The organism is Cytobacillus sp. Hm23 (assembly GCF_051842895.1).
Taxonomy (GTDB): Bacteria; Bacillota; Bacilli; order Bacillales; family SM2101; genus Nanhaiella.
In genome coordinates this window covers 57,672-109,645 of record NZ_JBPXRQ010000017.1, presented here as the reverse complement: position 1 = coordinate 109,645, position 51,974 = coordinate 57,672, and the positions used below count along the sequence as shown (strand labels likewise).

Genomic DNA, 51,974 nt, shown 5'->3' with positions numbered 1-51,974 from the left:
TGCACGTATCCCCATTTCATACTTGTTTCTCGACAACTCAAGTATAAAAGAATGGGTGATATCGTGCTCTTTTTTATGCACTCAAATTGTGTATAAACCCCAACATTTATTATAGAACCAAAAAAAAAGAATGGGCCTAAACAAAAAAAGTCCAGCATAACCTGGACTTTTAAGAAGAAAGCTTGATATTGTTAATAACATTGTCGTCTTCAATTACTTTAACGAATTGACCTTCATTATAAGGATAACCCGCTTTAGTAATTTTCACTTTGACTATTTTGCCAATCATTTCATCATTTGCAGGCAAAATTACTTTTAGATAATTATCTGTATAGCCAACATATAATTCACCACTAGGATCATCCTTTAACCGCTCTTCAGGAATTACCTCAAGTACTTCTCCTTCAAAATCAGAAGCATACTCTTTTGCCAATTGATCTGATAATGCTATTAATTGATGAACTCTTTCATTTTTTACTTGTTCGTTCACTTGGTCATCCATACGAGCTGCTGGTGTTCCTGTTCGCTTGGAATATGGAAACACGTGAAGTTCTGAGAAACGATGTTCTTTTACAAAATTATATGTCTCCATAAATTCTTCAGATGTTTCTCCTGGGAATCCTACAATCACATCTGATGTAATTGCAAGACCTGGAAGGGCTTCTTTAAGTTTTGTTAACCTTTCCGCAAAATGCTCCATCGTATATTTTCTACGCATACGTTTTAAGACAGTATCAGAACCTGATTGTAATGGAACGTGCAGGTGACGAACTATTTTATCTGATTTATTTAAAACATCTATCACTTCATCCGTAATTTGGCTTGCTTCAATCGAGGAGATTCGAATACGCTTTAAGCCTATTACTTGTTCATCAAGCTCACGCAAAAGCATTGCTAAATTATAATCTTTCATATCTTCGCCGTATCCACCCGTATGAATACCTGTTAATACAATCTCTTTATATCCAGCATCAACAAGCTGCTGTGCCTGTTTAATTACTTCCTGTGGATTTCGTGAACGCATGAGTCCACGTGCCCAAGGAATGATACAAAATGTACAAAAATTATTACAACCTTCTTGTATTTTTAAAGATGCTCTAGTCCGATCTGTAAATGTTGGAACTTCTAGCTCTTCGTAAGTACGGGCTTTCATAATGTTTCCAACACCATTAATCGGTTGACGTTCAGCCTGATATTGTTCAATATAATCCAGCATTTTTATACGATCCTGTGTCCCGACAACAATATCGACTCCAGGAATAGCCATAACTTCTGCTGGAGAGGTTTGCGCATAACAACCCGTTACACATATGACCGCATCTGGATTTCTTCTAACAGCACGACGAATCACCTGTCTGCTTTTTTTATCACCTGTATTTGTTACAGTACAAGTATTTATTACATAAACATCAGCAGTCTGTTCGTATTCAATACGCTCATAGCCTGCTTCTTTAAATAATTGCCAAATAGCTTCTGTTTCATAATGGTTAACTTTACAACCAAGAGTGTGAAACGCAACTGAAGGCATCTTCATCACCTCGATAGTTCAAAATGATAAGAAACAGCAGATAATAAATATATCGGGGCCGTTTCTGTACGTAAAATTCTTGGACCAAGGCCACAAGATTTAAAACCATGGGAACGTAATTCTTCTACTTCTTTTTCTGAAAGCCCACCTTCTGGACCCAATACTACTAACAGAGACTGATTAGCAACCATTTTACTCAAGGTAGCAGCAAGTACCGATTGTTCTCCTATTTTTGCTTCTTCCTCATATGCAATCAGCTTGTAATCAAAATTAGCACTATTTTCAAGTAACTTCTTTAAGGTCATTGGATGGTATATATCTGGAATTTTATTTCGATGAGACTGCTCCGCTGCTTCTTTAGCAATTTTCTGCCAGCGTTTAATTTTTTTAAAGCTTTTTTTTTCATCCCATTTCACGATTGAACGAGCAGCATTAAAAGGGATAAACGAATCGGCACCTAATTCAGTTCCCTTTTGAATCACTAATTCAAGCTTATCCCCTTTAGGCAACCCACTCGCTATTGTCACTTTAATAGGTAGTTCATTTGAGCTCTCTACCCATTCTACAATATTTGTTAATACTTCTTCATTGGTAATTTCCACTATTTCACAACGTGCAGTCCTTTGTCCAACAATTACGTATATACTATCTCCTACATTCATCCTCATCACACGGGTAATATGATGATGATCATCATTAGTTATTATTATTTGGTCATTTTGCTCGTACTTATTGTCATCTATGAAATAGCGCTGCATATTGAACACCTTCTATCTACAAAAGGGTAGTTAATTTACTATTACAGGGGCTTTTTAACTATCATAGCAACCCAGTCTTCCATCGTTATTGTTTCTTCAATAACAAATCCAGTATTTTGCAATGTCTCTTTCACCATAGCTTTTTTTGTATTAATAATACCTGACGTAATAAACATGCCACCTGGTTTTAAAAGGCGATAAGCATCATCAACAAACCTAAGTATAATTTCAGCTAATATGTTTGCTACAATGATGTCTACTTTGGTTTCAATTCCATCTAATAAGTTGTTTTGCTCTACTATGACATTATCACTTACTTTATTCAATTTCGTGTTGATTCTTGCACTTGCAACTGCTACTTCATCTAAATCATAAGCGAACACTTTATCAGCACCTAGTAAAGCTGCTGCTATACTTAGTACTCCAGAACCTGTACCAACATCCAGTATTTTGTCATCTTGCTTTACTGTTCGTTCAAGTGCTTGAATACACATGACAGTTGTAGGATGTGTCCCAGTCCCAAACGCCATGCCAGGGTCAAGCTCAATAATTAGCTCATCACTGCTCACTGGCGTATACGTTTCCCAAGTTGGTACAATCGTGAACTTCTCAGAAATTTTAACAGGATTATAATACTTTTTCCAAGCAGTTGCCCACTCTTCTTCATTTACTTCGCTAATTGTAATTCTGTTACTTCCTATATCAATATCATATATTAATAACGTATTAATAGCTTCTTTTATTTCTTCTACTGTTTCCCCTAAAAAGCTGTTAACAGGTAAATATGCCTTAATGACTACACCTTCTTCAGGATAATCATTAGGGTTGAGTTGGTAGATTTCACCGTATGCAGTTTCTCTTTCCTTTGTTAAATCGTGTAGATCTTCTATAACTACACCACCTGCACCTGCTTCATGTAAAATGTTAGAAATAGGTTCGACAGCTTCCTGTGTCGTATGAATAGAAATTTCAGACCATTTCATATCTACCAACTCCATTAATAATTATTTAGACTCTTCGTATTCTTCGATGCTATTTGTTACTTTTTAGTTGAGAACTTATTCCTAATAGGAAGTTTATTTAAGTAAGTGATATTATCATAACAAAAGATTCATTTACAATCATGAAATGAATCATAATTCCAGTGTTGAATACCTTTTGATGATATTTAATTCCCTGATATCTTAATCTTAATAGATAACATAACAGTTATAATTAAAGTCTAAGTCAAATTTTCAGCTTGTAAACATATTAATCAGGTGAGGTAAAAACCCACCTGATTAATATGTTTAATTTGAATGGTGGGTTAATCCCCCTTAAATGCTCTCTTAACTTTTGCAAAAAAGCTGTCATCATGTTCATCAGGAGCTTCCTGATTCCCAAGCTCATTAAACTCTCTTAACAATTGCTTTTGTTTTTCAGTAAGCTTTGTTGGTGTAATAACTCTTACTTGAATATGCTGATCACCTTGACCGTACCCACGAACATTTGGTACACCTTTACCACGAAGGCGGAACTTGGTTCCTGTTTGAGTACCTGCTGGTATTTTCAGCTTAACTTTTCCATGAAGAGTAGGAACTTCAATTTCGTCACCCAGAGTACTCTGAGCAAATGTAAGCGGCATTTCACAATAAATATCGTCACCTTCACGCTCAAAAAATTCATGTGGTTTCACATGAAAGACAATATAGAGATCGCCTGCTGGGCCACCATTTGTACCGGCTTCACCTTGACCTGTTACACGTAGTTGCTGACCATCGTCAATACCAGATGGAATTTTCACGTGTATTTTTTTTCTTTTCTTAACTTTTCCAGCTCCATTACAAGTTGAGCATTTTTGGGTTACTTTTTTGCCTGTACCATCACAATGATGACAAACACGTCTATTAACTATACGGCCAAACGGTGTATTTTGCTCAACACTTAGCTGACCACTACCATTACAATGTTTACACGTTTCAGGTTTCGTTCCTGGTTTTGCTCCCGAACCATGGCATGTTTTACATTCTTCTTCTCTTGGAATTTCAATGTCAGTTTCTTTACCAAAAACTGCTTCTTCGAATTTTAATGTCATTGTATATTGAAGGTCTGCCCCTTGTTGGGGAGCATTTGGATCACGACGGCGTCCTCCGCCACCAAAGAATGTACTAAAAATATCTTCAAAACCACCGAAACCACCAAAGTCGCCACCACCACCAAATCCTTGATTTGGATCTGTATGACCAAACTGATCATAATGGGCACGCTTTTGATCATCACTCAAAGTTTCATAAGCTTCTTTTACTTCTTTAAATTTATCTGCAGCGTCTGGTTCTTTATTAATGTCAGGGTGATATTTTTTGGAAAGTTTGCGGTAGGCTTTCTTAATTTCATCTTGTGAAGCACTTTTACTAATCCCTAGCACCTCATAGTAATCTCTTTTACTCATTTAAAAATCCACTCCCGGTTCATTCACATAAAGATAATTCTATCATCTATCATAAGAAAAGCGCAAGCGCTTGTTTATCACCGACAAGACTAATGTCATTTCAGTTGAAGGCGCTTTTTACCTTCTAGTGAAATGGCGAAGTGACCTCAAGGGGATAGGATGCATAAGCGCCTTACTCATCCCCGATAAGCACAAACGCCATTTTCCATTCAACTGATAATAATGGGAATTAAATATAGTTTCGGCTTCCTTATAAAAAAGTCAAAGTCATATTATGACTGACTTTGACTTTGTGAAGCTTATTTATCATCTTTTACTTCTTCAAATTCCGCATCTACTACATCGTCACCTTTAGGACCTTCATTGTTACCAGCTTCAGCACCTTGTTGAGCTTGAGCTTGTTGAGCTGCTTCCTCGTAAAGTTTCATTGATAGCTGTTGAACAATTTCTTGAAGAGCATCTTTCTTAGCACGGATTTCTTCTAGCTCATTACTTTCTATAGCTGCTTTCAGAGCATCCTTCGCTTCGTTTACATTGTTCACTTCAGCTTCATCAACTTTTCCTTCTAGGTCTTTCAAAGTCTTTTCAGCAGTAAATACTAGCTGATCCGCTTCATTACGAAGTTCAACTTCTTCTTTTCGTTGTTTATCTGATTCAGCATTGTCTTCCGCTTCTTTAACCATGCGTTCAATTTCATCATCAGATAGCCCTGTTGAAGATTTAATCGTAATCGTTTGTTCTTTATTAGTTCCTAAATCTTTTGCACGAACATTAACGATTCCATTTTTATCGATATCAAATGATACTTCAATTTGCGGTACACCACGTGGTGCTGGTGGAATATCTGTTAATTGGAAGCGACCTAATGTTTTGTTATCTGCTGCCATAGGCCTTTCTCCTTGTAGCACGTGAATATCAACTGCTGGTTGATTATCTGCTGCGGTTGAGAAAACTTGTGACTTACTAGTTGGAATTGTAGTATTACGATCGATTAATTTTGTAAATACTCCACCCATCGTTTCAATCCCTAAAGATAAAGGTGTAACATCTAATAAAACTACGTCTTTAACATCTCCTGTTAAAACACCGCCTTGAATAGCCGCACCAGCAGCAACTACTTCATCAGGGTTAACACCTTTATGAGGCTCTTGTCCTACAGCCTTTTTAAGTGCTTCTTGAACAGCAGGAATACGAGTAGATCCCCCAACTAGGATGACTTTATCTATTTCACTAGCAGATAGACCTGCATCAGACATCGCTTGACGAGTAGGTCCCATTGTACGTTCAACGAGATCTGCGGATAACTCATCAAATTTCGCACGAGTTAAGCTTACCTCTAAATGTAACGGCCCTGCTTCACCAGCAGTAATAAACGGTAATGAAATTTGAGTTTGTGTAACACCTGATAAATCTTTCTTAGCTTTTTCAGCTGCGTCTTTTAAGCGCTGTAAAGCCATGTTATCTTTTGAAAGGTCAATACCATTTTCTTTTTTAAATTCAGCAACTAAATGGTCAATAACTACTTGGTCAAAGTCATCTCCACCTAGACGATTATCACCTGCTGTAGATCTAACTTCAAATACACCATCACCCAACTCTAAAATAGATACGTCAAATGTACCCCCACCAAGGTCATAGACGAGGATAGTTTGGTCTTCCTCCATTTTATCTAATCCGTATGCAAGAGCTGCTGCTGTAGGCTCGTTAATAATACGTTCTACTTCTAAACCAGCAATTTTACCTGCATCTTTTGTTGCCTGACGTTCGGCATCGTTGAAATATGCGGGAACAGTAATAACAGCCTTAGTAACAGGCTCTCCTAAATATTCTTCTGCATATGATTTTAAATGCTGTAAAATTATAGACGATACTTCTTGTGGTGTATACTTTTTACCCTCTACTTCTACCGTGTAATCTGTTCCCATATGGCGTTTAATCGAGATGATTGTATTTGGGTTTGTAATAGCTTGACGCTTAGCAACTTCACCAACTTGTCTTTCACCATTTTTGAATGAAACAACTGACGGAGTCGTGCGATTACCCTCTGGATTAGGAATTACCTTTGCTTCTCCACCTTCCATCACAGCAACACATGAGTTAGTCGTCCCTAAATCAATTCCAATAATTTTACTCATTTTCTTCGTTACCTCCTAAAAATTATAAATATGTAATAAATCTTCATTTGCTACCCATTAACTTTTACCATCGATGGTCGAACAACTCGGTCTTTAAGTTTATAACCCTTTTGCAACTCTTCCACAACAGTATTTGAGTCATACTCAGCATCTTCTACTTGCATGACAGCTTGATGTAGATGCGGATCAAATGCCTTTCCAGCAGCTTCAATTACTTCTACACCTTCTTTTTGTAGTGCATCGAATAGTTGACGGTAAACCATTTCCACCCCTTGTAGTATAGACTTAGTTTTATCATCATCTGCTTCTACTTGAAGGGCTCTTTCAAAATTATCTAATACTGGTAAAATATCAGACACTAAATTAAAGGCTCTATGTTTTTCAGCTGCTTCACGATCAATACGTGTGCGGCGACGGAAATTATCAAAATCAGCTTGTATCCTAAACGTGCGATTTTCTGCTTCATCAAGCTTTTTCTCTAAATCATTAATTCTTGCGTTTACACTTGATTCCTCGCTCGTTTCTTCAGGATTTACATCTGATTGATTGTCATTATTTTGAAGATCAACTTTACTTTCTTCAACTTGGTCAACATTTTCACTTTCATTTATTCCTTTATCTTCAGTTACATTACTATCATTAACCAATGATTTCACCTCCCTTAAAATAAAACAAACCTCACCTAAAACTAATTAAAAGTTGGAATACAGGTCTTTATTTTCTATGAAGTGGTCATACGAAATGGATGGGATCATCCTCCCATCCTTATTCAATATTTCCACTGTTAATTATTTTGATACAGCTTAGTCAATACCTTTGATAAGTCGTTAGAAAGTAATGATAACAAGCTAATCACACGTGAATATTCCATCCTTGTTGGGCCTAAAATAGCTATAGATCCAAGCTGTTCGCTACCAATGGAATACGTTGCTGTTATCAAGCTACAATTTTCCATCGCTGACAGCTTATTCTCTTTGCCAATTTTTATGCTTAATCCAACATTGTTAGGCCTAATCAAGTCATAAAATTCTTTTTCTTTATCAATCATCGTAAGTAGCGTACGAACTTTATGAATATCGTGAAACTCTGGTTGACTTAGCATATTTGTCTTACCGCTAAAGTAAACCTCATTTTCTTTCTTTAAAGATAGTGAATTCAAGATTTCATTTAATAATCTGTCATAGCTATCCACTTCAGTACGTAATAAGTTCGATACTTCCATGACGATTCTATCATGTAACTCAATTAATGGTACACCAACTAATCTCTCGTTTAACAAATTAACCATTTTTTCAATATCACTAGGGTCGATAGAACTTGTAAATGATATCGTGCGATTTTCTACATGACCTGTGTCTGTAATGATAATAGCGACAGCAGTCTCACTATTAATCGGAACTATTTGAATACGTTTTAATTTATGTTCAAAGACCTTTGGCCCTAAAGCAATCGCTGTATAATTTGTCATTTCTGACAAAATTTGAGATGATTTTTTAACGATTTTTTCCAATTCATAAATATGGTCTGTAAAAATCGATTTCACATTCCCTACGTCTTCCTTTGTTAACAATTGAGGTGACAGTAAATTGTCTACATAATAACGGTAGCCCTTTTCAGATGGAACTCGTCCTGATGAACTGTGTGTTTTTTCAATAAAACCTAACTCTTCAAGATCAGCCATTTCATTTCTAATTGTCGCTGAACTATACATGATTTCGTCTTTTTTCGATAATGTTCTGGAGCCAACTGGTTGGGCAGATTGAATAAAATCATCAACGATAACTTGCAAAATTAATAACTGACGGTCTGTTAGCATCTGTACTCACCTCTGTTAGCAACTGTCATCACCTCTGTTAGCACTCTATCTATCCGAGTGCTAAATCTAATAATAAATTACCAAAACAAATGCGAGATGTCAATCATTTAGAATACTTATATAAATGATTGAAACACTTCATTACCTAAAAGCATGCCTCTATGAGTTAATCTAATATAATGTTTATCTTCTTCTAACAAGCCTTTTCGTTGTTGCTCAATAATTTGACTATGGAACCTATCATGAATATCTTCATTAAATTTATTGAAGAAGGCTACTTTTGACACCCCTTTTATTTTACGCAACCCGAGAAACATTTCTTCTTCCATTTTTTCCTGCAGTGTTACTTCATGACTCTCTATCGCACCTTGTCCATGTCTAGCCACTTCTGTGATATATTTATTTAATGGTCCTGCATTGGTTATTCTTTTCCCATCAATATAACTATGAGCACCAGCGCCAAACCCATAGTATTCTTCATTATTCCAATATGTTAAGTTATGCACGCTCTCCATACCAGGCTTAGCAAAATTACTAATTTCATATTGGTTATATCCATGTTTTTTCATTTGTTCTATGACATGCTCAAACATTGTAAGTTCGTCTTCTTGAGATGGAAGGTGTAATTTCCCTTTTTTTTGCAAGTTAAAAAAAACAGTTTTTGGTTCAACGATTAAAGAATATGCTGAAAAGTGATCTACATTTAGAGAGAATGCCTCTTGTAAAGTCTCGTCCACTTGAGAAATTGTTTGTCCTGGTAAACTATACATTAAGTCAAGGTTAACGTTGTTAAATCCTACCTCTTTAGCCCAATCTACTGACTTAAAAATATCTTCTTTGCGATGCACTCGCCCGATCTGTTGTAAAATCTTATTATCAAATGACTGCACTCCAAAGCTGATTCTATTTACACCAGCTTCGTATAACAATTTTATCTTTTCTTTTGTTAATGTTTCACCAGGGTTCGCTTCAAACGTAAATTCTAACTTATCATTCACTGGTTTAATATACCGCTTAATACTTTCAAGTAACCTTTCAAGTTGTTTAATATTTATGGCTGTCGGTGTCCCTCCGCCAACAAATATCGAACGAATATCATTTGAAGGATAGCGCTCAAAAGTTTGATGCATCTCTTCTTCTAACGAATTTATATATTCGTTTACTGGCTGCCCCTTTAAAAAAACTTTATTAAAATCGCAATAATGACATATATGTTCACAAAAGGGTATATGAATGTACACTCCAGATGCCACTTCATCACTACCTTTACCTTTATAAGTTCAGCTAAATAATACGTAAGCTGTCATACCAATCTGTTTGTTAAATTTATCTATTACTAACTTCAACTTGAGTATATAGAAAAGCCGCAGAATTTTCTGCGGCAAGTAACATTATAAAGTACATTTACCTATGTGTTCAAATTTGTAGTAGATTTGTTATTTTTCTTCATCCATCTTTAACACTGCCATAAATGCTTCTTGGGGAACTTCGACAGATCCAACTGACTTCATCCGTTTTTTTCCTTCTTTTTGCTTTTCAAGAAGCTTCCGCTTACGGGATATATCCCCACCATAACATTTTGCCAATACGTTCTTCCGCATAGCTTTAATAGTGGAACGAGCAACTACTTTAGTACCAATTGTAGCTTGAACAGGTACTTCGAACTGTTGTCTTGGTATTAAATCCTTCAGTTTTTCAACGATAAGCTTCCCACGTTCATATGCAGAATCACGGTGAACAATAAATGATAATGCGTCTACTTGCTCTCCGTTTAACAAAATGTCCATTTTTACAAGCTTTGAAGCTTTGTAACCGATGAGCTCATAATCAAACGAAGCATAGCCCTTCGTGTTAGATTTTAACTGATCGAAGAAATCGTACACAATTTCTGACAATGGAATTTCATAAATTATACTAACTCGATTTTCATCTAAATATTGCATATCGATGAAGATGCCGCGCTTATTTTGGCATAGATCCATAACAGCACCTACAAAATCATTAGGAACCATGATTGTTGCCTTAACATATGGTTCTTCCACTCGTTCAATACTTTGTGGGTCTGGCATATTGGATGGATTATCAACTCGCACCTCGGTATCATCTGTTAAATAAACTTGATAAATTACACTCGGTGCTGTTGTAATTAAATCAATCCCAAATTCTCGTTCAATTCTCTCTTGGATGATTTCCATATGCAATAGACCGAGAAATCCACAGCGGAATCCAAATCCAAGTGCTTGAGAAGTTTCTGGTTCAAATTGCAATGCCGAATCATTCAGCTCCAATTTCTCTAATGCCTCACGAAGGTCGTTATATTTCGCGGTATCTATTGGGTATAATCCACAAAACACCATTGGATTCAAGCGTCGATAACCTGGAAGCGGTTCTACTGCACTGTTTTTGGCATCAGTAATTGTATCACCTACACGGGTATCACCAACATTTTTAATAGATGCTGTTAAAAAGCCTACGTCACCAACACTCAGTTCGTCCTGTAAAACGGCTTTAGGTGAAAATACTCCTACTTCGTTAACTTCAAACTCTTTTCCAGTTGCCATCATTCTTATTTTTTGACCAGGCTTTACTGTTCCATCAACGACTCGAATATATGCAATAACTCCTCGATAGGAATCGTATAAAGAATCAAAAATGAGAGCCTTAAGCGGTGCTTCTGGATCTCCAGTTGGTGCAGGGACAGTTTGAACAACTTGTTCAAGTATATCTTCAATTCCAATACCAGCTTTAGCAGAAGCTAAGACTGCATCAGAAGCATCCAGCCCGATAACATCTTCTATTTCTTGTCTTACCTTTTCAGGGTCAGCACTCGGTAGATCTATTTTATTTATGACTGGTAGTATCTCTAAGTCATTATCCAGTGCTAAATATACATTTGCTAATGTTTGAGCTTCAATACCTTGAGCTGCATCAACTACTAATACTGCACCTTCACATGCAGCTAAGCTTCTTGAGACTTCATAAGTAAAATCAACATGCCCTGGTGTATCAATCAAATGAAAAATATATTCTTCCCCGTCTTGGGCATTATATTTCAATTGAACGGCGTTTAATTTAATTGTAATTCCACGCTCTCGTTCAAGATCCATTGAATCTAACAATTGATCTTTCATCTCACGTTGGGCTAAAGCACCCGTCTTCTCCAATATACGATCTGCTAAGGTTGATTTTCCATGATCAATATGCGCTATTATAGAAAAGTTCCGTATTTTTGATTGCCTATTTACTCTTTCTTTCTTGTTCATTTCAATTCACTCCTACCATTATCGGCACAACATACACTAGCATTGATTATATCAATTGCCAAACATACATTCAACAGGAAAAGCGGAAGCGCATCGTTCATTCCCGACAAGCACTGGAGTAAAATCACATGAAGGCGGTGTTTGGCTTCGGGTGATTTGGCGAAGTGACCTCGAGGGAATATGCGCTGGAGCTAGACAACAGGAAAAGCGGAAGGCGACTGTTTATCGGCGACAAGCATAAGGCGAAACGGCTGGAAGGTTGCTTTTTAACCTTCTTGACGGATTGACTTATGACCTCGAGCCGATGGCGCCTGGAGCTAGACAACTGGAAAAGCGCAAGCAGCTTGTTTATCCCCGACAAGCACTGGAACTATTTCAAATGGAGGCGTACTTTGCCTTCAGATGAAATAGTGAAGTGACCTCGAGGGGATAGGTGCTGAAGCTAGACTACAGGAGAGCAGAAGCGCATCGTTCATTCCCGATAAGCACTGGAGTCAAATCACATGAAGGCGTTGTTTGCCTTCGGGTGATTTGACGAAGTGACCTCGAGGGAATAAGAAAGAGCGGAAGGTACTTGTTAATCCGCGACAAAGAAAAAACCATTCTTAATAGGAAATGGTTTAGTAATTGCGCTTGACATGGAAAAACGGTTAGCCTGATTTACCTTCCATAATTTTTGCAAAGAGAGTATCAATCATTTGTAATATTTTCTGAAACGTATTACTTACCGCTTCCGCAATAGTTTTCCCCAATGATGAAAATAGATTAAAGGCTTTGATTTCAGCTAATTGTTGTTGTTTTTGTTTCAAATCATGACTCGTTGCTTCTACACCTAGAACACTTGCCTCATATTCCCCATTAGAGATTTCAGCAATTTCTAATGCACCTCGAAATGAAGGGTCATCATACCCTTTCATCTCAATAATCCCACTATTGGCCTTCTGCATTCCTATCAATACACCAAAAAGAAGGACTGTACATAAAAGAAAGCACTTCATCATGAATTTCCACATGATACTCACCCTTACAGACTTTTTACGGATACACCGTTAAGTTCATATACAAAAACTGACTTCACCAATTTGATAAGCAAATTATATGAAGATAAAACACTGCAGTTTTAAAATAAGGCTGTTTTCGCATTGATTGTTGATTTTCGTATGATGAGATAAACACGTATAAAACTAGAGTTCGTTGCATCTTTTTTCTGTACAACGATAACTAACAACGTAAAATCACTTTTTTGGTACTAATTCGATAACAATAGCAACATAGTTTACGAAAAGAGCCTAAAATAAAGAAATTTCTTTCATGAGAACGAAGCATTAACGAACAATTAAATTACTGTGCAGTCGTATCTGATTCGGTAGATACTTTCTCAGCTTGCCAATAATACTCACTAAAGACATCAGCAATAGCTGCTGCAGTACGGTTCAATTCCTCAAAGGTATTATCTACGCCACCAAATTCTATTAGCATGACATTGTCCGAAAGGTCCTGATTATACATGCCATTTACTCCTTCTCCACTCCATTCAAATACCCCTCTACTTAGACCAGGGTATTTTTGCTGTAACAATTGATGTAGGTCATCAGCGAGTTTAAGGTTACGTTCATAACGAGCATTATTTCCTCCAATAACAAAAGCGGTCTTAGCATATGATTTACCATTAATCACATGTGTTGTTTGTTCTTTCCTATTGGCATCACGGTGAATATCTATAAAATATTGCAAATCACGGTTACTAGTCATTGCGCTTTGCACTAAAGGCTTAGATTGGTCATATGCCTGAAAAAACTCCCACTTTTTAGCGATTAATTGTCCCATTATGTCTGTTTGATCTAGCTGAACTCCTATCCCTCTTTTTTCCAACTCAGATGCTAGACGCTCACCCACTAAGGTAACATTTACTTCGGAATGATAAGCTTTATCTGGTTCAGTTACCCCTTCTAGATGAGGTAAGTATGATTCACGACTATGTGTATGATAAATGTAGACAACGTCTTTACCGTTTGTTGTTAATACTGGGGGAGTTACTTCTTCAGTTTCACCTTCCACTTCTTCCATATTTTGAACTGAAGCATCTCTTTCAGCTAGTAATACCTCTATTGGAGGCGCTGATTCATAAGGTAAATTTGTATAATTAGTTCCTTCACCAGCAACAATTATTTTACTGTCATACAACGCATAACCAGGTAATTCACTACCAAGTAAGCTTCGTGGGTCATCAAGGTTAATGCTCGTTGCCATTTCAAAAAGTAGAGAAGGGAAATTTGTTTCTGGTTTAGTTGATAAAATTTGAGAAAAATAATGATTTTCAAGTGATAATAAATAAAGTAATGATTCACTAGTAAGGCTAGTTGTTAAATCGTTGATGGATGATGACGAAATACGATATTTTGGCTTTAGCGATGTCATTATTGCAGTAACCGAAAATATCATCATGCAACCTAACATCATGATGATTATTGTTTTTTTTATATTAGACCCCTTTATTGTCATAACCATTCCTTGACCTCGCTCAAATCTCATGGCATATCCCTCCAAAGCTTGTCTACTTAATCAGTATGAACAACCCTTGAGAAATAGAACCTTACCACTCCTAGAAGTGCATGTTTAAAGCTCAGTTTCTTTCGTTCCATAGAACTTCCTCAATGTGTATACGCCCCTGCATTATCCTGATCAACTTGATCATGTAAGGCAGCATTTAACCCTGATGCAATAACATTCGCCATATCTTCAATAAATACATCTACTTCTTTCGGAGTTACCATTAAGTTATGTCCAAGTGGTGATAGTACCTCATGAATTAATTTACGCTTCTCATCTTCGTCTAGAGTTCCCACCATCCCCATAAACGTTTGACGATGCGTATCTTCCGGTAAATCTTCTTCTGTAAGCTTTCGTCTTTCTCCAAAGGTCATTCCCGCAGGTGCAAGTGAACGAGATGGACGACTTCCCTCTTTCATTTCTCTACCAAAGTGTTTCAATATAAAATCAACGGTGTCACTAGTAATTGAGACTGCATCAACAACTGTTGGGATACCAATTGCTATCACAGGAATGCCCAACGTTTCAATACTCAGTTCTTTACGCTTATTACCCACACCAGACCCAGGATGAATGCCTGTATCAGAGATTTGAATAGTAGCATTTACACGTTCAATTGACCTTGCAGCTAATGCATCAATTGCAATAACAAAATCCGGTTGTGACTTTTCGATTACCCCGTGAATAATATTACTCGTTTCTATCCCGGTTAAACCCATTACACCTGGCGCGATGGCACTTACTGATCTAAAGCCACCCTGGATACTTTCAGGTTGAAGTTTAAATAGATGTCTAGTAATTAACAAGTTTTCTACTGCTATAGGTCCTAAAGCATCAGGAGTAACGTTCCAGTTTCCTAAGCCAACGACTAAACAACTAGCGTCTTTTTGAATGTTTAACTGCTGTAAAAAATTACTGAATTCATTAGCGAAAACTTCTTCGACATGCTGTTGTAACTCAGTATCCTGTTGTCTAATCCCTTCTGCTTGAAGAGTGACGTAACATCCAGCTTTTTTTCCTACCGCCTTAGCACCGTCATTATTTATATCAACTTTCGTAACCTTTACACCGCCGATATCATTCTCTTTTACTACCACTCCATTGATTGATGATTGTTCCTTTTTAGCTTCTTCCTTCGCATTGCTTTCTAATGCCATTTCATGAGCTTCTATTGCTAAATCGGTTCGTACAGAATACTTACTTACGTCTAATTGAGACAAAAAGAATGCACCCCTTTTTTTCAAATCGATTTATAATCTAGTTTTACCACCAGTCAATAGAAACATTCATTGTCGAATAAGTATTGCATTATTAGTCCTCGTTTGATAGAATATCATGTGTTCTAATGTAAGTGATATGTCGAGTTTACATCATCTCGATTGTTATTTTTGGGAGGTGAAATACATGCCAAATATTAAATCAGCTATTAAACGTGTAAAAACAGGCGATAAGCGTCGTGCTCATAATGCTACACTTAAATCTGCAATGCGCTCTGCTGTTAAAAACTTTGAAGTACTTGTTGACAACAAAGACGTTGAAAATGCGCAAGCTGCATTTGTATTAGCTTCTAAAAAGCTAGATAAAGCTGCAAGCAATGGGATTATCCATAAGAATGTTGCATCCCGTCAAAAATCTCGCTTAGCAAAAAAATTAAACAGCATTACTGCTTAATAACTTGCGATCCTTTTTAAAGGGTCGTTTTCTTTTTGCTGCTATTTCATAAATGAACACCGCCAAATAATTAGATATGAGATTTTATTTAGTACTAAAAACAACATGATGAGAAAATAGCATAATAAAACCGCTATGTATAAAACTCTGGTTGTTAGTGAAAACATAAGGATGTAAATCCCCATAAAAAACAAGCTTGACCACCTTATACGCGATGTTCAAGCTTGTTTTTTGTTAATCGTTACGGATTTCTTCGTAAACCCTATTGCTATACTTCACTAAATAAGAAGCATGTTTTATATGATTTTTTTAGCCTTTAGTGAAGAAAAGATGCCTTGAAGGATAGCTGTATTCGTGTTTATTTTCAAGTACGAAAAACAACTTGATGAGTAAACAGCCATCGTTTACAATCACCTGTAAAATGCATTTAGTGTATTTGCTCTTGTAATGACATAATAAATAGTTCTAAAATCAATTGTTTATCTATATTACCAACTTTCATATCGTAGTCTGCTTCTGCTAATTGGCCGATAATTCCTTTTAATTCTTGATCCCCAAAGAGCTTAGCTTGCCCAGCAGCTAACTTTACGCGATATGGATGAACTTTTATAATCGATGAAATTTTTTGTTGGTTATAGCCTTGTCTTGCTAATTCCTTCACTTGATATATTAAGCGAAACTGGTTTGATACTAAAGACAATATCTTTATCGGTTCTTCCTTTTGCTCGATTAAATCAAATAAAATTTGCATTGCTTCAGCTGGTTTTCTCTGAACAATAAAATCTATTAATGTAAAAATATTTTGTTCAAGTGTTCTAGCTACAAGTAATGTTACTGTTTCATGTGATATCTTCCCACCCGTTCCTACGTATAATGCTAATTTATCAATTTCAGTCGTAAGTAGCATAAGATTCGTACCTACTAAACGTAGCATTACTTCTACGGCATCATTTTGTATAATCACTTGAAATGATTCTGCTCTTTCCACTATCCATTTTTGAAGCTCTTGTTCTGTCAATGTGTTAGCTACAAGTAATTCCGCTTTTTTCTTTAGTAATTTAGTAAGCTTTTTTCTCTCATCTAATTTTTCATATGGAGCATAAAATACTATAATTGAAAAATCTGCTGGCTGATTCATATAAGATTCCAGCTTTTTTAAATCATGTTCGATTTTACTCTTTTCACTAGTCAAAAAAGTAGGGTTGTTAAATATGACGATTTTTTTATCACCAAAAAACGGATATGTTTCTGCATCTTCTATCCCTGCTTCTATAGGAGTTTCCTCTAAATTATATGTAGATAAATTAAATTCTCTTTCTTCATTCTTTAACCCGTGAGAAATAAGTATTTTTTTTGTCTCATTGAGTAAATATGTTTCTTTTCCATATAATAAGTATAAGTTGTTAATATTGTCTTGTTTAATTTTCCTCCATATGTCAAGTGCCATTTTTTCTCTCCGATCTACGAAATGGTTCTCTTCATATGGTAAAAGTATTTTCCCACTTTTACAAGTGGCAATGGGAACCGATCTCCCATAACGACCAATTCCCAGTTTATATGAACGTTACAGCATAAGCCCCGAGTCACTTATATTGTAACGATATTAATTTGTATGAATATCATTCCCGTATAAATTAAGAACTATTTGTGACAACTCTTGTCATTGTAGGAAAACAAACTAATGAATGTAGATTTTTTATGAACTTTCGCTTATACTATTATTGAATTAGGGAGGGGTATTTTGTGAATCAATTTGAAGAAAATGTCCAAAGTAAGCGAAACGATGCTGTAGATTCAGGAGTTGGGTTTATTGTATCTTTCGGATTTTTTGCAACTATGTTTATCATTGCTACAGTAGTTAAACTTTTAGGTTCTTAATAACCACCACCTCATCACACTTGAGACTGTCGTTTGACAGTCTTTTTTTGAGGCTGTGTTCGCATTGATTTTTTTCGTACATAGAACTAAACAGATTGCTTTAAAATAACTGTTAAAACTGCTTAGAAGAGATAATATTGGAGTTGCCTACTTTTTCTTAATTTATGTTATGGTGATATTGTGTAAAAGGTTCCAGTTTCATTTGTATATGTGTATATGATTGCTCCGTGTTTATCTGTTCTAAAAATACGAATATTTCTTATAGCTAAACGATCTATTACCTTTTCATGGGGATGATTAAATATATTATTTTTTCCAGCGGATATTAATGCAAATGATGGGTTAATGGCTGTAAGAAATTGTTCTGTAGTTGAGGTATCGCTACCATGATGACCAACTTTCAATACGTTACTTGATAAATTCGGAAAGGATCTAATAAGTGCCAACTCTCCTTCCGCCTCTAAATCTCCAGTAAAAAGCCAATTTAAACCACCGATAGAGGTAAAAATCACAATTGATTGATTGTTCTCATCTATTTCTGTTCCACTTGGTGATAATACATAAAATGTATACCCATGATCTTTCCATTGATCCCCTTTTTTTACTAATGTTATATGTGTATTTGAAGATATTGCTTTTGCAACTAATTCCTTTTCAAAATTAGTAACAAGCTTTGTATTAGACAATACTACTTCGTCTATGTGGAGGTTATCAAACAACGTAAACGCTTCTCCTGCATGGTCCATATCACTATGAGTTAAAATTAATTTATCAATTTTTCTAATACCTTTTGCTTTTAATAAAGGTAATATTACATCTTCACCTACTTGAAATGTGTTACTCTTCTGTTGCCATAATTCTTGAGTAAATGGTATAGAACCTCCTGTATCAATTAAATAAACCGCCTTTCGATTTGGAAGTGTAATTAATATACTGTCGCCTTGACCAATATCAAGCATTATGACTTCCCCTTCGTTGCTAAAAAAATACCAGTTCCAGTTAAACAATACTACAATAAAAATTATACAAATCGGAACGGTTAACCTTCTCCAAGTCCCTTCTTTCTCCAAATATATAAAGAACAGAATAATACTAAAAGCATACCCAAACATAACGATTGTAGTTGGCCTTCCAAATGTGAGAGATGATATTGAAATACTGGATAACGAAGAAACAAACTCATTTGCATTATTTAGAGCAAAAGAAAGGCAAAAATCAAGTAACTTACCTATTGATGGATAAATAAAATAACTAGTTAATGTTATAAATGACAAAGGGAGAATAAACAAAGAAAAAAATGGTACGAACAAAAGGTTAAGAAGGATACTAAGGGGAGATATTTCATAAAAATTATATATAATAATCGGTAATGCTGATAATTGAGCAATTACTGACACACATAATAATTGAGCTATTCTATGCTTTTTGCGCCCAATAATTTTGTTGGCTGAAAAAATTAATGAATAAGTAACGATAAATGACAATTGAAATCCAACTTCAAATAACTGATATGGATCGATTAGTAACATACATAAACATATTAAACTTAGAACATTGATGATGTGGACTTTTAATGATAATTTAATGGCTAAGAATATACACCATGTCATTAAACCTGCCCTCATTACCGAAGGTGATCCTCCTGCTACAATAATGTATACAGGGATGATAAATAGTAGTAAATTAGTCATTGTTTCACGTGTTATGCCAATCCTCAAACCGATTAAATATATGAAACCTGTCACAAACCCAACGTGTAGTCCTGAAATGGCTAACAAATGAACAATACCTAATTTCTGATAAGAAGATAACACTTGTTCATCTATGGCATGTCGATATCCATATATTAACGCTGTAACGAACCCTGATGATACGGTAGAAAGATTGTCCATCGTAAACTTGATACCTTTTTGTCTCATTGATACTATGTGATCATACAGAGTCATACCATCTGTAGAGCATTGAGTCAATTGAATGCTTTCTGGTTTAAGAATCCAATGTACTCTGTGACTTCTCAAATATGATTTATAATTAAATTCATAAGGATTCCTACCACTAACTGGTTCTTCAAGTGTCCCTTTTAAATAACACTTCATACCTAATTGTATAGAAGATAAAACTTCCTTCTCCATTTTAGAGCTTATTTTATATCGTAATAACACTTTTTCCTTATTTGGAAGTTTGACTGTTGTCGTTAACTGGTTACCATTAATTTGAATATCAGAAGTGAATTTAACAATAAATTCCGTAGCTGTTGGGGAGATGTTACTTATATTTTGTTTATCTATATAAGTTGCATAAAGGAAGAATAAAATGTACAGTGTGAAAAAAATAACGGCTGTAGTATATCTCTCTTTAATAAATACGTAAACTAAATAGAGGAGTAAACAAAAGAATACGGTAGGACGTAATGAGTGATATGAGGTTAATATTCCTAATACAGCTGCTATTAAAGCATACATGTAACTTTTGTTCATAAATACCTCCTTAAATGAAGGTGTTATAAATAGCTCATAGCATTCTAGCTTAGATACAAATACCGGTGGAGAGTGTTCTCCACCTACTTACTCCATTTGTACCTAACTGAGTTTCAGGGCTTGTCTATTTACACATATGAGGTAAACAGCTTATTTGTCTCATCATGTAGCTTACTAATTTCTTTACTATCTAAACCTTCATCAGCCAGCCTCTTAATCAACGAGGTGACGAATAGAAGTTTTTCTTGATTTTTTAAATCAATAATCATTTCATCTACTTCAACTTGATCAACCAATATATTAGACTCTTTAAACATTTCTAGTGCATACGGATGGTTTTTATAATCGTTCGCATAATATACTGCCTTTATTCCACTTTGTACAATCGCTTTACAGCACTGTAGACATGGAAAATGCGTAACATAAATTTCAGCACCTTCTGTAGGAACCCCAAATTTAGCACATTGTAAAATAGCATTCATTTCTGCATGAATCGTCCTCACACAGTGGTTATCAATTACGTAACAACCCTCATCAACACAATGTGTGCCACCTGCTATAGATCCATTATATCCACCAGCAATTATCCTCTTGTCCCTTACGATTGTGGCACCAACAGCAAGCCTTGTACAAGTACTTCGCAATGCTAGTAAATGACTTTGTGCCATAAAATATTGATCCCATGAAATACGTTCCATAAAGACTCCCCCAATATGTTCAATATATCAATAGTGTAATGAAAGATGTGTAGATTCGTCAATTTTCGATATCACAGTTTTTGCATATTAATAACAATCAATCGTAGAAAATTTTTTGATAAGCAGTAAGCTTCTCAGCAGCTTTTTTCAATTGTTTTTTCTGGTTGTTTTCCTTCTAAGGAATTAACAAGTATACAAAAACAAAATTCGAACCAGCTTTTCTACTTTAAAATGATAATCATTGTATAACAACCTCGTATAATTCTTTTTTACAGCAATCATAAAAGAACTTGTGATAACGCCATGTCAATTTCATACATTTACCTTACTACTACGTATTCAAGCAACTTTTCTAATGATTTTTCACCAATTCCAGATATTTTTAACAAATCTTCAACCGCTTGAAATGAGCCGTACTCCTCACGATACGATAAAATCGCTTCAGCCTTTTTAGCTCCAATTCCTGGCAAAGATTCTAATTCAGCCATTGTGGCACGATTTAGATCAACTTTATCTTTATCTTTATCTTTTTCTTTTCCTATTAATGAATGTTGTAAATCATAATTCTCCTCTCCCTGCTTAGGTACATAAAGGACCATTTCATCATAAACCAATTGTGCCAAGTTTACTTTAGACATGTCTGCAAACTCTAATACTCCTCCTGCCTGTTCAATGACATCCATTACCCTAGAGCCTTCTGCCATTTCATAGACTCCTTCCGAAGCAACTGCTCCTTTTATATCGACGTATATTGCATGAGATACTTCCGTGGTACTTTCTGCGATCGGTTTGTCTTGTGGCTCTAGAAAAAATTGTAAATTACTGTCAACCATAGCCGTTTCATCAGGTCTTGTTATCATATTAACAACAATACCAGTGAAAATAATTAAGATTATTAAAGCAACAAACCAATATTGCTGATATTTTCTTAGAAATTCCATAATTAAGCTCCTTTCAATTCAGTCATAAAGTAAAAATGAAAATCATATGGTATAGGAGAGATATTGTTACGTCAGGAGGGGATCTTACAATGAATGTAGGGATTATCGGTACCGGAAATATGGGCAAGGAATTAATTGAGGCGTTTATTGAATCAAAAGCTCTATTACCATCAAAACTGTGTATATTCAATCGGACGATTGAAAAAGCAGAAAAAATTAAGATAAACTTCCCTGAAATAACAGTTACTTCTAATGCTGAAGATGTCATAAACCAGTCAGATATAATTTTTATTTGTGTTAAACCACTACAAATTCACCCCCTTTTACAACAACTTTCACCTTGTTTAACACATAATAAATGTCTCGTTTCAATAACTAGTCCAATATCAGTACATCAAATTGAATCTATGGTAAACTGTCAAGTTGCAAGGGTTATTCCAAGTATTACAAATCGAGCATTTTCTGGAATTTCATTAATATCCTTTGGCGAAAGTTGCAGCCAGCATTATATATCCTATATTAATTACTTATTTTCAAATATATCTGAACCTGTTCTCATTGAAGAACAAGTGACCAGAGTAGCATCTGATATAGTAAGCTGTGGACCAGCATTTTTCAGTTATTTAATACAAAGGTTTATCGATGCAGCTGTAAATAAGACGGAGATTACAAGAGAGCAAGCAACTACTTTGGCGACAGGAATGATAATCGGGATGGGTGAGCTTTTACAAAAAGATATTTTCACTTTACAAACGCTTCAGGAGAAGGTATGTGTAAAAGGAGGTGTTACCGGGGTAGGTATTGCAGTATTAGAAAAAGAACTAGGTGACATGTTTGAACATTTATTTCAAAGCACTCATGACAAATTTTGTGAAGATATAGAGGATGTTCATAACCAATTCATTTAATCATTCTACATTTCAGGCAAAATCCCTTTAAAATTTTTTCATTTGGTTTCAAAAGGTCAGACTGTATTCAGTCTGACCCAAAGTTTGTATGTAACAAGTTTTATTTTTTTGCCACAAAAAATATTCTTTCTGTCTGTTCATTCACTCGTTCAACAGTAAAATCTCCACTGATTGACAGCAAAGTAAATCCTGCTTGAACAAGCCACTGTTCATATTGATCTATTAAAAACGTACGTTGGGTATGAGTTTCATCATAGCGTGCATAAAACTCTGTATCTTCTTCCCTCACAAAAAAGGCTAGGTCATGCTCAACACTATTCGAAAGTTCACCATCAAAACACTGCCAAATATAACTAATGTCTTGTTCATGATGCGCAAAAGTGTGTGTTGCAATATAGTTACTGATTTTATTTACAGAGTGAACATCAAACATTAACAAACCACCATCTTCTAGCTGATTATATACGTGGCGAAAGGTCTGTTGTACGTCTTGTTGTTCTATTAAATAATTTAAAGAATCACAGAATATCAGAACGCAATCAAACAACGGGAACCCTGATAACTCTCTCATATCTTTTTGTATAAATGTAATTGAATTTTTATTGGACAATGACTTCTCCAAAGCTACAGCTAGCATATCCTCTGACATATCTACACCCGTAACATCGAATCCTTCATCTGCTAATCGGATGGATAATTCCCCCGTGCCACAAGCCAAATCAAGTATTTTTGGACCAATTCTATACTTTGTTATATTTTCTTTTGCGAACTTCAGCCATAAATCATAGGGGGCATCTTTCATTAAGCAGTCATAGTAATATGCAAAATGATTGTATGTCATTGACTTAGCTCTTGTTGTAAGTCTACCCTCTGTGCATCTCCCCAAAGCTTTTCAAGATTATAATAGCTTCTTTCATCCTTGTGAAAAATGTGTACTACAACATCTCCAATATCTATTAAAACCCATCGAGCTTCATCATAGCCCTCGAGTCGTTTAACCGTATAATCTTGTTCTTCAACAAGATCTTTAATTTCCTTTGCAATCGCTTGTATTTGTTTTTCTGAATTCCCTTGGCAAATTAAAAAATAATCAGCAATAAGTGAAATACCTTGCATATTTAAAGCTACAATTTGCTCTGCTCTTTTATCATCTGCACCTTTGGCAGCAAGTAATAACAAGTCATGATTTGTCATATTTTTGGTCCTCCGTTTTTTTCATAAGTAAATCGTTATACGTTAATAATGTATCAGGATAAATTAACTGTTTTTTGTTCATTAAAAACATCATCGTGTTATGCAAAGCTTGAATGACAGCATCATTTAAATTCTGAGAAGCTATAGCTCTTACTTCTTCTACACCAGCAAAATGCCTGCCAGGCTCAATATAGTCAGCCAAAAAGATAATTTTTTCAAGTAAAGTCATATTCTCTCTACCAGAAGTATGAAATTTTATCGCATTAATGATTGCTATATCTTCAATACCAACTTCTGTTTGTACAAGATAAGCCCCTACTGGTGCATGCCATAGTTCATTATGAAAGTGCAATAAATTTTGATTCATTTTTTGCTCAATGATGATTTTTTTCATTTCTTCTTTCGCTCTAAATTTTGCATAGTCATGAAAGATAGCAGCTAATTCACACTTCTTTTGATCACAATCATACCGCTTTGCTAATTCAAGCGCAGTTTCCATAACGCCAATCGTATGTAGATAACGATGCTCAGTTAATTGTTCTTTTACAATTTGTAAAGCTTCTTCACGTTTCATATAACCTATTCTCCGCAATATATTGTCTAACCTTACTCGGCATAAGATATTGAGTCGTCTTGCCTTCTTTCATTCTCTGTTGCAGCAATGAAGAAGAAACATCAAACTGTGGAATTACCACTTGTAGTATAGGGTAATTCGTATTCACATCATATTGCTCCCTTTTGACACCTACAAATGTTACTAATTCCAGTAGATCATTAATTTTATACCATTTAGGCAAATATTCCACCATATCAGCACCAATAATGAAATAAAACTTGTAATCACTATACTGTTCAACCAATATCTTCATTGTATCATACGTATATGATACTCCTTGTCGGTCAATTTCAATCGTATTTAGCTTAAATAACGGATTATCTCCAATTGCGAGTCGCAGCATCTTAAGTCTATCTTCACTACTTGATATATATTTATGTTGTTTATGTGGAGGTGTATACGTTGGCAAAAACCAAACCTCTGATAAATGTAGCTTGTCTAAAACTTCATTTGCTATTAATAAATGTCCATTATGAGGAGGATCAAATGTCCCACCAATAATTCCTACTTTTTTCATACGTAACTAACCCTATGAAGGCAGTTTAATTTGCTTGTTATCTCTTGATTCTTTATATAAAACGATCGTGTTACCTATTATTTGAACTAATTCAGCCTTTGTACCATTCACGATATCTTCAGCAACTACGTTGCGATCATCTTCACAATTTTGCAGTACACTTATTTTTATTAGTTCTCTTGCTTCTAGTGCTTCACCAACTTGTTTATTCATGTTTTCATTAACTCCACCTTTACCTACTTGAAAAATTGGAGTTAAATGATGAGCTTTTGAACGTAAAAATCTTTTTTGTTTTCCTGTTAGCATGTTGTTCCTCCTAGTTTTTTTAACACAATCTTTTTCATACGATCTGTATTTGGAAACATACTGGTCCACGTTTCAAACGCTAGAGCGCCTTGGCAAACAAACATATCTACGCCATTTTGGACCACTGCTCCATTGTTTCGTGCTTCTGTTAACAATTTTGTTTCAAGTGGATTATAGATAATGTCAGATACTAAATGGTTCTTATTAATGTTCTTTGTACTTATAGGTACAGCATTAGTTTTGGGGCTCATACCTACAGATGTAGTATTAATAATAATGTCATAATGGGGTATGCGTGTTTCCGCTTCATGTATGGTCAACGCCGAAGATTGAACATCAAACTGACATTGTTTTACTAACTCTACTGCGGTAGTCATCGTTCGATTGCAAATGTCTATGCTCTGCACACCATGTTTTGCGAGTGAAAAATAGATCCCTCTAGCAGCTCCACCTGAACCAATGATTAATATCTTTTTGCTATTTAATTGTGATGTAACTATATTTGCTAAAGCACGAACATAGCCTGGTCCATCGGTATTATATCCAATTAATCTTCCATTATTATTTACAACTGTATTAACAGCGCCTATTTGTTCAGCTAGTTGATCGATATCATCTAAGTACTTCATGATACTTACTTTATGTGGTATTGTAACATTAAAACCAGCAATTTGTAGAGCTTTACACCCTAATATTGCATTCTCTAAATTTTCTGGTTCAACATGAAACGCGTGATACTTTGCATCTATCTCTAAATTACCAAAAGCATCATTATGCATTTGTGGTGACAATGAATGAGCAACTGGACAACCAATTAGTCCAAATAATTTTGTCACTTTTCCTCATCCCCTATAAAAATCTATTTTTAAAGCAGGCTGTTTTTACATTTGTTGTTGTTTTCGTCTTAAGAAATTGCCACGTACATAACGGGAGTTCGTAGCATTAATGACATTAGCAACAATGTTTACGAAAAGAGCTTAAAGTAAAGTTTAAACAAAACCTGGTCTATTAGCATTATTTAGTCTTCATAGCACTGGCAGGTACATTGTTCTAATGGCATGTAAAAAAAACATAATGCCTAAAGCTATATATTCATTTCGTCTAAACTGTTTCATACATGTTGCAACTTTACATGAATTATAGCCATAGTCAATGTTTATATTAGTGACTTTCTAATTGATACACCTACACCTTTTGGTACATGCGCACAAATTGTTAACCCTGGCTCATCTATTGTTATCCAACCTAAACCAGAAAATACAATATCCATTTTTCTTTCTTTAATCGTAAATTCATGAGCGATTAATGGTGGAAATTTATCAACATGTTCCTTTCGTGGAGGTTGTAGAAGGTCCCCAGCATGCTTTTTATATAAATCATCTGCATTTTCAAGCTTTGTTCTGTGTATTGATAAATCATTGGAAACATAACAAACAAATGATGTTCTATTTCCTTTTATAAAATCAAAGCGCGCTAGACCTCCAAAATATAAAGATTGGCCCTCATTAAGCTGATAAACCTTTGGTTTGATTTCTTTTTTAGGCGAAATAATCTTTAAATCTCGCTTATCAACAAAATGAGCCATTTGATGATGATTTATTATTCCAGGTGTATCGTATAGATAAGAGCCATCATCTAATGGTACTTCTATCATATCTAATGTAGTTCCAGGAAATTGAGAAGTTGTTATGACATCCTCATCGCCACTAAACTCTTTAATTACTTGATTAATGAATGTGGACTTACCTACATTGGTGCAACCGACAATATATACATCTTTTCCATTTCTATATTGTTCAATCATTTCTGCAACTTCACGCACACCGTGACCTTTTGTAGCGCTAATTAAATACGTGTCAATCGGCTGCAAGCCTAATTCTTTAGCTGATTGCTTCATCCAATTGATCACCTTAGTATGTTTTACAGACTTTGGTAATAAATCAACTTTATTTCCGACTAGAATAATATTTTTATTGCCCACAAACCTGTGTAATCCAGGCAACCAGCTGCCGTTAAAATCAAATATGTCAACAATTTTCACAACTAATCCATCTGTTTTACTAATTCCATTTAGTATATTTAGAAAATCATCATCTGTTAAGGAAACATCTTGAATTTCATTATAGTGTTTTAACCGAAAACATCTTTTACAAATAACATTCCCTTTATTAAGTGCAGCCTTTGGTGCATAACCGATTCCATCAGGGTCAATTGTTTGAATGGTTACGCCACAACCAATACAGCTAATCCGTTCATTTTCCACTTATTTATTCCTCCCAATAAAGCATGCCTTTTCGCTTCATCCAAGCTAAAAGTTGTCTTTCAATTTTACGATTAATTCTAGTGAAAAAACCGTCTGTTTGTGCAACAGGTACGACAAGAATCGTGTGATAGCCTCCTCTATTCCCACCTAATATATCTGTTAATAATTGATCTCCAATAACGACTGTTTCTGCTTTTAAAATATCCATGCTTTTTTGCGCTTTTCCAAATGCGCGTTTTAAAGGTTTCCTTGCTTCAAATATGAATGGAATATGCAAAGGATCTGAAAAAGATTTTACCCTTTTTTCATTATTATTTGAAACGATTGTAACTTTAATGCCGCTTTCCTCCATATCTTTAAACCATTCAATTAACCTCGGTGTTGCATTCGGACGATCCCATTCCACTAATGTGTTATCTAAGTCCGTTATCACACCTTTAATTCCTTTTTCCTGAAGGTGTTGCGCTTTAATATCTAATACACTTTTCACGTGTTCATTAGGTAGAAAATGTCTAAGCAATTCAGATACCACCTTAATCATTTGATTGTCTCTATATAACCTTATTATCATACCTAATTTTGTGTTTAGTTTCAAAACAATCTTTTATTGACATTTTGTCAAATGTTGTTTTATTCAATAGTTGGCAAAAAACTTTTCGACAAAATATTCCCAATAAAAAATGTGGATAATTTTATACACATTATACATACTGATTTAACGCCCCTAAAGAAACTTATGAACAACTTACCCACAGGTTGTCCACCTCAAACTGTGGATAACAGAACGGTTGTTCTCTACATATATTCATGTTAAAGTGAAGATAATCTAATCAACTTACCATAATATGCTTACTCCACATCATTTAGAACTCCAAAACTATTTTCCTTTAAGCGTTTGTAAAAACGATGACTACTATACCTACTTACATTTAATAAAGGTTGTTTTCACATTGATTGCCGTTGTTCATTTTAGAAAAACACACACCAACATCTATTGAAGATGAAAGTCGCATTAGCATCACCTTGCTGTTTTACTAGACTAATGTTTACAAAAAGAGCCTGAAAAAGATTACTTGTTTAGGAGGTGACATGCCAATTTGGCAGCTGATATGAAACGATTATCAGATGAACTTTTAATTCAATCTTATTTTAAAGCGATCGACCTTAAACTTAGCAATGAATTTATCCATTTAATTAAACTCGAAATAAATCGTAGGTCATTGAACAACAAAATAAAAATACCCTCCTAAGAGCGAGCAAACTCCTAGGTCTTAGTTGAACCACAAACGCTTTCTTGTGGAGTAGGGATTTTGAAGCTATGTAAACAGTTGGATTTCTCAATAAGGAAATATCTGATTAATGGCTCATATACATTCTTGACAGTTGACATCCCTATAATATTTAGCTAGGACAGGACTTCTTGCTGATATCCTCTCTCTTTGCTTTTTATGCTAACTTTGAATTGTTGCTCTTTATAATAGACTGTTTTCACATTGATTGTTGTTTTTCCTATTAAGGAATTAACATGTGCACAACAAGAGACATTTTTTCTTTTCTATAGACTATAGGTGTCATTTACAACACAGCAGTTACTTACTCGAATGTAAGTGTAAAAAAGCAAAAAAATACGAAAAGAACCTTAAGTAATATCCTCCACCTTAATGAATGTAATCTTACACAGTAACCAGAAAATGTTAAAGGCATACAACTAAAAGCTTTAGAATGATTTAAAGAAAATCACGACAATAAGTAATACTTATTAAAGATCATAAATAATCAATATTTTACTAATCGTACTTCGATTTATAGAATAAAAGGGAATTTAGCTACTTCAAAGATTGTATAGTTGTAAAAAATAATTTTTAATAATACTGGGAGTGGGTTTTATGATCCTTGGTTTACATCACGCTCAGATAACTATTCCAAATGGGGCTGAAGAAGAGGGGAAAAACTTTTATTGCGGAATTCTCGGTTTACCTGAGAAAGAAAAGCCTGAATCGTTAAAAAGACGTGGAGGTTTTTGGGTAATAGTAGGAGATAGAGATGTACATATAGGTACAGAAGATGGGTTTGACCGCTTATCAACAAAGGCTCATATAGCTTATCAAGTAGAGAATATATCCTACTGGCGAAATGTGTTAGAACAAAATAACATTCAGATAATTGAAGGAGTACCTATTCCAAATTTTAAACGTTTTGAGTTTAGAGACCCGTTCGGAAACAGAGTAGAGATGATTCAAAAAATTTAGGCTCCTTTATAAGTCATTTTGGTATTTAGATGAAGAAAACAAAGAGCTTAGGGATTTCCCTAAGCTCTTTGTTGATAAAAATTCGCTTGGTGATTATATTACAATGAGGAATGATTGGTTTTTCTCGTTCTACACCCAAATTCAACTCGTACAGGTTCGACTAAACCTCTATGTTATTCAGTTAATTCCATAAATAGCTTGACATCTTCAATAGAGAGCTTTACTGCTTGTTCCCAAAAATCTCTTTGTGTCAAATCAATTCCTAAATGTTTATGTGCCAACTCTTCAACAGTCATCCTTGCTGTATCTTGTAAAAGAGCGATATACTTTTCTTCAAATTGTTTACCTTCTTCTTGAGATTTTTTATAAATTCCAAGTGAAAATAAATAACCGAATGTATATGGGAAGTTATAAAATGGCACTCCTGTAATATAAAAATGTAGCTTAGATGCCCAAAAATGCGGATGGTATTGCTCTAATGAGTCACAGTAAGCTTCTTTTTGTGCATGAAGCATTAGTTCATTTAGTCGTTTTGTACTAACCATACCCTTTTTACGCTCTTCGTAAAACGCAGTTTCAAACATAAATCTAGCATGTATATTCATATAAAAGGCTACGCTTCGCTGAATTTTATCCTCAAGTAAAGCAATCTTTTCTTCCTTTGAGCTTGCCTGCTGCACTGCTGCATCTGCCACAATCATTTCAGCAAAAGTTGATGCTGTTTCAGCAACATTCATTGCATAACTTTGATTTAGTGGATGTACATCACCCATCGCATGTTGATGGAAAGCATGTCCTAGCTCGTGTGCCAGGGTTGATACATTAGATGGTGTACCAGAGAAAGTCATAAAAATGCGAGATTCATCACTATCAGGAAAACTTGTGCAAAAGCCACCTGGTCGTTTTCCTGGTCTATCTTCTGCTTCGATCCATCTATTGTTAAATGCTTTTTGTGTAAAATCAGTAATTTGTTCCCCAAATAAGCCAAATTGTTTTAAGATGAACTCTGCACCTTCTTGATAAGTAACTGTCGAGTCAGCTTTACCAACAGGTGCATCTAAATCACTCCAGCTTAGTTTTTCTACATTTAGCAGTTTTGCTTTTCTATTTAAATAGTCGACAAATGGTTGCTTATAATCTGTAATAACTGACCACATCGTATCCAATGTTTGTTTACTCATACGATTAATGTCGAGTGGTTCTTTTAAGACATCATCCCAACCTCTTTTGTTATATACTTGTAAGCGAAAACCTCCTAAATGGTTTAATATTTCGCTATAAAAATCAGCTTGCTCTCCCCAAGCTTGCTCCCATTTTTCAAACATACTGTCCCTTGTATCTTTATTCTTACTTGAAAATTGATTAGCAGCTTGACCTATTGATAAATCTTGGAGTTTCCCATCCACTTCAAATGGGATTTTCATCTTACCAACAGTTAGATTATACATTTGTCCCCAAGAGTGATAACCATCAACAGATAAAGAATTTATAAGCTCTTCTTGTTCGATTGGTAGCTTTTCACTTGCACGTTGCCTGCGTTCAGTTAATACATATGACAGTTCTGCTAATAAAGGATCTATTAGTAATTGACCCCACACTTCATCACTTATTGACACAAGATGCTCATCAAAGTGTGTAGTAATCGTTGCAAAAGCTGCATTCAATTGTGTAATTTTCCCACGTAATATGTTAGCTTTCAAATCAGAAGTATCTTGTGCCTGAAGACAGCTAACAAATGCACCCGTCTGTCTAATTTTCTTTGCAACTAATTGAAAGAGATGAATAAGATTATGTAAACCCTCTACATCATTTCCACCAGTTGGTGATTCAAATGTTTGTACGGCATTTTGAAACTCCTTCATATTTACTTCAATTTGTTCAATATAATTTTGTAAGTCCTCAGAATCGCTTCCACCTTTAAAGATAGACTCTAAGTCCCATGTAGCTAAATAAGCATTATTCATTCTGACATTTCTCTCCTCTATAAAATTATTATATCTTCATATTATTTTATTCTATAAAAAAATTCAAATAACTTAATTCGATACTGATAGGATTTATTATTGTTTAAATTACCTTTTTTGCTGGGACAGACACAAAATCCACAACACGCTCATAAGAATTATTAATAGGCTTTTGCCTAGAGAATGAATGTGGAGGTGATTGGGTGACAGAAATTTTATCTGCATTAGGTTATTTCATAAAGGAGTTAGTTTTTTTAGTATCACATGTAAAAAACAATGCCTTTCCACAACCGTTGTCTCCCTCTGAAGAAAAGAAATATTTACAGCTCATGGCGAATGGTGACGAACATGCAAGAAACATATTAATTGAACATAACTTACGTTTAGTTGCACATATTGTGAAAAAATTTGAAAACACCGGTGAAGATGCAGAAGATTTAATTTCCATCGGTACGATAGGTTTAATTAAAGCAATCGAGAGTTACTCTTCAGGAAAAGGCACAAAACTTGCGACATATGCAGCTAGATGTATTGAAAACGAGATACTTATGCATTTAAGAGCTTTGAAAAAAACTAAAAAAGATGTCTCACTTCATGATCCAATCGGGCAAGATAAAGAAGGAAATGAGATTAGTTTGATTGATGTATTAAAATCAGAAGCTGAAGACGTTATTGAAACGATTCAATTAAACATGGAGTTAGAAAAGATTAAAGAATATATTGATATTCTTGATGAACGAGAAAGAGAAGTCATTATTGGACGTTTTGGTCTAGATCTAAAAAAAGAAAAAACCCAACGGGAAATTGCAAAAGAATTAGGTATATCTCGAAGCTATGTTTCTCGTATTGAAAAAAGAGCATTAATGAAAATGTTCCATGAATTTTATCGAGCTGAAAAAGAAAGAGGGAGGAAATAAAACAACGAAATTTATTACACGTTTGAAAGCCAACAACTTTAGAGTAATATTTTCGTTGTCCCTGCAACTGAGATTATCCTTGTTTATCTTTTTGTAGTTTTCTATTTTTGAATATCTTTCCTATGTAATATATGCCAATTAATATAGTGATGATCAAGAACCATATTGGAGAGTAACCAATAATAAACACAAGCATTGTAGAGGCAAAACTAATCAGTCCATTAATACTTTCTACAAATTCTTTTTTTACTTTATCCCAAGTGTTTAACCCGTCATTATCAATATTAGCTATGACGACTTTGTTTTCAATCATTGTCACAGTCACTGTTGATAGACTAGTTTGGTTATCTAAATATTTTATCCTACCAACAAGATGCTCAATTTCCTCTTGAACTCTCTCTAAGTCTTGTGAGATGGCAAGTACATCTTTTGTCTCCTTAGCATCTTTTAAAAATTGTAATAATCTTTCCTCTACAATCCTTTTTGACTTTAATCTTGATTGTAAGTCGACATATTCTTCTGTCACATCTTCGCCAGAAATATCTTTTGAATAAACTTTCACGCTTAATTGCTCAAGCTTATCTAGAAATGGGTAAAAATTTTTTTGAGGAATCCGTATTACTACTGCACCTTCAAGCTGTTCTTTCTGTTCGTTATGCACATTTGATTGAACGATATAACCCCCGATAGCTTCAGCATCAATTTGAATTTGCTTATACGTTCGTTCATAATCCTCCACTTCCATCCTTATATTAGCTTGATAAATAACCATTCTGTCTTGGTTTGGATTATTTGTTATCTCTGTTTCGTTTGGTGCAGATTCTTCAGATGTGGCTAAATCCATTGCTACTTCAGTTGTATTTTCATTTGATAAACTTGCTTTACCTTCATTGTACGAGCTACAACCAAATAATAGAACATTGATAAAAACAAACAAACCAAGCTTTTTCAATATATGCTTCAAGACTACCACCCTCATCTGTTATTAATAGGCTACTTTCGTAAACTTTGTTGTTATCTAAATAAAAAAACCTATGATGAAGTAGTGGTGTTAGGTTTACATCGTTTTAAAGAAAGCAAACCGAAATCTAGTTGTATTAGTGTTTTTAACTTTTTAAGAAAAGGTTATTTCATAAAATTTGTAGCTTTTTTTACTTACATTTGAGTAACTTGTAATTGATATGATTTCTAGACTTTTAAGAAGAAAAGATGCCACGAACTTTAGATGCATACTTGCCTATATCTAAGAATGAAAAACAACAGACAATGCGAAAACAGCCTAAGAAAAACAACGAGTTATTAAAAAACAGCCTATTAAAAGCATAGACGATTTTTCTAACCATTTTGTTACATTTATATGTTTTAAAAGGTTGTTTTCACGTTGATTACTATGATAGTAACGCTATAAGGGAGCATTCAGGATATATTTCATCTTTAATAACAATTATTGCTGTATCATACATCGAGGAGTTCTAAATTAGCACAATTAGTTTCGAAAAAAGTATACTAGGCTACATCCCTAAAGCAAGTTTTAATCACTGATTGAGTAGTTCACCGAAGTTGTTTTCTGAAACGACTTTGAATCCGTGGCTTTCTAACAATGCAGCCGTGACTCCGTTACCAGCTATTTTCATCCCATTAAAATCCCCATTGTAAATGTGTGTAGAACCACAAGATGGGCTATTTTCCTTCAAGATAACAGTAGATGCTTTATATTGTTTAGCGATTTTTAACGTATCGTAAGCACCCTTTATAAATTGTTCAGTAACATCCTGTCCTGAAATTGATAGTACTTTTGCTTCTCCACTAAGAACATCTTTACCAGAGCCACCGACAATTTCAGCTGGTTCTCTAGGAGTAGTTAAGCCTCCTAACACTTCTGGACATACCGCTATAGCCTTTTTCTTATCAACTAGATCTTTTATTATATTATGCAAACTATGATTTCCATCATAACGACACTCATTTCCTGCTAAACAAGCGCTTACTAATATCATTGATATGAGGCCTCCCTACGATTAAGTTCATCTTTACTATTTATTCTACCACATGAACTTGTAATGATTTTGAAAGTGATAACACATATCAATATTTATACTGTAGAGGTTGTAATTTATAATTACTTGAAAAAGTGTTATAGTTAACTGAAACTTTACGTAAATATGCTCGTATTTATAAAGTGATAACAATAAGGGGGAACCTACTAGTGAAGCGAACAGGAGAAATAGTTTTAAGTATAATCGGAGCCGTACTTAGTGGCTTTTTAGCAATTATAGGAGGGGCATTTACTTATTTAATGACCAATGAAGCATTTTTACAGGAGTTAGAGGCACAATTTGCTACTGACCCTCAGCTTGCTACATTCAATATCGCAGACTTGATGGAAATTATAGGTAATACTGGATGGGTTGTTGTAGCTGCCGGTATGATTGGTTTAGTATTAAGTATCATTGCAGCCTTTTGTTTAAAAGGAAATAATAAGCCAAAGCTTGCTGGGACTTTATTAATTATTGCTGCATTATTAGTCGCCTTAATGACTGTGTTATTTGCATGGCCAATCGCTCTACTGTTCTTAATTGCAGGGATTATGAGTTTAGTACGTAAGCCGAAGCAAAATATATACGATTAAGAAATTCTTATGGCCGACTTCCATTTAAAAAGAAAGAATTAGGTGTGAACACCTAATTCTTTCTTTTTTATATTAAATTTCTTCACTAACTTCAGTACCAATTACTATGCCGATAACAACGGTAATCGTTATGCCCATCACGATTGCAAACATGCGCTCACTCCCCTTTGTGAAAGAATGATCCAATATCTCTATATTCAATTTACCATATATTTAACTTTAATAAATTTAGTAACTGTGAAAGTTTTGTTACTGATTTTTTTCAGCATTTTTGCTATATACAATAATACTAATACAGCTAGTATAAAGAGAGAGCGTGAAACCTAAAATTTTGTGCTCACTACTCCTGATAATATATTCCAGCCAATAATCTGTTAGTTTTGTAAAGCTCGATTCGAACACTCTTCTGCTATTTAATTCATACTTTTCTCGTAGACTTATGAATATCTCTAACAAATGGGAATTAAAGTTATTCTCTTCGTTGTATAGAAGAAAAGATGCCACAAATGATAGTTGTACATGTCGTGTATCTCCTGAAAAGCAACAATCGATGTGAAAACAGTCGATCTATATGTTATAAGCGACTGTAGAGCCCCGAATGCAAGTTGTAAACGTGTTGTTTATGAGTTCCCATAACCAAAATAATGAATCTTAGTATTTTTATTACGGAGTTAACAGTTCTACAACCATTACATCTCCTCTGGAGCTTCAATCCCCAACAACCTTAAGCCTTCTTGTAAAACAACCATTACTGCAGTTACCAATCCAAGTCGAGAAGTTAGCTCGCTATCTTTGACTAATACCTTCACATTACCGTAATATTTATTAAATTCTTGTGCAAGGTCAATGAGGTATTTTGCAATTTGGGATGGTTCAAATTTTTCATAGCTTCTCTTAATTACATTTGGAAAGTCTATTAACAATTTAATGACTGACCAACTAAATTCATCAGCTAAACCATCTATATTGTGTATCTGTTCTTGTCCCGATTTTCTTAACAACGAGTTAGCTCTTGCATGAGTGTATTGGACGTACGGCCCTGTCTCCCCTTCAAACTTTAACATTTCTTCCAATGAGAACTCTACATTATTTAATCGTTCATTTTTTAAATCGTGAAAAATAAGTGAACCGATAGCAATCATTTTTGCTACTTCGTCTTTATTTATTAGTTTTGGATTTTTTATTTCTATACTGTGTTTAGCTAGACTGATTGTTTCATTTATAACCTCCTCAAGTAGAACAACTTTTCCTTTTCTAGTCGACATTTTTTTACCATCTTTTAAGATAAAGCCAAATGGTATGTGAACGAGATTATTAGCCCATGTAAAATCTAACTTTTTTAAAACAGCAAATACTTGATTAAAATGAAGACTTTGTTCATGACCAACAACATACAATGCCTTGCTAAACTGATACGTTTCTTTTCTATATATAGCAGCTGTTAAATCTCTCGTTGCATATAGAGTTGCACCGTCAGATTTTTTAATTAAACATGGTGGATAATTATGCTCACTTAGATCAACCACATCTGCACCTTCTGATTCAGAAAGTAACCCTGATTTCACAAGTAGGTTCAGCGTTTCTTCCATTTTATCATTGTAAAAAGCTTCGCCATGATAAGAATCAAACTTGATTCCTAGTAAATTATAAATGCTCGAAAATTCTTTTAGTGATTCATCGCGGAACCATTTCCATAACTCAATTGCATGTTCATCTCCATCTTCAAGTTTCTTGAACCACTTTCTTGCTTCATCTTCCAAGTGTTTATCTTTTTCAGCTTCATCATGAAATTTGACGTACAATGCCAATAACTGTTTAATTGGATTCTCTTTTACTTTCTCTTCATTCCCCCAGTGTTTATAAGCAACTATTAATTTACCAAATTGAGTACCCCAATCACCTAGATGATTAACTTTAATAGATTGAAATCCACATTTTTCTGCTAAAAGTGCCAGTGAATTCCCTATAACTGTTGATCTTAAATGTCCCATAGAAAATGGCTTAGCGATATTTGGGGAAGAAAAATCAATAACAACATTTTCACCATTTCCGATACTTAAAGTTCCAAAATGGTTACCTTGCTTAAGGATTGTAGCCATTACTTCTTTACTAACTTCCTTTTTATTCAAAAAAACATTTACGTATGGACCATCAGCTACAACTTTATCAAATAATGAGTGGCTAATCTGTTCAGCTATTTCTTTAGCAATATGGTTTGGAGATTTTCGAAGCTTTTTGGCTAACGCAAAGCATGGAAAAGCAATGTCACCCTGAGTATGAAACTTTGGTCTTTCAATCAATTGTAACGTCTCTTCAAAAGTTAAAACGTCCTTTAAAACTTGTGAAATTTCCTTAGCATATATTTCTGAATAATTCATATTCTTCATCTCCTATCCGTTATTTTCCTCGGTACGTTTACTGTCCAAATAACTGCTTTTACTGTCCAATACTATACGTTTACTCTCCAATTCTCTACTTTTACTGTCCGTACTCGGAAATGTGAAATCGTGATTTCAAAAGGATAAACTTAGAGTAATGTGTGGTTGATTGAGTAACTAGTATGGATCATATTCTTTCCGATACTCTTGTAGCTTCATTTTTAATAGCAGGAAAAATATGAATTGCCTTTTTTATTTGGTATACCCCTTCTGATAAAACTAAAAAAATCCCGCCTCTAAAAGAGACGAGATTTTCCCCGCGGTACCACTCTAATTGTTCAAATTGAACCATCTTAATTTCATTGATAACGGCTGATTCACCGGCATACCCTACTTGTACAAGGTTATTTAAATAAAAATAACGCTAGTACTTTTTCGGACTGCTTCTCCGAAGTACGTTTCATTATGAATAATCGATTAGGCTTTCACCATCCCTAACTCGCTACACGTATATTCAAAATTACTGTCTTCTTCAACGAATGAATTATTTTTACAAATTATAAATAAAGTTTAGAAATATTTCAAGGTTATTTATTCCATAAATTTTTATATTCCCATTTACTTTTCAACATCATGTTGTAAAATGTCTTGAATTTTATCTAAAAATGTTAGTTGTAATTCGTACTGAGAATAAATACTTTCAAATGTGGCTTTAGTAAGCGGAGATAGTTCATCCATTGCTTTCTTCTTATGTTCTTCTCCTTCTTTTAAAGCTGAAAGCTGCTTTGTTAATAACTCTTTTTGCTCATCAATTGCCCTAATGACTTGTTTGTTCGCACTAGACTCAGCAAATATTAACCCCGTATACAACGTAGTAGGTAAAATAACTGATGACGAAGCAAACGATTCGATTAATAACCTTTGAAATTCATTATGCCCTTTGTCGGTAATCTTATATATGGCTTTTGTTCGATTACCAGTTTGCTCAAGCGAAGCAATTTCAACGAGTTCTTCCTTTTCCATCTTCTTTAACGCGTGATAAATAGATCCTGGTAACACACCTGCCCAAGCATCTGTCTGGGATATTTGTAAGACTTGTTGAATTTCGTATCCTGACATTGGCTTCATTCTTAACATTCCTAATACCATTAAACGCGTCATTTTCACACCTCAAATCTAATTAAACAACGTTGATTAAATTAACATTACTATATCACTACTATTATTGTGGAGTAAAGACCATAATGGATGCAAGAAATGTACATGTATCTTGGTTATTGGATGAAAGGATGAATGAAGAAAGCAATCTCATAGGGTGATACTAGTCCTTAGAAATGCATTGGGCTTCTGCTACAGCCTCTAACATTTAAGCACTAAACCACATATAAGCGTTGGATTAACTCCAGTATCATGTTGAATAGCTGGCACCTATGGTTCATTTTGCTTGTTAATAATATACATGAGTACCATACTTACTACCGACTTTTAATTAGTTGTTTTCTTTACAACTCTGGTACCCTTCAAGACTGAAAACACTGGCTGATCAACTTCCCACTTAAATGTAGTTACTCCTAAAAAGAGGAATTCAAGTGTGAAGCATACAAGGATTATCAGCGAAACTACCATATCATTTATACTTGTAAATAGAGAACCTGATATCAGTCTGGAAAAATATTCAAATGGGTGTATTTCTCCGATAACATTAATCCAACTAGGGGCTTTTTCAAGGCTATAAAATGCTTGGCTACAAAATACCATAGGTATTTGAATGAGGTTAGCAAGCATATTAATCTGTCCTTCATTCTTTGCTAAATTAGAAATGAATATGCCTAAACAAGAAAAACAACTCGTTCCTATTGCTAAAATCCCAATTAATTGTATAGTACCTATAACAGAGATTTGCAAATCAAAATAAATGACTCCAATCATTAGAACGAGTAAATTTATCGCAATACCTAATAAAGCTCTAACAATAGCATTCATTATGATAAAATACAGTGTTTTATAAGGTGTCACCTTTAACATTTTATAGACACCTTTATTTCGTTGTCCGAACACTTGAAAAGCAGTTCCTTGGACACCCCAAAAAAGAGTGCTAATTGCAAGAACGGCAGTAACAAGCTGTGGATAATATGATACTGAATCAACAAATATGCCAACTCCAATCATTAATATGATTGGAAAAATTGCTGCATAAAACAACGAAATTTTATCCCTAATAGTTGTAATAAATATTGCTCGAATAATCATTTTTTACCCCCATTCGTTACGTGCAAATATACTTCCTCTAAACTTGCATATCCATACTTGTCACAGAGTTCCTTCGGTGTCCCTGCTTCTACTATTACACCTTCTTTCATTAAAAGGACACGGTTAGCAACTTTCATTACTTCATCCATATCATGAGTTGTAATAACTACCGAAGTCCCTTTATCTTTAAGCTGTCTCACAATTTCATGGATGTCACGACGAGCTTGAGGATCAAGAGCTGCCGTTGGTTCGTCTAGAAATACTACTACAGGATTGTGTACTAATGAAATAGCAATTGAAAGTCGCTTTTGTTGACCTCCTGATAATTTTAAAGCATCTACGTTTGCAACCTCTTCAAGTCCACATTGTTTTAATAACTGTATTGCTTCCTCTCGGTGAAGTGATTTTTTATAAAATGCCGCAAACAACCTAAGATTTTCTAGTGCACTTAAACCTGGGAAGAAGGAAGTTACTTGCAGCTGAACACCAATACCACTCATATAATCTTCCCGCCAAAATTGAATCATACCTTCACTAGGCTTACGAAGGCCTAACACCATTTCCAATGTTGTCGATTTCCCCGCTCCATTCGGCCCAATAATCGCAAGAACTTCATGTTCTTTCACTTCAAATGACACATTATTTACAACTTGTCTTTCATTGTACAACTTAGAAAGTTCATTAACTCTTATTAAAGTTTTTGACATATCACACACCTCTTTCGTTGTTTACTCAACATTGAATATATGACAAAAAATAAGATTATTTTAATATTGTTTAATCAACGTTGAGTATATTTAATACAAACTCATCATATCTCATACATAAATAATTGTAAAGAGATTTTTTACACTATTGGATATTTTTGTTTGTTATTAACTTTTCAATGAGATGGTTATTCATTTTAATTTGGCAAAATAATGTGTAAACCCGACAGTTAGCTTAGGTTGCAAAATAGTTTAAATGTATTAATAGCAAGATCTTTTCGTAAACTTTATTGCTATATTTAACAAAACTGAACAGTTGATTGCTATTTGTTAATAGAAAAATAATAACGAACATCAAGTTAAATACGTATTGATGTCCTACAAAAAATAAGCCACAGCAACTCGGCTGTGGCCTATTTTCCATTCAATTTTAACAAACTAATTTTCCCTGCTAAAGTTTCTGCTGTTGTTGGACCAACTATTTTTTCTCGTATAATGCCGCTAGGATCAATGATAAAAGTTTCAGGTTGGCCAACTACCAAATAATTTTTTGAGACTTTATCATCAGTATCAAATAAATACAGTGTTGTTGAATTATGTTCTTTTATAAATTTTTCAACACGACTTTTGGGCTCTCCACGATCGATAATAAGAAGCTTATACTTATCTCCATATTGTTGATGAAAGGCTTCTAGCTCAGGTTCTTCATCTACACAAGGCTTACACCATGTAGCGAAAAAATTTAATACAACAAATTGTCCCCGATAGTCAGATAAAGTATGAGTACCTCCATCTAAATCCTCTAGTGTGAAATCATAAGCTAGGTCACCAACCTTAACTCCTTTGACTCCTTGTATTCCTGAGGCTAAAAAGAAAAATACGGCTGCCACCAAGGATAGCGCTATGATTTGAATCATTCTTCTTTTGTTCATAAAAATCATCCTCTAACTGGATTTATCATCATTAAGAGTTACGCCGACCAGTTGATGAATAGTTAACAGCACAATCAAAAATCACGTGTACTGTTAATTTAATAATAATGTTGCAGTTTACTAGAACGAGCTTATTGCTTCTCTAACTCTTGTATATAGTCTAATTCTTTTTCTAGTTTTCTTTGGCGTTTCCCAAGCACAACTACATATCCAGCAATCAAGATCCATGCAATTGTGTATGCACTAAATAAATAACCCATTTTCAGTTCCTCCTCGTTAGTGTTTATTTATTTTTCCAACGTACGCATAGCACCTCCGACCGTATTTTACCTAGTCTATTTATATCGCCTATCCTACAACTGACAGGAAATATGCGCCTATGCAATAGTTCAATATTGTCTAGTGAATTTGGATTCTGTGATCTATCACTTCTAGTTCCTACTAATGCTACGGTATTTTATTCGTTACAACCTTTTATGAAATTTTATTCATTAACTTCTCTTGAACATCTTTCTTATTTTGAACGATTGCAATTTTTGTTTTTTCTATATAAATACCTTTTTGAAGTAAAACAATATACAACAAAGTAATAAAACCTAGCGTAAATAGCAATGTGAATAACATTTCAGGTTCAATTCCGCCACCTTGTTGTGTCGGACCATCACCAAACACGATTGGATGGAGCTTTGAGTTCCACCAGCGTATTGCCATAAATACGATTGGAACGTCAATAAAACCAATAATTCCAAATACTGAGGCTAATCTTGCTTTCTTTTCCCAAGCCCCGTCCATATGGCGAATCATAATATAAGATACATAAATAAACCATAAAATCAATGTCGTTGTTAATCTAGGTTCCCAAGTCCACCAGGTATTCCATGCACTTCGTCCCCAAATAGGTCCAGTTGTTAAGACGATAGTTGTAAAAATCACACCAATTTCAGCAGAAATTCCTGCAATGATGTCATAAACCCTCTTCCTTTTTATAAGGTATAAAATACTATAAACAAACACGACTCCAAAAGCCAAAAATGCAACCCAAGCTGAACCTACATGAAAATAAAATATTTTCTGTACGACGCCCATCGTAACTTCAACTGGAGACCATATAAATATTAAAAACATTGTTACTACACCTATTGGAATTGTTAACCAAAGAAGTATCTTATGAAGTTTTGATTCTGTTTGCCAAACCACATTATTCTTTGTCATGCTTTACACCTCCATCACATATTCAAATAATAAGAAACAAATAACAAAAAATACAAGATCATAACCTATCATCAATTGCATCCACGATATAGCACTTGATAAATTCTCAAGATTAACTAGCAATATTTTTGTTGCCTGCACAGCTGCAATAATAATCGGACTAACTATAGGAAATAAGACAATTGGTAATAGCATTTCACTACTTCTTGAATTAGCAGTTAATGCAGCTAAAAATGTACCAATGCTTATAAAACCAAAAGTTCCTAAAAAGATAACTGCTAAAAATAAGGGAACGTTTCCTAGTAAGCGAAAATCAAATAAGATAAATAATAATGGTATAGAAATGAATTGAACTAATAGCACAAAAATGAAGTTAGCGAGCATTTTGCCAAAATAAATACTTGAAGGATCAATAGGTGCAATAATCATTCCATGTAAGCTATCTTGATTTTTTTCAGCTAAAAATGAACGGTTTAACCCTAATATTCCAGAAAAGATAGTAATGACCCATACCATTCCAGGTACCACTGCTTTGACAGCATTACTCGTAGGGTCAAAGGCAAAGCTAAAGGTCACAATAACAAGCCCTGAAAAGATTAACATAGTACTTAATAGTTGTTTTGTTTTCCACTCAGAATATATATCTTTCCAAGCGATTATCCATGCAGATTTTAATAGTTTAATCATGTTAACTCACCATTCCTGCATACGTTTCTTTGATATCTTTCACATTTTTTGCACCTGAAATAGCAAAATCATCAATTAACAATCCTTGTTTCATAACGATTGCTTTATCACATGTTTCAATGAGTTGATGGAAATCATGTGTAACCATAATTATAGTTGTACCTTCCCGCTTCAATTGCAAAATAACATTATTTAAAATTGAAACTGCCCTTTGATCTAAACCAGTATGTGGTTCATCTAGAAGTAGAATACTAGGTGAATGAATAATCGCTCTAGCAATCGCAATTCTTTGTAGCATTCCTCTTGAAAATGAGCGAACAGGCTCGTGCATAAATAAGCTTAAACCTACCATAGAAATGAGTTCTTTTGCTCTTATCTCAATATTTTCTACATCATAGAGCTTTCCGTAATAAACTAGATTTTCAATCGGCGAAAAGTGCTCATATAAGAAACTGCTATGTGATAGAAATCCAATTTTTTTCTTAATAACCTCTTCGTTCGCTTTTAGCTTCAAATTATTTATCAAAACTTCACCACATGTCGCATCCATTAATCCACTAATTATTTTTAATACTGTACTTTTCCCAGCTCCATTAGGACCTAGTAAAGCGATCGTTTCCCCTTCTTTGACTGATAGATTGACTCCACGTAGAATCTCTTTCTCCCCTATCTTTTTCGTTAGCAAAGATGTTTTTATCACGCAGATCCCCCCAATCTATTCAGTCATTTGTTTTATTTTAATTTTCACTTGAATTAACATATCTTTATAAGCATTAAACTGTTCATTAAACTTATCTTCAGATATTTCTCCTGCTTTAAGTTCATCTTCTAAATCGATCATTTTCGTCATAATTGCATCGCGCTTTCCAAGCAATTGTTGAAAAATTTTCTCCTCTTTATCCTCGGTTAAAGATATTTGCCCACGCAAGTTTTTTTGACGAAAGTAAATGAAAAACAGCCCGCCTCCTACTATGATTACACCAAGAACAATTAATAAAATATGTGGGTTAAATTGTTTTAATGGTGAGTCAAACCACATTCGTAAATGTCCTGGATTATGAAAGCTTGGAGAATTTTGTGTGACTGCAGCACTCATAATAAAAATGCTTTTCACATTACTTCCCTCCCCGCTGTTTTCTCACTTGATCAAGTTCATTAGCTATTTCATTTTCTATATCCTTTTTAACTTGTTTAGGAATATTCTTTATTGTATGAGCAACATGAACATCGTCTACTAACGTTTCCTCCGCCATAATAGGAAGAAGCATTTTTTCATAGTTATTTTTTAATTTCTCATAATCTTCTGTCGATAATTTTTGCATGTTATAATCCATTTCGAGTTCATTTAGTGTCGCAAATATTTCTTCTTTTTTTATGATATCTACTTCATCTATCATGCTTTCATGAAAAGTTACATTCTTTTTTGAGAGCAATGGAGATATTACTATATAACTACAAACTACTACTAATAAGGTGGCTGTTATAATCGAGACCAGATCCATATCAATCACATCCTAAAAAAGCTTTTTTCTTTCTTTATCAATCATTTCTCTTAAAACTGCATCGGTGTTCTCGTCACGTAAAGCTTCATCAGTTGTTATTGAATGAGCACTGTTATTTTTTTTGATCCAACTACAAATAACTGTAAATACAATCACTCCAGCTACAATCAATACGATAAACGGTGTGATCCATGCTGAAAGGCTAAATCCTTGCTTTAAAGGGGCAGACAATGCCTCTTCGCCAATTTCCTCAACATAGAAATTTAAGATCTCTTCCTTGTTCATCCCTTCTTGCATCATTTGAGCAACTTCTTCGTAATATTCTTGCTTAACAGGGCAAGTAGCCAGATCATCCCCCGCATGTCCTTCCATGGCAAGCATTGCAACAATGCTCTGAAATTGTGCCGAACTATAATCAACATCTTCTGCTGCATAGGTACTGGAAGAAAATAAAATTATAAGAAGCCCAGCCAAAATGAATAAGCGCTTCATCATTCCCCCATCCTTTCTACGCAATCTGTTAAGATACATCTCTCTGTACCCCTTTATATCTCGGTGTAATATTGCCGTATTTTCCACTCCAAACAGCAAATATTGCACCTATTAAAACAACCATGCCACCCGTCCAAATCCATTTTACAAGTGGATTAATCCGAATAACAAATGTAGCTCTTAAATCTTGCTCCCAACCACTTAACACAATATAAAGATCTTCGTCCCAATTACTAATAAGAGCTACCTCAGTTGATGGTTGATCGAATGAACCATAAAAGACTTTTTCTGCTTCAGCGTATCCTAAATCTTGACCGTCTTTGTTGATTTTTAGAGTTGCAAACACAATATCATTGATTCCTTCACGTTTTTGTTGTAAGTTTTCATAGGTAATTGTGTACTCTGCAAGTTCAATACTTTCTCCAATCGCTAGCGTCTTCATTGTTTCAACATTGAAGTTATTGGAACCAATTATACCTACTGCCATTAGAGCTATCCCAATATGAACAATATAGCCACCGTACCGTCTACGATTACGAGACATTAAACGACCAAGAGCAACAAGCACATTCTCTTTTGTAACAGCCCTTCTAGCCTTTACCCCGCGACTAATTTCAAGAACGTGAGTAAAAATCATGAATGCAACAACAGCAAAGCCGATAATCGGATATGCTTTTCTAATACCTAGAAATATTAGTAACATAGCAACGAGCAAGCTCAAAATTGCTGGAATTAAAAAGTTTTTCCGTAGATTTCTTACAGTTGAGCGTTGCCAAGCGATTAAAGGACAAATAGCCATAACAAACATTAATGCAAGCATAATAGGTGACATTACTGTATTAAAGAAAGGGACACCAACCGTAACCTTCGTTCCTTTAACCGCTTCAGAAATGAGTGGGAAAATTGTTCCCCAAAATACTGCAAATGTTGCTCCGACTAGTATTAAATTATTGATTAAAAAACTACTTTCTTTTGACAAAAATGACTCAAACTGTCCGCTGTTTTGTCTTAATAAATGATAGCGACTCATCATTACATATAGTGCAAATAAGACGGCAAGTGCCATAAAAATTAAAAAATAAGTACCTAAATTACTATCTCCAAAAGCATGAACTGAAGTTAAGATGCCACTTCTCACAAGAAAAGTTCCAAATAATGTTAATGCGTATGAAAGAATAATCAAACTAATATTCCAAATCTTCAACATCTGCTTGCGTTCTTGAATCATTACAGAATGTAAAAAAGCAGTGACAGTTAACCATGGCATAAAGGATGCATTTTCAACAGGGTCCCATGCCCAATAGCCACCCCATCCGAGCTCAAGATAAGCCCAATAACCTCCGATTATATTGCCAAGAGTTAAAAATAACCACGCCACTATTGTCCAACGTCTCGTCATGCGAATCCAAAAAGCGTCTACATTCTTTAGTATTAAAGCAGCGATAGCAAATGCAAAAGGTACTGAAAGTCCTACATAACCTAAGTACAATGTTACTGGATGTAAAATCATCCCTGGGTCTTGTAACATTGGATTTAAACCTTTCCCAACAGCAGGAATAACTTCATTCAACTGAAAAGGATTCGTAGTCGTTGCTAACAAGAAATAAAAGAAAATAATATTTCCAAGCATGATTGTTCCAATATAAGGAACCATTGGATTGCTTTTCATTTTCCTTGAAAACACAACCATCGTTGCGTACATCGTTAAGAAAAATGTCCATAATAATAAAGAACCTGCATTACCTGCCCATAATGCTGAAAGCTTATATATCAGTGGTAAATCGCTACTTGTATACGTAGAAACATACTTAAATTGAAATTGACTTGTACCTAAAGCGTAGAATAAGACAAACATTGAAACACATGTTAATAAAAAGATCGATAACACACCATTTTTCCCACTATTTATTAACTTTTGATTTTGCTTTCTTATTCCTAATATGAGAATAATAAATGAATAGATTGAAATGACAAATGCTAAATAAACGGCTGTACTACCAATTAAATACATGGCTAATCACCTTTCTTTACTCCTCATTTTCTATCTTTTTATGAAGCTCTGGGTCATAGTCACTTTTTTCTTGGTCTTCATATTTGGATGGACACTTAGTTTGAAGTTTCTCAGCAAAAAACACACCATCCTCTTGTATATATCCCTCTACAATTGCAGTTACATCTTCACTAAAATTGTCTGGACGTACCCCTTGATAAAATATTGGAAGCTCATTACCATCTTCGTCTCGTACTGTAAAGCGAAGTTCGATATTATCTGCATTCCAATCAATTGAATCTTCAATTAATAACCCTTGAGTCATGACGAATTTATCGCTGTACTTCTCTTCATTTGCTAATAGTTGTGTAAGTGTCAACTCTGTACCGCTTGAACCTGGTGTAGCAGCTATGAGCAATGTTAGAATAGCTATGATGATCAAACTTCCACCAAACAATACTTTTTTATTTTTGTTCATTACATTCACCCCTCAACTTAGTTCACTCATTTTTTTGCGATACGTTTGTTCATCAATTTCATCATTAGCCAGCATGTTTCTTAACTTCTTTTTATCTTGTTGTCGATTTGTAGCTTTAATTTCGCTTTCACGTTCTTTGTGTTTCTTTTTCTGAAAAATTAAGAGCATGATTGTGAATAAAAATATTAATGAAATGACAACGATTGCAATAATTGTATTTGTTGATAACCCTCCATTATTTGATGAGTTAGTTTGTATTTGGACACTAGTATTGTTATTTGGTGCTATGTCATCAATTTTACTAGTTGTCGTTTCATTGTCTTTCTTCTCATAAGACACATCAAATACTTTCTTCTCCCCAGCTTTTAATTGAATAACCTCATACAAATACATGTTAATCCCCATCGTATCTTGTGAATGCTGATTAATTGTTGGTTGTATGGAAAAATCACTTGCTCCTAATGGTTCAAAGAAGATAATGTTTAGAGCGTCCATATTATTGTCAGCTACGTATTCATATGTGAAATTTTTCTTATTCCCAGTAAGGCTTATATCATGATAATAATATTCGATTACAAATTTATAGCTTTGCCCTGGATCTATAGGTTCTTCTGGTATAATCGTTACTTTGTTAGAATTCTTCTTCATTTGTACTTCTATTTCTTGAAGTGATTCTTTTGTTTCATCGAGGGTATGTGCTGCTAGCCCTATAAAAAAATTTTTTTTATTTACAGGTAATGTTAGGTTGATACCTTGACTAATTGACTCAGGTGATTGATTTACAATAGTGCCATGGTAACCAACAAGTACAGTTGGTTCATCATTATTAGCATGAGGATGATTCGTATATTCTGGCATAACGATTATTGTAATGTCTTCTATAGATATGTTGTCGTAAGATGCAAGTATAGATTGAGGAAAGAGAATACTCATTAGTACCAAAATGAATATTGGAAAACATTTTTCCTTAACATAAGGAGCCTTCATTTTTTTCACCTTATTTCCCATTTCTTTCATTTCTAATATGATTGTATTAAAAATTGCTTGGTTACAACATATTGGTAAACCTATTGTCAAAAATCATCCATATTTTAGTTCACAAAAACTTCATACCAAATTGTGACTTATGTTACAGACATTACCGAAAGATGAATCGCACTAAAGATCATCACCCGACGAGTGCCGGATTCCTATGATTTGGAGATGCCCTTCACCCTCGAATGATAGAAGAAGTGACTTAGGATACAATACCGTAATCTCACGAGGCACTGAAGTCGTGTCTTGTGTATGTTGCTTTATAACCATTTTGAATCCTTAGTTTGTGTATTTGAGCCACTACATTTTTCTGAAAAGCTGTATTGAGAGATGAAGCAGCTATCTGAAATCCATTTTAAAAAATATAAACCATTCAGCTTGATTCAATAAAAAATTTACAGTATATTAATAATAAATATGATATTTGTGATTTATTTCACATATATATTAAGTCTATTGTCTTCTGAAGGCTCATATCAAAACATTTTTCTACTATTGATAAAGCATCTAGATGAAATTAGTGTTTTGTTTGCACTTGCACAATGACAAACATATGCCTGCACAAAATTGTTATCACCTTATAAACAATGGAAATATAGCTTTTTAATGAACAAAAATGCACCGTACAATATTGCCGTATTGTACGGTGAAAATTAGTTTGTTAATCATCGTTCTATGAGTGCTTAATTCTTTGGTGGTTGTTGATTTGGGAAGTAATCATTTATAACATGGTCTTTCTTTTTAAACACATCTGGTTCATCATAAACAGCTTTTTTCACTTTTTCAATTTCTTCTTTTAATTCGTCAATATTTACATCTAGTTTCACCAATTCTTCAGTTGCTATAATAATAGCTTCATTTAATGCTTCAGTAGATTTTTTCATACTATCCATGGCACCTTGAGGGTCATGAAATCCAGCAGAATTTTCTGCAGCTACAATATCAAATAACCACTGTCCTTTACGAACAAGTTCTTGTGCTTCTTCAATTTTAGACGCAGGAGCACTGGTAGTTATCATCTTGTTAATATAGTAATGTGCATCAATAGATATTTCTTCAGCCTTGTGTAAGTTCTCCATATGAGTATCTTGAATGCCTTCAACCCGATCTTTAAGTTCTTGCTCAGTTTTGTCTGCATGACATGTACGACATGATTGCTCAATTGTTTTTAAAGGTGAAGTCCATTGGTGACTAGTAATCTTTTTCTTACCGTCTGAACGTTCGTATGGCATATGGCAATCCGAGCAGGAAACTTCAGCGATTCCATGAGGACCTTCAGACCAAATTTCGAATTCTGGATGCTGAGCTTTTAGCATTGGCGCACCTGAAACGGTATGAATCCAGTCTTGTGCAAACCCAGAATCTTTTGCTATCGTATCGTAGTATTCATACATTTCTTCTGGCTTTAATCCATTTGTCCATGGGAATGTTACTGCCTTCTTTTCTGGTTCAAAATAGTACTCTACGTGACATTGTGCACATACATACGTACGCATTTCATTTTTTGTAGGGTTTGAAATGTCTACTCCTCTTGCTTCCATAGCTGTTGCAAACATTGGACGAGTCACACGTAATTCCATCGTTTCGGGATCATGACAATCTGAACAACCGATAGGAGAATGTCCTAATTCTTCAGCACGAGGTACAATCTCATTTCGAAAGTTTGCTGACCAGTATCCGTCTCCAAATTCGTCCTCCTCTAATAAAATAGGAACCGCAGTACTTTTACAAGTAAAACAAGAACCAATTGACTTATCCGTAATTCTAGCAATATTGACATTATCTTCAACAGCATAAATGTGTCCACGATCTTCATTATATTCCTTTGCAAATCCATAACCATTAAAAATTATTGGCAAATAAGGTTCTTTAGTGTGGTCAAATTTTGACGTTGGTATTGATCCGCCGTATTTCGTATCAGACATTTCTTCATTACGCTTATAGCTTTCATACTGTAACGGAAAAATGTCAGCAAATGCTTCATTATTTATTTCGTCAGCTGATAGTCCCGTATTGTATAACTTTTTAGCAGCGGTACTTTCATTCGCTTCATCTGAACCACAGGCAGCAATAATAGCGATTAAAAAAATCACTAAAGCAGTAGGAACTATAATTCTTTTGATGCTCTTATGCATTTTCCTCACCCTTTCTCAAAAGATTCGTTTCGATTATTAATGTCATAATCGGCTGGTTTAAACCATTCATCTGTCTTAAAGTTGCCATTACCATGAGGGATTTGCCTATGACAATCAGTACAATTTTCTTTTGCATCGTGTGATAAATTATTTAGTGTTCCTTCGTGACAGCTTTTACAGTTTTCTTGAATAACGTCAATGGTGGCTGTTTTCGCATGAATAACATCCGGAATCTTATCAGCACCAAATGTATTCATGTAAATATCATGCGTTCCAGCTTTCGCTTTAAACAGTATTTTCTTTCCAAGGCTATCAGTTGGAGCATGACACTTATTACAAGCGATATTTGCATGTGTAGAGTCTACAAAGCTACTATAGGCTGAATCCATAGGGTGACAAGTCGAACAAAATTCTGCACTATCTGTATAATTCATTGTCTCAGCACTTGCTACTGCTACAACAACTCCTAA

The 51,974-nt window shown here is 34.5% G+C and carries 52 protein-coding genes and 1 other annotated feature (1 of these 53 only partly in view); of the genes, 8 read left to right on the top strand and 44 right to left on the bottom strand.

Translation table 11 applies throughout. The features are described 5' to 3' along the window. Positions 1 to 169 precede the first annotated feature (169 nt). The 9 genes from mtaB to lepA form a co-directional block, all read right to left on the bottom strand. Complete coding sequence (gene mtaB / locus ACSVDA_RS13195) at positions 170 to 1,528, bottom strand: tRNA (N(6)-L-threonylcarbamoyladenosine(37)-C(2))-methylthiotransferase MtaB (protein ID WP_485883823.1); 1,359 nt, start codon at positions 1,526 to 1,528, stop codon at positions 170 to 172. A 5-nt stretch (positions 1,529 to 1,533) separates the two neighbouring features. Further along, positions 1,534 to 2,286, bottom strand: a complete 753-nt coding sequence (locus ACSVDA_RS13190; RefSeq protein ID WP_485883821.1) for a 16S rRNA (uracil(1498)-N(3))-methyltransferase — start codon at positions 2,284 to 2,286, stop codon at positions 1,534 to 1,536. A gap of 41 nt (positions 2,287 to 2,327) precedes the next feature. Further along, positions 2,328 to 3,269, bottom strand: coding sequence for a 50S ribosomal protein L11 methyltransferase (gene prmA / locus ACSVDA_RS13185; RefSeq protein WP_485883819.1), 942 nt, complete (start codon positions 3,267 to 3,269; stop codon positions 2,328 to 2,330). 323 nt (positions 3,270 to 3,592) lie between these two features. Beyond that, positions 3,593 to 4,714, bottom strand: coding sequence for a molecular chaperone DnaJ (gene dnaJ, locus ACSVDA_RS13180; RefSeq protein ID WP_320207862.1), 1,122 nt, complete (start codon positions 4,712 to 4,714; stop codon positions 3,593 to 3,595). 299 nt (positions 4,715 to 5,013) lie between these two features. Then, positions 5,014 to 6,849 (bottom strand): molecular chaperone DnaK, encoded by a 1,836-nt coding sequence (gene dnaK / locus ACSVDA_RS13175; RefSeq protein ID WP_485883817.1) that lies wholly within the window; start codon positions 6,847 to 6,849, stop codon positions 5,014 to 5,016. Between the two features lie 50 nt (positions 6,850 to 6,899). Next, positions 6,900 to 7,460: a nucleotide exchange factor GrpE gene (grpE, locus tag ACSVDA_RS13170; RefSeq protein WP_485883830.1), complete on the bottom strand. Its 561-nt coding sequence runs from the start codon at positions 7,458 to 7,460 to the stop codon at positions 6,900 to 6,902. Between the two features lie 173 nt (positions 7,461 to 7,633). Further along, positions 7,634 to 8,665: a heat-inducible transcriptional repressor HrcA gene (hrcA, locus tag ACSVDA_RS13165; protein ID WP_485883816.1), complete on the bottom strand. Its 1,032-nt coding sequence runs from the start codon at positions 8,663 to 8,665 to the stop codon at positions 7,634 to 7,636. Between the two features lie 116 nt (positions 8,666 to 8,781). Beyond that, complete coding sequence (gene hemW / locus ACSVDA_RS13160; protein WP_485883815.1) at positions 8,782 to 9,918, bottom strand: radical SAM family heme chaperone HemW; 1,137 nt, start codon at positions 9,916 to 9,918, stop codon at positions 8,782 to 8,784. 183 nt (positions 9,919 to 10,101) lie between these two features. Next, positions 10,102 to 11,928: a translation elongation factor 4 gene (gene lepA, locus ACSVDA_RS13155; protein ID WP_485883813.1), complete on the bottom strand. Its 1,827-nt coding sequence runs from the start codon at positions 11,926 to 11,928 to the stop codon at positions 10,102 to 10,104. 55 nt (positions 11,929 to 11,983) lie between these two features. On the opposite strand from lepA, the gene ACSVDA_RS13150 reads away from it, so the two are divergent. Next, entirely contained in the window at positions 11,984 to 12,169 is a 186-nt protein-coding gene (locus ACSVDA_RS13150) for a hypothetical protein (RefSeq protein WP_485883811.1), read from the top strand. Positions 12,170 to 12,578: 409 nt separating this feature from the next. Here ACSVDA_RS13150 and ACSVDA_RS13145 read toward each other — a convergent pair whose 3' ends face one another. From ACSVDA_RS13145 to gpr, 3 genes are all read right to left on the bottom strand, one after another. Then, complete coding sequence (locus ACSVDA_RS13145; RefSeq protein ID WP_485883828.1) at positions 12,579 to 12,929, bottom strand: YqxA family protein; 351 nt, start codon at positions 12,927 to 12,929, stop codon at positions 12,579 to 12,581. A 340-nt stretch (positions 12,930 to 13,269) separates the two neighbouring features. Further along, the gene (gene spoIIP / locus ACSVDA_RS13140; RefSeq protein ID WP_485883809.1) at positions 13,270 to 14,460 is read right to left on the bottom strand and encodes a stage II sporulation protein P; all 1,191 of its coding nucleotides are present in this window, start codon (positions 14,458 to 14,460) and stop codon (positions 13,270 to 13,272) included. A gap of 119 nt (positions 14,461 to 14,579) precedes the next feature. Then, positions 14,580 to 15,698, bottom strand: a complete 1,119-nt coding sequence (gpr, locus tag ACSVDA_RS13135; RefSeq protein WP_485883807.1) for a GPR endopeptidase — start codon at positions 15,696 to 15,698, stop codon at positions 14,580 to 14,582. A gap of 184 nt (positions 15,699 to 15,882) precedes the next feature. On the opposite strand from gpr, the gene rpsT reads away from it, so the two are divergent. Continuing rightward, on the top strand, positions 15,883 to 16,149 hold the full coding sequence (rpsT, locus tag ACSVDA_RS13130) for a 30S ribosomal protein S20 (protein WP_214480331.1): 267 nt from the start codon (positions 15,883 to 15,885) through the stop codon (positions 16,147 to 16,149). Between the two features lie 427 nt (positions 16,150 to 16,576). On the opposite strand, the gene holA is transcribed toward rpsT, so the two are convergent. Beyond that, positions 16,577 to 17,596 (bottom strand): DNA polymerase III subunit delta, encoded by a 1,020-nt coding sequence (gene holA, locus ACSVDA_RS13125; protein WP_485883805.1) that lies wholly within the window; start codon positions 17,594 to 17,596, stop codon positions 16,577 to 16,579. Between the two features lie 296 nt (positions 17,597 to 17,892). On the opposite strand from holA, the gene ACSVDA_RS13120 reads away from it, so the two are divergent. Continuing rightward, a complete protein-coding gene (locus ACSVDA_RS13120) occupies positions 17,893 to 18,027 on the top strand; it encodes a YqzM family protein (RefSeq protein WP_485883803.1) in 135 nt (44 codons plus the stop codon). 167 nt (positions 18,028 to 18,194) lie between these two features. Here ACSVDA_RS13120 and ACSVDA_RS13115 read toward each other — a convergent pair whose 3' ends face one another. The 3 genes from ACSVDA_RS13115 to ACSVDA_RS13105 form a co-directional block, all read right to left on the bottom strand. Beyond that, positions 18,195 to 20,504, bottom strand: a complete 2,310-nt coding sequence (locus tag ACSVDA_RS13115) for a DNA internalization-related competence protein ComEC/Rec2 (protein WP_485883802.1) — start codon at positions 20,502 to 20,504, stop codon at positions 18,195 to 18,197. 128 nt (positions 20,505 to 20,632) lie between these two features. Then, complete coding sequence (locus tag ACSVDA_RS13110; protein WP_320207851.1) at positions 20,633 to 21,202, bottom strand: ComE operon protein 2; 570 nt, start codon at positions 21,200 to 21,202, stop codon at positions 20,633 to 20,635. Positions 21,203 to 21,522: 320 nt separating this feature from the next. Further along, positions 21,523 to 22,143 (bottom strand): helix-hairpin-helix domain-containing protein, encoded by a 621-nt coding sequence (locus ACSVDA_RS13105; protein ID WP_485883801.1) that lies wholly within the window; start codon positions 22,141 to 22,143, stop codon positions 21,523 to 21,525. An 89-nt stretch (positions 22,144 to 22,232) separates the two neighbouring features. Between ACSVDA_RS13105 and comER the strand changes: the two genes are divergently transcribed. Next, positions 22,233 to 23,051: a late competence protein ComER gene (gene comER / locus ACSVDA_RS13100; protein ID WP_485883799.1), complete on the top strand. Its 819-nt coding sequence runs from the start codon at positions 22,233 to 22,235 to the stop codon at positions 23,049 to 23,051. A 100-nt stretch (positions 23,052 to 23,151) separates the two neighbouring features. On the opposite strand, the gene ACSVDA_RS13095 is transcribed toward comER, so the two are convergent. From ACSVDA_RS13095 to ACSVDA_RS13060, 8 genes are all read right to left on the bottom strand, one after another. Next, positions 23,152 to 23,892 (bottom strand): class I SAM-dependent DNA methyltransferase, encoded by a 741-nt coding sequence (locus ACSVDA_RS13095; protein WP_485883797.1) that lies wholly within the window; start codon positions 23,890 to 23,892, stop codon positions 23,152 to 23,154. Then, complete coding sequence (rsfS, locus tag ACSVDA_RS13090; RefSeq protein WP_214480343.1) at positions 23,889 to 24,245, bottom strand: ribosome silencing factor; 357 nt, start codon at positions 24,243 to 24,245, stop codon at positions 23,889 to 23,891. Before rsfS ends, ACSVDA_RS13095 begins: the two co-directional genes overlap by 4 nt. Next, positions 24,232 to 24,819, bottom strand: coding sequence for a bis(5'-nucleosyl)-tetraphosphatase (symmetrical) YqeK (gene yqeK / locus ACSVDA_RS13085; protein WP_485883795.1), 588 nt, complete (start codon positions 24,817 to 24,819; stop codon positions 24,232 to 24,234). The genes rsfS and yqeK overlap by 14 nt, the downstream gene beginning before the upstream one ends. Next, positions 24,809 to 25,378, bottom strand: a complete 570-nt coding sequence (locus tag ACSVDA_RS13080; RefSeq protein WP_485883794.1) for a nicotinate-nucleotide adenylyltransferase — start codon at positions 25,376 to 25,378, stop codon at positions 24,809 to 24,811. The genes yqeK and ACSVDA_RS13080 overlap by 11 nt, the downstream gene beginning before the upstream one ends. A gap of 12 nt (positions 25,379 to 25,390) precedes the next feature. Next, the gene (yhbY, locus tag ACSVDA_RS13075) at positions 25,391 to 25,684 is read right to left on the bottom strand and encodes a ribosome assembly RNA-binding protein YhbY (RefSeq protein WP_485883792.1); all 294 of its coding nucleotides are present in this window, start codon (positions 25,682 to 25,684) and stop codon (positions 25,391 to 25,393) included. Further along, complete coding sequence (gene aroE / locus ACSVDA_RS13070) at positions 25,678 to 26,520, bottom strand: shikimate dehydrogenase (RefSeq protein ID WP_485883790.1); 843 nt, start codon at positions 26,518 to 26,520, stop codon at positions 25,678 to 25,680. Before aroE ends, yhbY begins: the two co-directional genes overlap by 7 nt. A gap of 320 nt (positions 26,521 to 26,840) precedes the next feature. Next, positions 26,841 to 27,947, bottom strand: coding sequence for a ribosome biogenesis GTPase YqeH (gene yqeH / locus ACSVDA_RS13065; protein WP_485883788.1), 1,107 nt, complete (start codon positions 27,945 to 27,947; stop codon positions 26,841 to 26,843). A gap of 4 nt (positions 27,948 to 27,951) precedes the next feature. Beyond that, a complete protein-coding gene (locus ACSVDA_RS13060; protein WP_485883786.1) occupies positions 27,952 to 28,488 on the bottom strand; it encodes a YqeG family HAD IIIA-type phosphatase in 537 nt (178 codons plus the stop codon). A gap of 568 nt (positions 28,489 to 29,056) precedes the next feature. Here ACSVDA_RS13060 and sda point away from each other — a divergent pair. Beyond that, entirely contained in the window at positions 29,057 to 29,197 is a 141-nt protein-coding gene (gene sda, locus ACSVDA_RS13055) for a sporulation histidine kinase inhibitor Sda (protein ID WP_485883826.1), read from the top strand. A 636-nt stretch (positions 29,198 to 29,833) separates the two neighbouring features. Further along, positions 29,834 to 30,196, top strand: a complete 363-nt coding sequence (locus ACSVDA_RS13050) for a VOC family protein (protein WP_485883785.1) — start codon at positions 29,834 to 29,836, stop codon at positions 30,194 to 30,196. Positions 30,197 to 30,369: 173 nt separating this feature from the next. On the opposite strand, the gene ACSVDA_RS13045 is transcribed toward ACSVDA_RS13050, so the two are convergent. Continuing rightward, a complete protein-coding gene (locus tag ACSVDA_RS13045; RefSeq protein ID WP_485883783.1) occupies positions 30,370 to 32,160 on the bottom strand; it encodes a M3 family oligoendopeptidase in 1,791 nt (596 codons plus the stop codon). 203 nt (positions 32,161 to 32,363) lie between these two features. Here ACSVDA_RS13045 and sigK point away from each other — a divergent pair, with 203 nt between their 5' ends. Then, a complete protein-coding gene (gene sigK, locus ACSVDA_RS13040) occupies positions 32,364 to 33,077 on the top strand; it encodes an RNA polymerase sporulation sigma factor SigK (protein WP_214480356.1) in 714 nt (237 codons plus the stop codon). Between the two features lie 73 nt (positions 33,078 to 33,150). Here the strand turns inward: sigK and ACSVDA_RS13035 are convergent, their stop codons facing one another. Further along, positions 33,151 to 34,041, bottom strand: a complete 891-nt coding sequence (locus ACSVDA_RS13035; protein ID WP_485883781.1) for a DUF4349 domain-containing protein — start codon at positions 34,039 to 34,041, stop codon at positions 33,151 to 33,153. 571 nt (positions 34,042 to 34,612) lie between these two features. After that, positions 34,613 to 35,074, bottom strand: a complete 462-nt coding sequence (locus ACSVDA_RS13030; RefSeq protein WP_485883779.1) for a 2-thiouracil desulfurase family protein — start codon at positions 35,072 to 35,074, stop codon at positions 34,613 to 34,615. Between the two features lie 209 nt (positions 35,075 to 35,283). Between ACSVDA_RS13030 and ACSVDA_RS13025 the strand changes: the two genes are divergently transcribed. Next, a complete protein-coding gene (locus ACSVDA_RS13025; RefSeq protein ID WP_485883777.1) occupies positions 35,284 to 35,706 on the top strand; it encodes a DUF4064 domain-containing protein in 423 nt (140 codons plus the stop codon). Between the two features lie 689 nt (positions 35,707 to 36,395). On the opposite strand, the gene argS is transcribed toward ACSVDA_RS13025, so the two are convergent. From argS to ACSVDA_RS12940, 17 genes are all read right to left on the bottom strand, one after another. Then, complete coding sequence (gene argS / locus ACSVDA_RS13020) at positions 36,396 to 38,084, bottom strand: arginine--tRNA ligase (protein ID WP_485883775.1); 1,689 nt, start codon at positions 38,082 to 38,084, stop codon at positions 36,396 to 36,398. 298 nt (positions 38,085 to 38,382) lie between these two features. Then, positions 38,383 to 38,629: a binding site (T-box leader), on the bottom strand. A 73-nt stretch (positions 38,630 to 38,702) separates the two neighbouring features. Then, the gene (locus ACSVDA_RS13015) at positions 38,703 to 39,245 is read right to left on the bottom strand and encodes a PadR family transcriptional regulator (protein ID WP_485883773.1); all 543 of its coding nucleotides are present in this window, start codon (positions 39,243 to 39,245) and stop codon (positions 38,703 to 38,705) included. 324 nt (positions 39,246 to 39,569) lie between these two features. After that, complete coding sequence (locus tag ACSVDA_RS13010) at positions 39,570 to 40,334, bottom strand: ABC transporter permease (RefSeq protein ID WP_485883771.1); 765 nt, start codon at positions 40,332 to 40,334, stop codon at positions 39,570 to 39,572. Further along, the gene (locus ACSVDA_RS13005; protein WP_485883770.1) at positions 40,331 to 41,041 is read right to left on the bottom strand and encodes an ABC transporter ATP-binding protein; all 711 of its coding nucleotides are present in this window, start codon (positions 41,039 to 41,041) and stop codon (positions 40,331 to 40,333) included. Before ACSVDA_RS13005 ends, ACSVDA_RS13010 begins: the two co-directional genes overlap by 4 nt. A gap of 413 nt (positions 41,042 to 41,454) precedes the next feature. Continuing rightward, positions 41,455 to 41,973: a TlpA family protein disulfide reductase gene (locus ACSVDA_RS13000; protein WP_485883768.1), complete on the bottom strand. Its 519-nt coding sequence runs from the start codon at positions 41,971 to 41,973 to the stop codon at positions 41,455 to 41,457. Positions 41,974 to 42,104: 131 nt separating this feature from the next. Further along, positions 42,105 to 42,233, bottom strand: a complete 129-nt coding sequence (locus ACSVDA_RS12995; RefSeq protein ID WP_320207829.1) for a CcmD family protein — start codon at positions 42,231 to 42,233, stop codon at positions 42,105 to 42,107. A 214-nt stretch (positions 42,234 to 42,447) separates the two neighbouring features. Further along, the gene (locus ACSVDA_RS12990) at positions 42,448 to 43,185 is read right to left on the bottom strand and encodes a cytochrome c biogenesis protein (protein WP_485883767.1); all 738 of its coding nucleotides are present in this window, start codon (positions 43,183 to 43,185) and stop codon (positions 42,448 to 42,450) included. A 3-nt stretch (positions 43,186 to 43,188) separates the two neighbouring features. Next, positions 43,189 to 43,872: a heme exporter protein CcmB gene (locus ACSVDA_RS12985; RefSeq protein ID WP_485883765.1), complete on the bottom strand. Its 684-nt coding sequence runs from the start codon at positions 43,870 to 43,872 to the stop codon at positions 43,189 to 43,191. Position 43,873: 1 nt separating this feature from the next. Next, positions 43,874 to 44,572, bottom strand: coding sequence for an ABC transporter ATP-binding protein (locus tag ACSVDA_RS12980; RefSeq protein WP_485883763.1), 699 nt, complete (start codon positions 44,570 to 44,572; stop codon positions 43,874 to 43,876). 15 nt (positions 44,573 to 44,587) lie between these two features. Further along, positions 44,588 to 44,986 carry a hypothetical protein gene (locus ACSVDA_RS12975; protein ID WP_485883762.1) on the bottom strand — a complete coding sequence of 133 codons (399 nt, stop codon included), beginning with the start codon at positions 44,984 to 44,986 and terminating at the stop codon, positions 44,588 to 44,590. 1 nt (position 44,987) lies between these two features. Then, positions 44,988 to 45,374, bottom strand: a complete 387-nt coding sequence (locus ACSVDA_RS12970; protein WP_485883760.1) for a hypothetical protein — start codon at positions 45,372 to 45,374, stop codon at positions 44,988 to 44,990. Positions 45,375 to 45,386: 12 nt separating this feature from the next. Then, entirely contained in the window at positions 45,387 to 45,905 is a 519-nt protein-coding gene (locus tag ACSVDA_RS12965) for a cytochrome c-type biogenesis protein CcmH (RefSeq protein WP_485883758.1), read from the bottom strand. Next, positions 45,895 to 47,877: a heme lyase CcmF/NrfE family subunit gene (locus tag ACSVDA_RS12960; protein ID WP_485883757.1), complete on the bottom strand. Its 1,983-nt coding sequence runs from the start codon at positions 47,875 to 47,877 to the stop codon at positions 45,895 to 45,897. Before ACSVDA_RS12960 ends, ACSVDA_RS12965 begins: the two co-directional genes overlap by 11 nt. Positions 47,878 to 47,893: 16 nt before the next feature. Beyond that, on the bottom strand, positions 47,894 to 48,334 hold the full coding sequence (locus ACSVDA_RS12955) for a cytochrome c maturation protein CcmE (protein WP_485883755.1): 441 nt from the start codon (positions 48,332 to 48,334) through the stop codon (positions 47,894 to 47,896). A 12-nt stretch (positions 48,335 to 48,346) separates the two neighbouring features. After that, positions 48,347 to 49,351, bottom strand: coding sequence for a hypothetical protein (locus tag ACSVDA_RS12950; protein ID WP_485883754.1), 1,005 nt, complete (start codon positions 49,349 to 49,351; stop codon positions 48,347 to 48,349). 701 nt (positions 49,352 to 50,052) lie between these two features. Next, positions 50,053 to 51,504 carry an ammonia-forming cytochrome c nitrite reductase subunit c552 gene (locus ACSVDA_RS12945; protein WP_485883753.1) on the bottom strand — a complete coding sequence of 484 codons (1,452 nt, stop codon included), beginning with the start codon at positions 51,502 to 51,504 and terminating at the stop codon, positions 50,053 to 50,055. Positions 51,505 to 51,509: 5 nt separating this feature from the next. Further along, positions 51,510 to 51,974, bottom strand: the 3' portion of a protein-coding gene (locus ACSVDA_RS12940; protein WP_485883751.1) for a cytochrome c3 family protein. 57 nt of this gene lie beyond the right edge of the window; the window shows 465 of its 522 coding nt (coding positions 58-522); its start codon lies off the right edge, out of view; the stop codon is at positions 51,510 to 51,512.

Excerpts from the sequence above, each read along its gene's own strand:
- spoIIP (WP_485883809.1), bottom strand. The coding sequence starts at position 14,460 with ATGAGATTTGAGCGAGGTCAAGGAATGGTTATGACAATAAAGGGGTCT.
- yhbY (WP_485883792.1), bottom strand. The coding sequence starts at position 25,684 with ATGCTAACAGGAAAACAAAAAAGATTTTTACGTTCAAAAGCTCATCAT.
- sda (WP_485883826.1), top strand. The coding sequence starts at position 29,057 with ATGAAACGATTATCAGATGAACTTTTAATTCAATCTTATTTTAAAGCG.
- dnaJ (WP_320207862.1), bottom strand. The coding sequence starts at position 4,714 with ATGAGTAAAAGAGATTACTATGAGGTGCTAGGGATTAGTAAAAGTGCT.
- rsfS (WP_214480343.1), bottom strand. The coding sequence starts at position 24,245 with ATGACAAATCATGACTTGTTATTACTTGCTGCCAAAGGTGCAGATGAT.
- argS (WP_485883775.1), bottom strand. The coding sequence starts at position 38,084 with ATGAATTATTCAGAAATATATGCTAAGGAAATTTCACAAGTTTTAAAG.
- ACSVDA_RS13045 (WP_485883783.1), bottom strand. The coding sequence starts at position 32,160 with ATGAATAATGCTTATTTAGCTACATGGGACTTAGAGTCTATCTTTAAA.
- ACSVDA_RS12965 (WP_485883758.1), bottom strand. The coding sequence starts at position 45,905 with ATGTATCTTAACAGATTGCGTAGAAAGGATGGGGGAATGATGAAGCGC.
- ACSVDA_RS13145 (WP_485883828.1), bottom strand. The coding sequence starts at position 12,929 with ATGATGAAGTGCTTTCTTTTATGTACAGTCCTTCTTTTTGGTGTATTG.
- mtaB (WP_485883823.1), bottom strand. The coding sequence starts at position 1,528 with ATGCCTTCAGTTGCGTTTCACACTCTTGGTTGTAAAGTTAACCATTAT.
- ACSVDA_RS13110 (WP_320207851.1), bottom strand. The coding sequence starts at position 21,202 with ATGGAACGTATTTCATGGGATCAATATTTTATGGCACAAAGTCATTTA.
- ACSVDA_RS13105 (WP_485883801.1), bottom strand. The coding sequence starts at position 22,143 with ATGGAATTTCTAAGAAAATATCAGCAATATTGGTTTGTTGCTTTAATA.
- ACSVDA_RS13030 (WP_485883779.1), bottom strand. The coding sequence starts at position 35,074 with ATGATATTAGTAAGCGCTTGTTTAGCAGGAAATGAGTGTCGTTATGAT.
- ACSVDA_RS12945 (WP_485883753.1), bottom strand. The coding sequence starts at position 51,504 with ATGCATAAGAGCATCAAAAGAATTATAGTTCCTACTGCTTTAGTGATT.
- ACSVDA_RS12970 (WP_485883760.1), bottom strand. The coding sequence starts at position 45,374 with ATGGATCTGGTCTCGATTATAACAGCCACCTTATTAGTAGTAGTTTGT.
- ACSVDA_RS12960 (WP_485883757.1), bottom strand. The coding sequence starts at position 47,877 with ATGTATTTAATTGGTAGTACAGCCGTTTATTTAGCATTTGTCATTTCA.
- ACSVDA_RS13060 (WP_485883786.1), bottom strand. The coding sequence starts at position 28,488 with ATGATTAAGGTGGTATCTGAATTGCTTAGACATTTTCTACCTAATGAA.
- ACSVDA_RS13115 (WP_485883802.1), bottom strand. The coding sequence starts at position 20,504 with ATGAACAAAAGTTACATGTATGCTTTAATAGCAGCTGTATTAGGAATA.
- comER (WP_485883799.1), top strand. The coding sequence starts at position 22,233 with ATGAATGTAGGGATTATCGGTACCGGAAATATGGGCAAGGAATTAATT.
- ACSVDA_RS12995 (WP_320207829.1), bottom strand. The coding sequence starts at position 42,233 with ATGGGTTATTTATTTAGTGCATACACAATTGCATGGATCTTGATTGCT.
- ACSVDA_RS13190 (WP_485883821.1), bottom strand. The coding sequence starts at position 2,286 with ATGCAGCGCTATTTCATAGATGACAATAAGTACGAGCAAAATGACCAA.
- holA (WP_485883805.1), bottom strand. The coding sequence starts at position 17,596 with ATGGCACTTGACATATGGAGGAAAATTAAACAAGACAATATTAACAAC.
- ACSVDA_RS12955 (WP_485883755.1), bottom strand. The coding sequence starts at position 48,334 with ATGAACAAAAATAAAAAAGTATTGTTTGGTGGAAGTTTGATCATCATA.
- ACSVDA_RS12950 (WP_485883754.1), bottom strand. The coding sequence starts at position 49,351 with ATGAAAGAAATGGGAAATAAGGTGAAAAAAATGAAGGCTCCTTATGTT.
- ACSVDA_RS12985 (WP_485883765.1), bottom strand. The coding sequence starts at position 43,872 with ATGATTAAACTATTAAAATCTGCATGGATAATCGCTTGGAAAGATATA.
- ACSVDA_RS13005 (WP_485883770.1), bottom strand. The coding sequence starts at position 41,041 with ATGTCAAAAACTTTAATAAGAGTTAATGAACTTTCTAAGTTGTACAAT.
- lepA (WP_485883813.1), bottom strand. The coding sequence starts at position 11,928 with ATGAACAAGAAAGAAAGAGTAAATAGGCAATCAAAAATACGGAACTTT.
- dnaK (WP_485883817.1), bottom strand. The coding sequence starts at position 6,849 with ATGAGTAAAATTATTGGAATTGATTTAGGGACGACTAACTCATGTGTT.
- hrcA (WP_485883816.1), bottom strand. The coding sequence starts at position 8,665 with ATGCTAACAGACCGTCAGTTATTAATTTTGCAAGTTATCGTTGATGAT.
- ACSVDA_RS13050 (WP_485883785.1), top strand. The coding sequence starts at position 29,834 with ATGATCCTTGGTTTACATCACGCTCAGATAACTATTCCAAATGGGGCT.
- yqeK (WP_485883795.1), bottom strand. The coding sequence starts at position 24,819 with ATGAAACGTGAAGAAGCTTTACAAATTGTAAAAGAACAATTAACTGAG.
- ACSVDA_RS13015 (WP_485883773.1), bottom strand. The coding sequence starts at position 39,245 with ATGACGCGTTTAATGGTATTAGGAATGTTAAGAATGAAGCCAATGTCA.
- ACSVDA_RS12990 (WP_485883767.1), bottom strand. The coding sequence starts at position 43,185 with ATGACAAAGAATAATGTGGTTTGGCAAACAGAATCAAAACTTCATAAG.
- prmA (WP_485883819.1), bottom strand. The coding sequence starts at position 3,269 with ATGAAATGGTCTGAAATTTCTATTCATACGACACAGGAAGCTGTCGAA.
- ACSVDA_RS13010 (WP_485883771.1), bottom strand. The coding sequence starts at position 40,334 with ATGATTATTCGAGCAATATTTATTACAACTATTAGGGATAAAATTTCG.
- rpsT (WP_214480331.1), top strand. The coding sequence starts at position 15,883 with ATGCCAAATATTAAATCAGCTATTAAACGTGTAAAAACAGGCGATAAG.
- ACSVDA_RS13080 (WP_485883794.1), bottom strand. The coding sequence starts at position 25,378 with ATGAAAAAAGTAGGAATTATTGGTGGGACATTTGATCCTCCTCATAAT.
- ACSVDA_RS13095 (WP_485883797.1), bottom strand. The coding sequence starts at position 23,892 with ATGACATACAATCATTTTGCATATTACTATGACTGCTTAATGAAAGAT.
- ACSVDA_RS13000 (WP_485883768.1), bottom strand. The coding sequence starts at position 41,973 with ATGAACAAAAGAAGAATGATTCAAATCATAGCGCTATCCTTGGTGGCA.